Consider the following 57671-nt stretch of genomic DNA (forward strand, 5'->3'; position numbering starts at 1 on the left):
ATCAGCTTTTACAGCCCTACTCAACTGTGCGGAGGTGGGACGACGAAATCGAATTCTAACGAATTATCGATTTCTGTCCCAATCTCATTTTTGCTTGGATTTTTATAGGATAAATGTTTGAAAAGCACCTTTATTCAAGTTTTATTTTAAATTTAAAAGAAAAGTGCGAAAAACGCTTACAATATCACAAAATAATTGACTATTAACTTTATTAGGAGTAAACTAATGGGGTACATTTAAAAAATATAAAAGGAGAATTCATCATGAATTTAACATTTTTAGGACTTTGTATTGCCTGTTTTGGCGTCTCATTAGCTGAAGGTTTGATTATGAGCAATCTGTTTAAAGCAGCTTCACGTCAGCCAGAAATGGTTGATCAATTAAGAAGCTTGCTCATCATGGGTGTCGCTTTTGTTGAAGGTACTTTCTTCGTTACTTTGGTTATGTCTTTCATTATCAAATAGTTTTTTCTATTTTAGAAAAGGGGGTGTCAAACCTTGGAAGAGAGTCTTAATCCGACTATTCAGCTAGGCCCAATTTCCTTTGATTTGACCCTACTTGCTATGTCACTTGTGACCGTTTTGATGGTCTTTGGCTTTATCTACTGGGGAAGTAGAAAAATGTCCATCCGACCAAAAGGAAAGCAAAATTTACTTGAGTACGTCTATGATTTTGTCATTGGATTTACTAAAGAAAATATTGGGGAACACTACATCAAAGATTATTCTTTGTTTATGTTTGCCTTGTTTCTTTTTATTGCAGTTGCCAATAATATCGGTTTGATGGCTAAAATTCAAACCACCAATGGCTACAATCTCTGGACCTCACCGACGGCAAATTTGGGCTATGACCTAGCCTTGTCCTTTATCATTACATTGATTAGTCATGTGGAAGGAATCCGTCGTCGTGGTTTTAAAGATTACTTAAAAGCTTTTGCAACACCTGGATTTATGACTCCAATGAATATCTTGGAAGAATTTACCAATTTTGCCTCCTTAGCTCTGCGGATTTTCGGAAATATCTTTGCAGGGGAAGTCTTGGCTGGCTTGTTGCTTACCTTGTCACATCAAGCATTTTATTGGTATCCAGCTGCTTTCCTAGGTAGTATGTTATGGACAGCCTTCTCGATATTTATTTCATGTATCCAGGCCTATGTCTTTACCATGCTGTCTTCGATGTATATCGGTAAGAAAATAAACGGTGAAGAATAGTAAGTAGAAAGGAAGAAAAGGAATGCACGTAACTATCGGTGCCATTATTGGTGACTTTATTCTCATCGCTGGTTCCTTCCTTTTATTAATTTTTTTAGTAAAGAAGTTTGCCTGGGGCAATATTACCAGTATCTTAGAAGAACGTTCTAAAAAGATTACGGATGATATTGACGGGGCTGAGTCAGCCCGCAAAAAGGCTGAGGAACTTGCGCAAAAACGTGAGAATGAATTAGCAGGAAGTCGTCAGGAAGCAACGACGATTATCGAACATGCTAAGGAAACAGCTGAAAAAAATAAGGCTGGAATTTTAGCGGATGCAGCTGAAGAAGCTGGACGTTTGAAAGCAAAAGCCAATCAGGAAATTGCTCAAAGCAAGGCAGAAGCCTTGAATAGCATTAAAGACGATGTGGCTGACCTAACAGTAAGTCTTGCAAGTAAGATCTTGAGCCAGCAGCTTGATACAAAAGCACACAGTGAGCTTATTGATCGTTATATTGATAAATTAGGAGATGCTTAATGGACAAAAAGCACTATGCGGTAATTGAAAAATATACCTTGCCTTTTGTTCAATTAGTATTTGAAAAAGGTCAGCAACAAGATGTTTTTGAAAAACTTAGCCAAATTAAGGCTGTGTTTGAGGAAACAAATCTTGCTGACTTTTTATCACATATTGGCGTTGATGAGGGAGAAAAGGAGAAGGCTCTTCGACTTTTCCAAAACTCAGATTCACAGCTGATTGATAACTTTATCGAAGTCGTTATTCTCAATCATCGAGCAGATTTGTTCTACGATATGTTGGTAGAAATTCAGCATCAGATTGAGAAACAAAGCAATGAATTTGAAGTGACGGTTAAATCTGTTCAAGCATTGACAGACAGTCAAAAAGAAAGATTGAAACCAATGATCGAGCAAAAAATGGGCCTCAAGGTTCGCTCGCTCAAGCAGGAATTAGATGCTGGTCTGATCGGTGGCTTCGTCATTTCAGCCAATAATAAGACAATTGATGCAAGTATTAAACGTCAATTACAACTCGTAAAAGAAAATTTGAAATAGAAAGTGGTGTGAATTTTGGCGATTAACGCACAAGAAATCAGCGCTTTAATTAAGCAACAAATTGAAAATTTCCAGCCAAATTTTGACGTCACAGAAACTGGGGTCGTCACTTATATTGGTGATGGAATCGCTCGTGCCCACGGTCTTGATAATGCCATGAGTGGCGAGCTCTTGATTTTTGAAAATGGTTCTTATGGTATGGCCCAAAACTTGGAGTCAACCGATGTCGGAATCATTATCTTGGGTGATTTTACAGATATTCGTGAGGGCGATACGATTCGTCGCACGGGTAAAATCATGGAAGTTCCTGTCGGAGATGCTTTGATTGGTCGTGTCGTAGATCCGCTCGGTCGTCCTGTTGACGGCTTGGGTGAGCTTGCTACAACTAAAACACGCCCTGTAGAAGCACCAGCTCCAGGAGTTATGCAACGGAAGTCTGTATCAGAACCATTGCAAACAGGTTTGAAAGCTATTGATGCCCTTGTACCGATTGGTCGTGGTCAACGTGAGTTGATTATTGGTGACCGTCAGACTGGTAAAACTAGTATTGCCATCGATGCGATCCTCAACCAAAAAGGGCAGGATATGATCTGTATCTATGTTGCCATTGGTCAAAAGGAATCTACTGTCCGTACACAGGTGGAAACTCTTCGCCAGTATGGAGCTTTGGATTATACTATTGTGGTAACAGCGTCAGCTTCTCAACCTTCACCTTTGCTTTTCTTGGCGCCTTATGCTGGTGTAGCAATGGCTGAAGAATTTATGTACAATGGCAAGCACGTCCTCATCGTTTATGATGATTTGTCAAAACAAGCGGTAGCTTATCGTGAACTTTCTCTCTTGCTTCGCCGTCCGCCAGGTCGTGAAGCCTTCCCAGGGGATGTCTTCTACCTTCACAGCCGTCTGCTTGAACGTTCAGCTAAAGTTTCTGATGAGCTGGGTGGTGGATCAATTACTGCATTGCCATTCATCGAAACGCAGGCAGGAGATATTTCAGCCTATATTGCAACCAACGTAATTTCAATTACAGATGGACAAATCTTCCTTGGAGATGGTCTCTTTAATGCAGGGATTCGTCCAGCTATTGACGCTGGTTCTTCTGTATCTCGGGTAGGTGGATCTGCACAAATCAAGGCCATGAAGAAGGTTGCAGGAACTCTGCGTATTGACCTTGCTTCATATCGTGAGCTGGAAGCCTTTACCAAATTTGGTAGTGACCTCGATGCAGCAACCCAGGCTAAGTTGAACCGTGGACGCCGTACAGTAGAAGTATTGAAACAGCCAGTCCATGAGCCACTGCCAGTTGAAAAGCAAGTTGTGATCCTCTATGCGCTGACTCACGGCTTCCTTGATGCAGTACCAGTAGATGAGATTCTTCGGTTTGAAGCAGAGATTTTTGCTTACTTTGATGCTCATCATGAAGACATTTATGAAACCATTCGTCAGACAAAAGATTTGCCGAGCGAAGAAGTGCTGGATGCCGCTATTACTGAATTTATCAATCAGTCTAACTTCAAATAAGAATAGAGGTGTCAGATGGCAGTTTCATTAAATGATATCAAAAATAAAATTGCATCCACAAAAAACACCAGTCAAATCACCAATGCGATGCAGATGGTTTCTGCATCTAAGTTGGGAAAGTCCGAAGAAGCAGCAAAGAACTTTCAGGTTTATGCTTCTAAGGTTCGAAAACTCTTGACCGACCTTTTGCATGGTCATGAGGAAGAAAATGTTAGCCATCATCCACTTTTAAAGAGCAGACCAGTTCAGAAAACGGCTTATATTGTTATTACGTCTGATCGTGGTTTGGTCGGTGGCTACAATGCAACCATTCTCAAATCCATGATGGAATTGATTTCGGAATACCACGAAAAGGATGACTATGTCATTATTTCGATCGGTGGAATGGGAGCGGATTTCTTCCGAGCACGGGGCATTCAGCCAATTTATGAATTGCGCGGCTTAGCCAATCATCCGAGTTTTGATGAAGTTCGGAAAATCATTTCCAAGACCATTGAAATGTATCAGAATGAGCTTTTTGATGAACTTTATGTGTGTTATAACCACCATGTCAACAGTTTGACCAGTCAGATGCGGGTAGAGCAGATGTTGCCAATCGTCGACTTGGATCCTAGTGAAGCTGATGAGAACTACATCCTCAATCTAGAATTAGAATCCAGCCGAAACGCGATTTTAGATCAGCTCTTGCCTCAGTTTGCTGAAAGTATGATTTATGGAGCGATTATTGACGCAAAAACTGCTGAAAATGCTGCTGGTATGACAGCCATGCAAACAGCAACAGATAACGCTAAAAAAGTTATCAATGATTTGACCATTCAGTATAACCGTGCTAGACAAGCAGCTATCACGCAGGAAATTACTGAAATTGTGGCGGGTGCAAGTGCACTGGAATAGTGTCACAGAAAATAAATAGTATAAAGAGGAGAAAAGAATGAGCTCAGGCAAAATTACTCAGGTTATCGGACCGGTTGTAGACGTAGCGTTTGAAGCTGGCGACAAGCTACCTGAGATCAATAATGCACTTGTAGTCTATAAAAATGACGAAAATAAATCAAAAATCGTCCTTGAAGTAGCTCTTGAGCTTGGTGATGGAGTGGTTCGGACCATCGCTATGGAATCAACGGATGGGTTGACTCGTGGCATGGAAGTGCTAGATACTGGTCGTCCAATTTCTGTGCCAGTCGGCAAAGAAACACTTGGTCGCGTCTTTAACGTTTTGGGAGATACCATTGACTTGGATGCTCCTTTTGCGGATGATGCAGAGCGCCAGCCAATCCATAAGAAAGCTCCAACCTTTGATGAGTTGTCTACTTCATCAGAGATCTTAGAGACAGGTATCAAGGTTATCGACCTGTTAGCACCTTATCTGAAAGGTGGTAAAGTCGGACTCTTCGGTGGTGCCGGAGTTGGTAAGACCGTCCTGATTCAGGAATTGATCCACAACATTGCCCAAGAGCATGGTGGTATTTCCGTGTTTACCGGTGTTGGGGAACGTACCCGTGAAGGGAATGACCTTTACTGGGAAATGAAGGAGTCTGGCGTTATCGAGAAAACAGCCATGGTCTTCGGTCAGATGAATGAGCCACCAGGAGCGCGTATGCGGGTTGCTTTGACTGGTTTGACGATTGCAGAGTACTTCCGTGATGTAGAAGGTCAAGATGTCTTGCTCTTCATTGACAACATCTTCCGTTTCACGCAGGCAGGTTCTGAAGTCTCTGCCCTTTTGGGTCGGATGCCATCAGCCGTTGGTTACCAACCAACACTTGCGACTGAAATGGGACAACTCCAAGAGCGTATTACATCGACTAAGAAAGGTTCTGTAACTTCTATTCAGGCCATCTACGTACCAGCCGATGACTATACTGACCCAGCTCCAGCAACGGCTTTCGCCCACTTGGACTCTACAACCAACTTGGAACGTAAATTGGTTCAATTGGGGATTTATCCAGCCGTGGATCCGCTCGCTTCAAGCTCTCGAGCTCTTTCTCCTGAGATTGTTGGTGAAGAGCACTATGCAGTGGCTGCCGAGGTGAAACGCGTATTGCAACGTTATCATGAATTGCAGGATATCATTGCTATTCTAGGTATGGATGAGTTGTCAGATGAAGAAAAGACTTTGGTTGCGCGTGCGCGTCGGATTCAATTCTTCCTGTCTCAAAACTTCAACGTTGCGGAGCAATTTACTGGCCAGCCGGGATCTTATGTGCCTGTAGCTGAGACAGTTCGTGGCTTTAAAGAGATCCTCGAAGGCAAGTATGATAAGTTACCAGAAGATGCCTTCCGTGGTGTCGGTTCGATTGAGGATGTCATTGCTAAAGCGGAAAAAATGGGATTCTAAGAGGTGAATGATGGCTCAAATGACAGTACAAATCGTTACACCGGATGGTCTGATCTATGACCACCATGCTGCATTTGTTTCCGTAAAAACGATTGACGGAGAAATGGGGATTTTGCCTCGCCATATCAATACAATTGCTGTTTTGGAAGTGGATCAAGTCAAGGTACGCAGAATTGATGATGACAAGCATATTGACTGGATTGCGGTCAACGGTGGCATCATAGAAATCGCTGATAATGTGATTACTATTATCGCGGACTCAGCTGAACGTGAGCGTGATATTGATATCAGCCGTGCCGAGCGAGCTAAGCTGCGTGCTGAGAAAGAGATCGAAGAAGCCCAAGACAAGCATTTGATTGACCAAGAGCGACGCGCTAAAATCGCCCTCCAGCGTGCCATCAACCGTATTAACGTTGGAACAAGAATGTAATGAAAAAAGAATGGAGTTTCCATTCTTTTTTTATTGTCCCATACTCCTTTCCGCTAGAAACAGCTTTTCTTATGGTATAATAAAATCTATGATAGAATTAATGTTTCGATTATGCAGTCACCTTCTCTTTATTTTTGTGTTTTTTCACCTTTTGGCGACAGTGGTCAGTTGGGAAAAATTTTTAAAAGTAAATGCTGATAATGCCATCAAAATTCGTTTTTTGATTTTATTGCTAAGTATTGCCTTGGGCTACATGGCTAGCCTATTTTTTATCGGTATTTATGATATGAGTCGGGCAATCTTTAATGGAACTTTATAAGGTCAGAATCTTGATTTTATGGTATGATAGTAAGGATGAATTTTTAAGATTTGGAGTAACTAGTTAGTATGGAAAAAATTATTATTCAGGGTGGAAATAACCGTCTGGTTGGCAGAGTTCGGATTGAAGGAGCTAAAAATGCGGTGCTGCCGTTGTTGGCAGCAACTGTTTTAGCCAGTGAGGGAAAAACAACTCTTAAAAATGTGCCAGTCCTTTCGGATGTTTTTACCATGAACAATGTTGTTCGTGGCTTGAATACGCAGGTAGACTTTGATCAAGATGAAAATACTGTAGTTGTAGATGCGACTAAACCATTGACAGAAGAGGCTCCTTATAAGTATGTCAGCAAGATGCGGGCTTCGATTGTTGTATTGGGTCCCATTCTTGCTCGTAATGGGCATGCTAAAGTGTCCATGCCGGGCGGTTGTACGATTGGTAGCCGACCTATCGACCTTCATTTGAAGGGCTTGGAAGCAATGGGTGCTCAGATTACGCAGACTGCAGGATACATCGAAGCCAAGGCAGACCGCTTGATGGGAGCCCATATCTACATGGACTTCCCAAGTGTTGGCGCGACACAGAATATTATGATGGCAGCGACTTTGGCTCAAGGTACCACTGTTATTGAAAATGCTGCTCGAGAACCTGAAATTGTCGACTTGGCTTTATTGTTAAATAAAATGGGCGCTAAAGTCAGAGGGGCAGGAACGGAGAATATAACAATCATCGGTGTTGAAAAACTTCATGGAGCTGAGCACAATGTCGTGCAAGACCGCATCGAAGCTGGTACATTTATGGTTGCTGCTGCTATGACGGGTGGTGATTTGCTGATTGAGGATGCGATTTGGGAGCACAATCGTCCGCTTCTGTCAAAGATGCAAGAAATGGGTGTAGAAGTGACGGAAGAAGACGAAGGAATTCGCGTCCGTTCAGATGTTTCAAAGTTAAAAGCTGTGTCTGTCAAAACCTTGCCTTATCCAGGTTTCCCAACCGATATGCAGGCTCAGTTTACTGCCTTGATGGCGATAGCTCAAGGAGAGTCTGTCATGGTTGAGACGGTCTTTGAAAACCGCTTCCAGCACTTAGAAGAGATGCGACGGATGGGTCTTCACTCCGATATTATGCGGGATACCGCTCGGATTTGGGGTGGTAGCAGCTTGCAAGGAGCAGAAGTCATGTCGACAGATCTCCGGGCTAGTGCGACCTTGATTTTGATGGGCTTGATTGCTGAAGGCGAAACAAAAGTTAGCAAGTTAGTCCATTTGGATCGTGGCTATTATAAATTTCACGAAAAATTGGCGGCTCTTGGTGCCAAGGTCAAACGCGTAAAGGAAGAAGATGATGAGTGAAAATTGGAAATATTTGGCTAGACAACTAGGCATCATTGCCTTGGTGCTGGTAGTCGCTTTTATCATTTTTTGTCTTGGTCTGGTTATCGGATATGGCGTGATTGGAAATGCAGACAATCCTTGGTCTATCTTATCGCTAGATACTTGGCATGAACTTGTTTCTAAGTTCACTGGTCATTGATCTGCTAAGATGTCCGAAAATTTACCGACTGTGCAGAATTTTGCGCAGTCCTTTTAAATGGAAAAGGAAAGATGTCCAAAAGAAAGAAATTACAAAAAAAGAGCACTAAATCTACTCAGACTATAGCTGGGCTTCTGGTTGCTCTGACTTTATCACTGGGAGCCTACTTTTTTGGAAATGGCAATCAGTCACCAGCGGTAAATACATCGTCAGCCATTAGTCAAAATAGGGATACCAGTACACCTGATCAAGCACTGGCTGAGAGTGTTCTCACAGACTCAGTGCGTTCACAACTTGGTGGAAAAATCGAGTGGAATGGGACTGGAGCTTTCATCATCGATGGGAATAAAACGAACTTAAATGCCAAAGTGTCTAGTGCGCCTTATGCAGATAATAAAACGAAGATTGTTCAGGGGCAGACGGTTCCTACAGTTGCCAATGCCTTGCTTGCCAAATCGACCCGCCAATATAAATCGCGGGAAGAAACAGGAAATAGTTCCACTTCTTGGGTTCCTGCTGGTTGGCACCAAGTCAAACATCTATCAGGTGAATACAACCATGCAGTGGATCGCGGGCATCTTTTGGCTTACTCTCTAATCGGTGGCTTAAAGGGCTTTGATGCTTCCACTAGCAATCCAGTCAATATCGCAGTCCAGACAGCTTGGGCCAATCAGGCCAATAAAGACAACTCGACGGGGCAGAACTACTACGAAACTCTGATTCGTCGTGCCTTGGATCAGAATAAGCGAGTTCGCTATCGTGTCACGTTGATCTATGCTTCGGAAAATGATCTGGTGCCCTCTGGTTCGCATTTAGAAGCTAAGTCCAGCGATGGAAGTTTGGAATTCAATGTTTTTGTCCCAAATGTCCAGTCAGGAATTGTCCTTGATTACCGCACTGGCAGAGTGAGCATTAGATAAATATGATTTAAATAATATGATCCATTTGAAGTTAGCAGCTAGGATGATTTGTGTGCTTCAATAGACTTGTCGGTATCTCAAGAGATGCCGATTTTTATTTTGAGTGAAATAAGCACAAACTAAACGTAAAAAATCCCGTGCAAACCTTTTCACCGTTAAAAAAATCTGCTATAATAAGAGGGAGAACGAATACAGAGGAGAATATCATGTCAAAAAAAATTATTGGGATTGACCTTGGTGGTACATCTATCAAATTTGCAATTTTAACGCAAGAGGGTGAAATCCAAGAAAAATGGTCTATTAAAACTAATATTTTGGATGAAGGAAGCCATATTGTAGACGATATGATTGAGTCTATCCAGCATCGTTTGGAGCTCCTAAATCTATCAGCTGAGGACTTTGTCGGAATTGGCATGGGATCACCGGGTGTGGTTGATCGTGAGAAAGGGACTGTTATCGGTGCCTATAACCTAAACTGGAAGACCCTTCAACCGGTAAAAGAGAAAATCGAAAAAGCGACAAGCATTCCATTCTTCATCGATAATGATGCCAACGTAGCTGCGCTTGGTGAGCGTTGGATGGGTGCTGGTGAAAACCAACCAGACGTTGTCTTTATGACGCTTGGTACAGGTGTTGGTGGCGGTATCGTTGCGGAAGGTAAGCTGCTCCACGGTGTGGCAGGTGCGGCGGGTGAGCTGGGCCACATCACTGTTGATTTCGACCAACCAATCGCATGTACTTGTGGTAAAAAAGGCTGTCTTGAAACAGTAGCTTCTGCAACAGGGATTGTCAATTTGACTCGTCGTTACGCTGATGAATATGAGGGTGACGCAACTTTGAAACGCTTGATTGATAACGGAGAAGAAGTAACCGCTAAAACTGTATTTGATTTGGCAAAAGAAGGCGACGATCTTGCCTTGATCGTTTATCGTAACTTCTCACGTTACTTGGGGATTGCTTGTGCCAATATCGGCTCTATCCTAAACCCTTCAACCATTGTTATCGGTGGCGGAGTGTCAGCAGCGGGAGAATTCCTTCTACAAGGTGTCCAAAAAGTTTATGATGAAAATACCTTCCCACAAGTGCGTACATCAACTAAATTGGCGCTGGCTACACTTGGAAATGATGCTGGCGTAATTGGAGCAGCTTCGCTGGTACTTCAATAGTTCTAATTACTTCCTCTCTTAGCATAGCTATAAGGAGGGCTAAAAATGAAGAGAAAAGTTGCATATTTTCTAATATTATTTCCCATTTTTCTTTTGATCCTATCCGCTTGCAAATCAAAGACAGAAGGTTTTCTGACCATATTGGATAGTCAGAATCAGCAAGTTTATCAGACGAATAATACCAAAACTTTGGATGAATTTGCAGACATTCTGGATAAGGTCGAATCTGAGGAAGATAATGAAGATGCCTGGGTTGATTTACCTGATGATGCAGAGGTTAATTACATCTACGATATTAGTGGGAGAAAGGGAGAAAGTGGCGTTAAATTCACGACCTACAAAAACTACCCCTATGTAACTCTTTCAAATATTCCTGCTGTGTCAGATATTACCTTGAGATTATCAGAAAAGAATGCGAATAAGCTCAATCATCCAGATGAATGGGTCAAATAAGGTTTTCTCCTGCTAAACTTGTCAGGAGAATTTTTATGGAAAATTTGCTATACTAGAAAGAGCTCACCGAACGAAGGAGAAATCATGACGTTAGCAGATACGATTTTCAAAGAAAATATAAAAAAGATTATGGAGCAAGGTGTTTTTTCTGAGAATGCCCGTCCGCGCTACAAGGATGGAAATGTGGCCAACTCTAAATATATCACTGGTTCTTTCGCAGAATACGATTTGAGCAAGGGCGAGTTTCCAATCACAACGCTGCGCCCTATTGCCATCAGGTCTGCCATCAAGGAAGTCCTTTGGATCTATCAAGACCAGTCTAATAGCTTGGAACTGCTCAACGACAAGTACAATGTTCACTACTGGAATGACTGGGAAGTTGGCGACACGGGTACTATTGGCCAGCGCTATGGTGCTGTTGTCAAGAAGCACAATATTATCCATAAAATTCTTCAACAGCTGGAAGCCAATCCTTGGAACCGTCGCAATATCATCTCTCTCTGGGATTATGAAGCTTTTGAAGAAACAGACGGCCTGCTGCCATGCGCTTTTCAAACCATGTTTGATGTTCGTCGTGTAGATGGAGACATTTATCTGGATGCGACTCTGACCCAGCGCTCAAATGATATGCTAGTGGCTCACCATATCAACGCTATGCAGTATGTGGCTCTGCAGATGATGATTGCCAAGCATTTCGGCTGGAAGGTCGGCAAGTTCTTTTACTTTATCAATAACTTGCACATCTATGACAATCAGTTCGAGCAGGCGGAGGAACTCTTACGCCGAGAGCCTAGCGATTGTCAACCACGACTCATTTTAAATGTGCCGGATGGAACCAATTTCTTTGATATCAAGGCAGAGGATTTTGAGCTCTTAGACTACGATCCAGTCAAACCTCAGCTCAAATTCGATTTAGCGATTTGATTATATTTTTCCTACTGAATGATAGTCAGTAGGTTTTTTAATTTTCAAGAGCAAATGATTGAAATATATTTTGTAAGTGCTATAATGACAATAGATATATGTGTTTCGCTAGTGCCTATCTCGGAGGTATTGATATGGAAGCAAATTTTTTAACACATAGAAGCAGGGGAAAACTTTTTAGTCTGGGCATTTATTCATTTTTGCTTGGCTTATCGGTTTCTGTGACACCGATGGCTGTTGTGGGTGCGGATGAAGTCCAACAGGCAGAGTCCCAACTTGAGCAAATAGCAGATTCTTCAGTGGAAGAAGATGACTTTCTGCAGCTTGTAGACCAAGGTTCGGATGGGGCAAATCAGGGAAAGAAATCCTATACGATTGATTTGCTTTGTCATGGAAAGGGCCCTAAAAACAAAGGGACCGAGCAAAGCAATGCTGATGCTTCAACTGAAGGTAAGTCAGTCAAAAGAGAGGGGTGCGATATTGATCCCTTAGCGGATAAAAAAGAGGCCGCCACTGCTGAGCCTAAGAAGTCAGACTCAACGCTCTTGAACGTTTCCTTGTTTGGCCTTGTGGCTGCTGTTGTAGGATTTGTCTTTGTCAAAAAGATGAAGAAAGGGTGATTTACCTAGCAAATGAATAGTCGATAATCTTTTGGGTTATCGATTTTTTTCTGAATCAGCTGGCAAAAATAATAGATAGAAGTGATAGTCCAAACAAGTCTTTTTTAATAAATTTTGATAGAATAGAAATATCAATGTGAAGGATGGAGAAATGACGAAAAAGATTGCGGCGATTTGGGCACAGGATCAAAATGGTCTGATTGGCAAAGACCAAAGCTTGCCATGGCATTTACCAGCAGAGTTGAAGCATTTCAAAGAAATCACGACTGGACATGTGATTTTAATGGGTCGGGTGACTTTTGATGGCATGCATCGGCGCGTGCTGCCAAATAGAAAAACTCTGATTCTGACACGCGATAGGGATTATCAGATTGAAGATGAGCGTGTTTTGGTATTTCATGATCTTTCAGCGGTGTTGAAATGGTACCAAGAGCAAGAGAAGAATCTCTATATTATCGGTGGCGGCCAAATCTTTTCTTTATTTGAGCATGACTTGGATGAGGTGATTAAGACGGAAATCCATGCTAGCTTGGAAGGCGATACTTATTTTCCAACAGACTTTGATCTGACACAGTTCGAGGAAGTGAGCAGTCGCTTTCAACCCAAAGATGAAAAAAATGAGTATGATTTCACCGTAAAAATCCTCAAAAGAAAGGGTTCATAGGAATGGAAAGAAGTGTTTTTGGTTTTTTTACGGCCTTTTTATGTGCAATTTGTCTGATCTGTTCGCTTCAGACTTTTCGTAAAAAACGTTATGGATTGGCTATTTTATTTTTGTTAAATGCTTTTACAAATCTTGTTAATTCCATCCATGCTTTTTATATGACCCTCTTTTAAAATGTAAATAAAAATTGAATTAGAAATTTAGAATGGGAGTAAAAAATGCCTACAAATCGTAATAATGAGATGATGGTATATTGTTCTTTCTGTGGAAAGAATCAGGACGAAGTCCAAAAAATTATTGCGGGCAACAATGCCTTTATCTGTAATGAATGTGTCGAATTGGCGCAGGAAATTATTCGAGAAGAATTAGCTGAGGAAGTTTTAGCTGATCTTTCTGAGGTACCAAAACCGCAAGAATTGCTCAATATTTTGAACCACTATGTGATTGGTCAAGATCGGGCCAAGCGGGCTTTGGCAGTTGCTGTTTACAATCACTATAAGCGAATTAATTTTCATGACAGTCGCGAAGAGGATGATGTGGAGCTACAAAAATCCAACATTCTCATGATTGGTCCAACTGGATCTGGGAAAACATTCCTGGCTCAGACCTTGGCGCGCAGTCTCAATGTTCCTTTTGCTATCGCGGATGCGACAGCCTTGACTGAGGCTGGCTATGTTGGTGAAGATGTAGAGAATATCCTGCTCAAGCTTTTACAGGCAGCTGATTTCAATATTGAACGGGCAGAACGCGGCATCATTTATGTGGATGAAATCGATAAGATTGCTAAGAAGAGCGAAAATGTTTCTATCACTCGTGATGTTTCAGGTGAGGGTGTTCAGCAAGCCTTACTGAAGATTATTGAAGGAACAGTTGCCAGCGTGCCTCCTCAAGGTGGTCGTAAGCATCCACAGCAAGAAATGATTCAGGTTGATACCAAGAACATTCTCTTTATCGTTGGTGGTGCTTTTGACGGTATTGAAGAGATTGTCAAGCAACGTCTTGGTGAGAAGATTATCGGTTTCGGTCAAAATAATAAGGCAATTGACGAGGGTGCGTCTTATATGCAAGCTATTGTTGCGGACGATATTCAAAAATTTGGAATTATTCCTGAGTTGATTGGTCGTTTGCCAGTTTTTGCAGCACTAGAGCAGCTGACTGTTGATGATTTGGTTCGCATTTTAAGTGAACCGAGAAATGCGCTAGTGAAGCAATACCAAACCTTGCTTTCTTATGATGATGTTGAACTTGAATTTGACGAGGAAGCTTTGCAAGCCATAGCTAGAAAAGCTATCGAACGCAAGACAGGTGCGCGTGGACTTCGTTCAATTATTGAAGAAACCATGATGGATGTCATGTTTGAAGTGCCAAGTCAGGAAAATGTTAAGCTGGTTCGTATCACGAAGGAAGCAGTGGACGGCACAGACAAGCCAATCTTAGAAACTGCCTAGGGGAAGCTTATGGAAATCAATACACATAATGCTGAGATTTTACTGAGCGCAGCCAATAAATCGCATTACCCGCAGGATGATATCCCAGAAATCGCCTTGGCGGGTCGTTCCAATGTCGGTAAATCTAGTTTTATCAATACTCTGCTCAATCGTAAAAATCTAGCACGGACTTCGGGTAAGCCTGGTAAAACGCAGTTGTTGAACTTTTTCAATATCGATGACAAGCTCCGTTTTGTGGATGTTCCTGGTTACGGCTATGCCAAGGTTTCGAAAACGGAGCGCGCTAAATGGGGTAAAATGATTGAGGAATACCTGACCAGTCGGGACAATCTGCGAGCGGTCGTGAGTCTAGTAGACTTACGCCATGATCCTAGTGCGGATGATGTGCAGATGTATGAATTCCTCAAATACTATGAAATTCCAGTTATTGTTGTGGCTACCAAGGCTGATAAAATTCCACGTGGTAAGTGGAACAAGCATGAGAGCGCCATTAAGAAAAAGCTGGACTTTGATAAAACTGATGATTTTATTATCTTTTCTTCAGTTGATAAAACTGGTCTTGATCAAGCCTGGGATGCGATTTTAGGCAAGATCTAGATGTTAGATTGTATCGGAATGATAGTTGAAATTTCAGAGTTTAAGATCATAGCCTGATTCCGTATGGGTTGGAGTCAGGTTATTTTCATCTTCAGCTCAGCCTGCATATCTTTATGATAAGGCTCATTATGCAAGTCGAACGAGGAAGTTTTGAATGGAACAATCGTGGCTTGTAAAACTTATATTCGTGGAAGATCTAAAAAATGTCATATACTTGTAATTTATTGCTAATGTTATTTTGCTTTTAGTATGTTACAATAGTAGAACAAATATTGTATTTAGGAGAAAGACTGTGAAGAAGAGAATTTCAAAAGAAAGAAAAAAACTTTTGACAGGTTTGGCAGTGATGGCTTCAACCGTTGTCTTTGGTCTTGCTTTATCAAAGCAAATCAAGCCAGCAAGTGCAAATGATGCTGTTCAGCAACCATTGAACCAAACAGAATATTTCATTTCACAAATTAGTGAGCCAGCTCGCCAGTTGGCCCAGGATAATGATCTATATGCTTCTGTGATGATTGCACAAGCTATTTTAGAGAGTGGTTCTGGCCAGTCTGGTCTGTCAGGATATCCTCACTATAATCTGTTCGGGATTAAAGGAGCTTATGCTGGTCAGTCAGCGACGATGGAGACCTTGGAAGAAGATGGTCAAGGCAATACTTACGCAATCAATGATCAATTCCGCTCTTACTCAAGTTATGCTGAGTCACTTCAGGATTATGTCTATGTCTTGAGACAAAGTCATTTTGCGGGAGCTTGGAAGAGCAATGCCCCGACCTATCAAGATGCGACAGCTGCCTTGACAGGTGTGTATGCGACGGATAGTAACTACTATGCGAAATTGAACTATCTGATTGAAGCATACAATCTGACTCAGTTTGATTCACCTAGCTATCAGACAGGAGCATCTAATATGGTTTACAATCCTTACCGTGGACAATACACGACTCAAGATGTTCTGGAAACAGACCAAGCATGGGCATCACATAACTAGATAAGAAAAAAGAGATTGTAATAATCTCTTTTTTGCGTTTTACTAATGAAATAGACGATCATTTCAAATAAGCAGATTTATTTATCTTTAGCAAAACTGACTAAGTTGATATTTTAGAAAAGGCTTAAGGAGCAAGATGGGAGCGTTTAAAGACTTACTTGAAAAGCAAGACATAATAATTCTAGATGGTGCTTTGGGGACAGAGCTGGAGAGGCAGGGCTATGATGTTTCTGGTCGGCTTTGGTCAGCCAAGTACTTGCTTGAGAATCCTCAGATTATCCAAGACCTGCATGAAGATTATGTTCGGGCGGGTAGTGACATCATCACCACTTCCAGTTATCAAGCCAGCATTCCAGCTTTGGTCGAAGAAGGATTGAGTTTAGATAAGGCTTATGAAATCTTCAAAGAAACGGTCTTTTTGGCACAGGCAGCTGTTAAAAATGTCTGGCAGGGATTATCGCTAGATGAGCAGCAGCGTTCATATCCTTTGATAGCTGGATCGGTCGGACCATATGCTGCTTATCTGGCTGATGGTTCGGAGTATACAGGAGCCTATCACTTGAGTGAGGAGGAATTTAAAGACTTTCATCGTCCGCGGATACAAGCCTTGCTGGATGCGGGTTGTGATTTATTGGCACTTGAAACGATTCCTAACGGAGCAGAAACCGAGGCGCTTGTTCATTTACTATCAGAAGAATTTCCTCAGGTGGAAGCCTATTTATCTTTTACCGCTCAAACGGTATCAGCGATTTCGGATGGAACACTGATAGAAGAAGTTGGGCGCTTGGCTCAGTCGAGTCCACAAGTATTGGCTGTCGGTTTTAACTGTACAGCTCCGCATTTGATTGCTCCTTTATTAGAAAAGTTAAAACAGGTGTGCGATAATCCCTTACTAGCCTATCCAAATTCTGGAGAGGTCTATAATGGGGTGACGAATACTTGGCAGGACAATCCTGAGCAGCAGCTCTGTTTAACTGATTACAGCCATCTTTGGAAGAAACAGGGCGTTCAGCTTTTTGGCGGTTGCTGTCGAACTCGGCCAGAAGATATAAGGCAGCTAGCAGGCGAATTAAGAACTTGAATATAGCATTCCAAGTTCAAATTTAGAAAAAAACTTACAGAAAACGCTTTCGAAAAATAAAAGTTTGTGATATACTGTACATAGTTTAACTTAGAGGAGAATTATTATGGTCGAATCGACATTTATTCCAAAAATAGAAGCAGCTTGCCGTAAGAAAGAAGGCTTGTTCGACACAAGTAAAGGGAAGTATGCTGTCCGCTCTATCTTTGCGGGGGCCTTTCTGACTTTCAGTACAGGAGCAGGAGCTATTGCAGCAGACCTGACAAATAAGATTGTTCCAGGAACGGGTCGCTTTCTCTTTCCTTTTATCTTTGCTTGGGGATTGGCCTACATCGTCTTTCTGAATGCTGAGCTGGTGACTTCTAACATGATGTTTTTGACAGCTGGCACTTTCCTAAAGAAGATTGACTGGAAAAAAGCGCTGATTATTTTGTTCTATTGTACTTTCTTTAATTTGATTGGGGCTCTGCTTGCTGGGTGGCTCTTTGCTAATTCGGCGGCTTATGCGGGACTTAGTAAAGAAAGTTTCATTGCTGGTGTTGTGCAGATGAAGCTTGCCCGTTCCAATGAACTTATTTTACTTGAGGGAATACTAGCCAATGTATTCGTTAATATTGCGATTCTTTCCTTCGTCTTGGTGAAAGATAGTACAGCTAAGCTTTTCTTGGTTATTTCAGCCATTTATATGTTTGTATTCTTAACAAACGAACACTTGGCAGCTAACTTTGCTTCTTTTGCTATCGTCAAATTTAGCTCGGCTGCATCACAGGTGGCAAATTTTGGTATTGGAAATATCCTGCGTCACTGGGCTGTGACCTTCGTAGGAAACCTGATTGGTGGTGGTCTCCTAATCGGTCTGCCATATGCTTGGTTCAATAAAAAAGAAGAACATTATGTAGATTAAAATGTAGCCTTAGGGCTACATTTTTTTGAAGAAGTGATGCTCTGATTTCCGTTTAGATCTGCCTAAATTGACAAACATATAAAATTTTGTTAAACTTTATTAATATTCTTATATTTAAGGAGATCTTGATGAATAAACTTACTATTCAAGCACCAGATGGCAGCAATGTTAAGACTTTGTCACCTATGTACTCTATTACAACCTTGCTATTTAACTTTTTCGTTCCTCTCTTTCGTAAAGACTGGAAATACTTTGGGATCATGCTTGGATCACTTTTTGTATTTGCTGTGATTGCAACGCTTCTTATCCCAGATGATTTCTTGAGACCTGTAGGAACTGCCTACAACTTGTTTTGGGCCTTTTTCTATAATCGTCTTTGGATAAAAGACCGAGTTTTCACAGATGGCTGGGTGCCTGCTGACGATGCTAGTAAAGCCTTGCTTGACAAGACTTTTCCTAAAAATGCATAAAAAATTAAAAAGATTGCACAAAAAGCTTGCAATCTTTTTTTTCTTTTGCTATAATTATAAATGGTTTGAAAAAACTGCCTAAGACAGTAGGGGAGCTCGACTCATAAAAATCCTACCGAGGACAAAACGTATCATGTAAAAGAAGCGTATTGTACTTTCGTGTCTAGGTTTGGGCGCGTTTTTCTTTTAGAAAGATTCCCCAAGCAAAATAATTACGGAGGTGAAACACTAAATGAGTGAAGCAATTATTGCTAAAAAAGCAGAATTAGTTGACGTAGTAGCTGAGAAAATGAAAGCTGCTGCATCAATCGTTGTTGTGGACGCTCGTGGTTTGACAGTTGAGCAAGATACTGTTCTTCGTCGTGAGCTTCGTGGAAGCGAAGTTGAGTACAAAGTGATTAAAAACTCAATCTTACGTCGTGCAGCTGAAAAAGCTGGTCTTGAAGATCTTGCATCAGTATTTGTTGGACCATCTGCAGTAGCATTTTCTAATGAAGATGTTATCGCACCAGCGAAAATCTTGAACGATTTTGCTAAGAATGCAGAAGCACTTGAAATCAAAGGTGGTGCTATCGAAGGCGCTGTCGCATCAAAAGAAGAGATTCTTGCACTTGCAACTCTTCCAAACCGCGAAGGACTTCTTTCTATGCTCCTTTCTGTACTTCAAGCGCCAGTTCGCAACGTTGCACTTGCTGTCAAAGCAGTTGCAGACAACAAAGAAGACGCAGCTTAATCTTAAGCTACGCAGCGTAGCCTAGCTACAAAACATTATTATAAAAATAAAAACTTATTTGGAGGAAATAACAATGGCATTGAACATTGAAAACATTATTGCTGAAATTAAAGAAGCTTCAATCCTTGAATTGAACGACCTTGTAAAAGCTATCGAAGAAGAATTTGGTGTAACTGCAGCTGCTCCTGTAGCTGTTGCTGCAGCTGGTACTGCTGACGCTGGTGCTGCTAAAGATTCATTTGACGTTGAATTGACAGCTGCTGGTGACAAAAAAGTTGGCGTTATCAAAGTTGTACGTGAAATCACTGGTCTTGGCCTTAAAGAAGCTAAAGAACTTGTTGATGGTGCACCAGGTGTCATCAAAGAAGGCGTTCCAACTGCAGAAGCTGAAGAAATCAAAGCTAAATTGGAAGAAGCTGGAGCTTCAGTTACTCTTAAATAATAGAGTATCGCAATTTGATTGCGGAAGCCTAGTAAATCAAGGTCTTAGGGTTTTCTAAGGTGATTTAAAATTAAAGGAATGATTTCATTCCCCACTAAAACCCCACCAAAATAAAATTTTGGTGGGGTTTTTTGCTATTCTTCGTTAAGTTCATACCTGATAACATCTTCTACATTACATTCTAATATCTCACATAATCTATCTATCGTTTTAGTTGTTATTGGTTCTCCTTTTTTAATGCGATATAAAGTATTTGCTGAAATACCTTCTATTTTTATCAGATAATACTCTGATTTATCTCGCTTGTTTAATGTTTCATAAAATAGCTTGTACGAAATCATATTCTACCTCTGTATAATTTTCATATTATATAATTACCGTATCATGCTTAAGGTATTGCCTACACTTAATAAATTGAGTTTAATTAAATAAAAACGAAAGCGAGAAGTTATGGCATTTAAAGAAACAGGTAGAGTTTTTGTTATTAAAGAATTTATTGAGGAAAAAGCAGCAGGTTGTGGATGTGTGACAATTACATTACTCATCGGAGCACTACTTTACACGCTTCCAGCCCTATTTCAATCGTTATTTTCACTAGCTCTTACTGTATTAGTCATCATAGGAATTGTATGGCTCATCAAAAAATTTTTATCAAAATAGATTATGGAGATGGTTATGAAAACTAAATTTATTTTAACAGGTCTAGTACTACTAGCCACTTCAACGTTTATGGTGGCTTGTTCTAATAACAAAACAACTTCGACAAGTGGTTCATCTACAACCGAGCAAATCTCAACAAAAACAAATGATTTACAAGACTATATCAAAAATCATCATGAACTAATAAAATTAACCAGAGCAGGTTTTTATCTTGGAGGTATGGCTCAAGATTATAGAAAAACTGAAGGTGAAGCAGAAAAGAAAGGGGAACAGGTTTTCTTAACTCCTAATGACGTAGATAAACACCTTAGAAAACTGAAAGTTGAAATCGGTGAATATAACAATGATACCAAACGTCTCGCAGTAACGGTTACAAACAACTACGGCGAGGATGTACTGGGTTATAACGACAATAAAGATAGTGACATCGAGCATCAAACTTCAATTCGTATCAAAGGTTACTTCAAAGAATAAGCAGGTGTCAAGCCATCAGAACTTCTAATTGGCTTTCGACCAAAAGTTACAATCAAATCAGGCGAAAGTGTAACATTCCAAATTTTAATGCCATATTATGATTACACCTATAACAAAGATGCTGTTACTTCTTTGAAAAACGAAGAATATGATTCAATGTATATTCTGAGCGATTATCTTGAATCAATCCTTATATATCCCAATAACGACCAAAACAAGCTAGGACGTTCCGCTATGTCAAACTTTGGAAACTACTTTGTTGATAATAGCTTATATTTTAAGAATTATCCAAATGAAGCTAGTATTTCAGATGAAGAAATCGTGGAGCGTTATGGGCTTATGAAGAAATAAACAAAAAACCTTGTCTTAATGACAGGGTTTTCGTCTAATCTTATTTATTTCTCAATTTATCCAAATACTTGCTATTCCATTTTTTTAAGGTTGGTGGTCTCTTGTTGACTTGTTTTACGCCTATTTGATATTTTTCTAGTTGTTCAATATAAGCTAATGATATATCTAATAGTGTTTGTTTCTGTCTTAGTTCAGAAGAACTTAACTTACGTTCATCGACATATAGGTCTAATTTACTCAATTCATGAAGGTATTTTTCTTTTTGTATGGGAATAATATCATTTTTTATGATTTGTCTTGTTCTATGTCCCAGTGATTGTAGTATAAATCTTTCTTTGCCCCCTTCTTTATTTATATATTGATTGAGTTCAGGGATGATAATTTCGTTTAGAAAATTTTCTATTTTCTTAGGAAGGTCTTTAAAAGACTTAAGAGGATGGAAAAATTTTTTAATATTGGCTATAAATGACTCGGACATTTCATTATAGAGTTCATTGATTCTGCATTGCAATATAAATTGCATTCTTTTTATTATAAGAATTTGGTCATCTGCTTGTCTACTGATATTTCTTTTAGATGAAGTAGAGGGTGAAAAATCAAAAATATGGAAGTGACTAGGTTCAAAAATAAAATACTTTTGGAAATCAATATCAGCTTTTTTCCAAATCGCTAGTATGTAATTTATTTCTTGCATAAATCGATTGTATTTAATTTCAAATTTGTCAGGTTCTAACATGTATTTGTCTTTCCACATATTTTTTAGCATCTGTATACTATAACCTTTTTTATTTAGTTCTGATTCAAATAATTCAAAAAATGATACATATTGTGCATACGAGACACTATCAAGCAACAGAGTTTCAATAAATTCTGTTGTTTTTTTATTATTCATAAGATCAAGAATCATTGCTTGAAAAATTAATGGTGAAAGCATTTCTATCTCCCAGTTCTCACCGAAGAATATATGTTTAGTGCAGTTAAAATTCAGATTCTTCTGTAGAGGTTCGATATATGATTTAGGGATTAAAAAAGGATTGGGAGAACGCCTGTTTGTATAAGGCATATATTGATTGTTTAGTATTCTAGAAATATAAGATACATTTAAAAATTTTTCATTACCCTCATCATCAATATAGTAAGAGATGTCTTCATTAGATAAGTGAAAATGCTCTTTTCGTATTTTACACCGAAGGGAAGCTACATTAAATATAAAATCTGTAGTTAGTGATGTCATTCCAACCTCTATTTGATGTACTTTTTTAGAATATTATACCAAAAAATACAGTTTGTGTACATTATAAAAATGTATTAAACTAAATATAGTCAGATAGTACTAGAAGACAAAAATTTAAAAGGAGTACACTCAATATGTGCACAGAGATACAGTAAACACTATGCGTACTATGAGAAGTGATGATTTTTAATCGTTTTAAAGAAAGGAACATAAACTATGAAAAATTTAAGTCAATTCAAAGATTTTAAACATCAAGAGTTTTTAGAAAAAAAGAGACTATACTTTATCGGTGTAAAAACCGTCAAAAATGAAAATGGTGTAAAAGTGAGCTTGCTTATTCTTGAAGATAAAACAGTTTATCAAAATGAAAGCAATAACTTGGGTGAGCAACTTCAAGTTACTGTTCAAAATAAAACAGTTGACGATTTTATTGGTTTCAAACCATTACAAACTGAATGTAAAATTGTAAATGTTAAAAAAGCAACAATTTACGGTGACTATCAAAATCAGCTATCTATTCACGCTGATGTAATAGAAGCAAATCAACCAGAGGATAAGAAATGAGAAGAGTCAGTGCAAGTTGGAATTACCCGTTCTGGGCGAGCATATCATGTATGATATGCTCGAATATAATTCTGTTTTTAGTGTATAGATATCTGAACCCCGTGTGTGTAAATTGGTTTGGAACTACTTATAATCTGTATTTTTATAGTTTTGTAGCTTTGTTAAACTTTCTTTATGCTTTCGGTTTATATAAACGAAGTACTTATCTGAATAGAAATAAATTAAAGAAATTCATTTTAAATAATCATTTGTATGAGACGGCTAAAATTTACAATGGAAACGAAGTCATCACTGCTTCTATTGAGCTTGATTGGATTGATAAGAATGATTGTGTAGTAGTTCGGGCATATAAGAATGGGGAAATATTAGATGATCTAGTAAAAGAAATAGGCGAAGGTCTTCAAGCGTTTTTAAAGTTAAAATTGATTAGAATAAAAGATGAAGCTTTTCAGACAGATTATGTTTTTGAAGTAGTCTCTGATAAACGACTCATATTTTCAAAATCTCAGAATAAAAAATATATAAATAATACAGTTATTCAACTAACAGAAAAGATTCAGTATGATGTGTCAAAAGTAAGTCATGGTTTGACTGTCGGTTCGACAGGTTCCGGAAAAACAATGTTTATCAACTCAAAAATATTGGCTTATGCAAAAATGAAAGCTGATATATTTATCTGTGACCCTAAGAATGCAGATTTGAGCTTACTGAAATATGTTGAGGGCTTACCGAAATCTCATATCGGTGTTTCACCTGATCAAATATGTAAAATATTACGCTTAGTGAATGATGAAATGGAGGGAAGGTATGAGCAATATTTTTCAGATAAATCGGCATTTGGTAAAACTTTTGTTGATTTTGATTTACCTCCTGTTGTAATATTTTTTGATGAAGTAACAGCATTTATGAAAACAGCTGATAAAAAGTTAGTTTCAGAAGCAAAAGAATACCTATATTCTATTATTATGAAGGGACGTCAAGCTGGCTGTTTTGTAGAGATAAGTATGCAAAGACCAGGGACTGAAGTTTTAGATGGGGCTATTCGTGATCAATTAGGGTGTCGTGTTGCACTTGGAAAAATGTCAAAAGATGGCTATCGAATGATTTTTGATACTGCGGACTTTAATTATTACGACTCTAATGTCGTTGGTAGTGGTTACATTATTATTGCAGGTCAAATTATTGAGCCAACTTATTTTGAGACTCCGTTTTTCGATGATGATTTTGATTTTATTGAAGAACTAGAAGAATATTATGATGGGAACATCTTTGAAAGCGATGAATAGCGGTGCTCAGATCGGAGAGGCTGAGCAAGTGGAACGACCGTCTTTCTTCGCTTGAAAAGATGTGTGCAAGCAGAAGCTTGCTTCTGCTTGCCTTTAACTTGATAAGCGTCAAACAAAAGCACAAGGAGCTTATATGCCAGAAATTGGAAGCGACAGAGTAGTAAAGACCTATCGTTATGGTAACACGGTTGAAATGACTACTGCTAACGGACAGCACAAACAGACTATTAAGGTGATATCAGGGAAGCGTTATGTAAATTTGGAGACGGGAGAAATTTATGACATGGATACTTCTAATAGCAACCGTCTTGATAATTTGAAATCAACGAAGCAAACAATGAAGAAATTACGTCGCTTGATTGCTCATAATTTTACAGGCGGTGATAACCAGCTATGGATTACTCTAACGTACCGTGAACATATAACAGATGCGGAATTAGTCTATAAAGATTTTAAAGCCTTTATTCGCCGATTACGTGCAAAATATGGTCATGTGGAATATATATCGGTAATCGAGCCCCAAGCAAGTGGTAGATGGCACTTACATGTGTTGATGAAAAACTCTACAATCTTGACAATACCTAATGAAATTCTTGCTGATTTATGGCAAAAAGGTTTTACTAAAACTAAGCGATTGAAGAGAGTGGATAAGGTTGGAAATTACTTAATTGCTTATCTATCGAATTTGCAGATAAGTGATGAGAATTCTGATAAGAAAGCAATCGTTAAGGGAGCAAGATTATACATGTATCCTAAAGGTATCCGCATTTATCGGACAAGTAGAGGAATAGAAAAACCTTTAGAAGTGACAACAACTAAAGGAGAAATAATAAAATATTATAAGATTAACAGTCCGCCAAATTTTTCACGTACAACAAAGCATGAAACACCATATGGTGTAAAAGAATACATAACGGAGTTTTATGACAATATAAAAAGCCTGTCAGGTACTTTTAGCGGAGCAACTGACAAGCTGAGTTAACAAAAGATATTTTGGAATATCTTTTGATATTTCCATTATATCATATAAAGATATGAGTGAGGTAAAGTAATATGAGAAAAACTGTGAGTCATCAATATTTGGTAGAGTTAGGTTTCCCAAAACATACAGCACGAGACATAATTAGGCAAGCGAAAAAAATAGCTATTCAAAAATTTAAAGAAACTAGTAATTCCTTAGATAATATGCTAGAATTAAGTAAATCACCTTTTGATAATTCAAGATTAGACCTTGCACCTACCTATATTGTTGAAGAATTACTTGGCTTTGAGTTACCTTTTGAAAAAGGAAGGAACTTAAAGAATGGCAGTTAAAAAATATCGTGGTGTATCGAGAGATAAACAAGGAAAAATTTATTATCAAACAGAGTTTAAAGCAAATGATGTAACTGGAAAACGTCAACGCAAGAAAAGTTACAAAGACCAGTTTGGGAATCTGTTTAAGAGTGAAAAGCAAGCTTATGATGAATTGTGTCGAATTAGGGCAGAATTTCAAATGTCTCAAAATAGGAACGGAGATTTCATGACCTTTGCTGATTACATGGCAGAAGTATATCTTCCCTATTATAAGCAAACGGTTCAATCTGTTACTTATAGAACGGCTCTTACCCACCATAAGATGTTTGTAGAAGTTTTTGGACAAAAGAGATTATCGTCAATAACTGTTAGGGAATGTGAGCAGTTTAGACTTCATTTGATTGATAAGTATTCTCCTAATTATGCTAAAGGGGTATGGATCCGCTTTAAGCAGTGTTTAGGCTATGCTGAACGTCTGCAAATTATTGATGAATTTCCTTGTAAATTACTTGATAATCCTAAAGGAGCACGACCAGATACAAAATTTTGGACGTTAGATGATTTTAGAAAAGTTATCGGAACATTTGATTTGTCAGATTACGAAGAACGACACAGATTCACAACGATTTGGTTGTATTTCTTTACGGGTCTTAGAGTATCTGAAGGACTGAGTTTGATTTGGTCGGATATTGATTTTGAAAGAAAATTACTCCATGTTCAGAGTACTTTAGAATATGAAGGTAATGGAGTTTTCATTCGTAAAAATCAAACAAAAACTGAAGCAGGTATCAGATGGATTGAGCTTGATGATGAGACTATGGAAGTATTGCAGAAATGGCGAACTGTACAAGTAGAAAACAGTGATGATAGTTATGTTCTTGCACGATTCGGAAAACCGTTAAGTAAAAGTACTTTAAGCCGTATTCTCAAAAGGCAAGCTAAAAAAGCAGGTGTTGAAGTAATAACTGGTAAAGGCTTGAGACACTCTCATGATAGCTTTTTAATAAATATACTAGGTAAAGATGTTCTTTATGTATCGCAACGCTCTGGGCGAGTAGATAAAGCAACAACATTGAATACTTATTCGCATTTGTATGATAGTCAAAAAGTTAGCGGAGGAAGAGAGATAACTCAAGCACTTTGTAAGTTTGGAGTATCGTCAAACCCCACCAAAACCCCACTAAACTAAAAAACTTAAGTAATAAACGTTGATTTTATAATGTTTATAAGCATTGTGTAACCATTACTCTTAAATAATAGAGTAACGCAAATTGAATGCGAAAGCCTAGTATATTAAGGTTAAGAATTGTTTAAGGTGATTTAAATCTTAAATAGGGGAGTTATTCCCCACCAAATCCCCGCCAAGTTAGATCTTGGCGGGGATTTTTTTCTACAACAAAATAGACTATATAATTCATTTGTTAGTTTTACCTTATGCAGAAAATATAGTGCTATTTTAACCTAAATCCAATCATCACCTTCAACTGGTGCATAAGCCCACCACACCCAAGCTAAACCAAGATCAGTAGCTTGAATAATATCATTTTGCATCGTAATTAAATTATGATGAAGTGCAAAATCAATGTATTCCTCTAACTGAATTCTTTTATCAGCATAGCCTTCTTCAATTAATTTCGAGATTGATTCAGGTAAACTCACGTAATCTAAAAAGCTAGTGAAGTAGGTATCTGTTATTAGTTTTTCACGAATTTCAAAATTTGAGCCTTTGAATTCTCTTTGTAAATGATTTTTAATTGACATTCTTTAACTCCTTTAAATTTATATTATGTCTGAAAAATGTGTTAAAACTGTTAGCTATACAATAGCCCATATTTTTAGTATGCCATATAAACGCCCAAAAAATGTATTTTTCCGTTTTTTTTCTTCATTTTTTAGTCGAAAATGAGAAACTTTAAAGAATATAGTTCGTCACTGTAACAGATAGACGCCAATGGGAAAGATGGAAGACCGAGACCGCCATCAAGGCTAAACGATTATATTTTGTAGGCAGGGATGAATTTAAGGCTTTTTTATAGTTTGAACCACGAATTTTATAAGGTTCATCTCTTAGATCATTAATGAAGTTTTTCTTTTGTTTCTCAAATTTTTTTAATGATTTATCCCTTAAATTTTGGTGGCCAACCTCCCAACGTTCTATTAAAAAATTTTTTAAATTCACCTTGAAATTAGGATTATCTTGGAGTTTCTTCAAGTAGAAGTAATAACACTCTCTTGCATGTTGAGCTCGCATCCCATGTAGATTGATAAGATTATTCATTTCTACATCTGTAAAGATATAATCATCGTCTTGTTTATTTTTAAAGGTATCTAGGACTACTGGGATATCTTGAGGAAGAATTAGTTGAGGTTGAAATTTTCCTCCCTTTCCACGTTGAACTAAAACATAGTAATTTCCATTATTATCTTTTCGAATATCTTTTCCTTTTAATTTTTTTAATTCGGATCTACGAATCCCAACTGCCCTCTGAAAATTAACCAGCCGAGAGAAGCGAGAGTCTGTTTCTTGATGTTTACCTTGAGAGTTTTTTGATTTTACACGACCTCGGATAATTTTGTCACTGGAACGCTTGTCTTTTCTAATGCGATTCATGTTGATATCAACTGATTTACAAACAGGTGCTAAATAAGTATGAATGGTTGCAACAGAGTATTGTTTTGGATCATCGTTTAGATTTAGTTGGTATAATTGAATCACTTCTTCAGTAATATCTGAAATTTTCTTAATATTGTGTTCTTTAGCCCACTTTGTAAAGCGAGTAATTGCTCTTTTGTAGCTTGTCCTCGTTCGATTGTTTGTGATATTTTTTGAAGCTGCAATAAATAAATCGTGCTTGAGGGAGTTTCTTTTTCTTGGCATTATACATTCCTTTCTAAAATGAATACATATTATTGTTAAACTGCCTCCCACCCTTTTTTAATAAGCTGGGTATGCTTTTGATACTTCCCATCGAGGCTAACTCTTGAAGTTTAATGTTTGCGATAGATTTTCAGTACTCACCGTAATCTATGTTTGGAAGGATCATAAAGATGTCATTGCTTGTTCGAGCTTATAAAACTTTTCTATTTTACTTTTTTTATTACATTATTTTTTACTTTGGTAAACTAGTTATTTTTTTTAGTTTTTACTTTTATTTTTACCTTTTTTATTTTACCTTAAACACGTTTTTCTTTACTTTTTATCTACTAAATGGTTATTCTTTACTTCATGTTATTCAGTAGAGAATAACCATTTAGATTTTCTTTCTTTTTTTCTTAGTTTTTTCCTTTGCAATGACTAGCATATGAGAAATAAGTACGTTAACCGTGCCCGGTAACAAACTTTCTCACCATATGACTAATGGCTCTACTTATTCAATTTAATTTATAATAATAGTATGCCATATTTTGATAAAAATAAAAAAAAGAAAAAAACACTCGTTTTGAACTACACCCCAAAGCTAGACAAATAAATTCATCCTTTGGAGTCAACAGCTTTTATAGTACTTTTTTGAAAAATCATTTTTTTATTTTTACAGAAAAATGGCATAATAATAGTATAGATAAAAAAAGGCAGTGCTGAACTGTCTTTTTTGTTCCTCAAAAAAGGAGGTAGCAGATGCTCAAGAACAATCATTTAATAATAATATTAGAGAGAGTGAGGCCACCGTGAAAATTCACGAATGAAAAATCATATTTAAAAAAATTAATTAGAGGAAAACAAAATGAAAACGTATAAAAACCATGTGATTTCTTTAACTCAACAATATCTTACAGAGTTAATTAATCACAATGAAGAAGTTAATATTAGAATGTTTTATTCAACATTTGAAGAGGATCAGTATATCTCAATCTTGAATGACCAGGATCAAGAAGTTTCATTCAATTTTGTAAATGATAGTATTGAAATTGAATTAATTGATCCGTTGTGTAAGAAAATTTTGATTACATTTGATACTGTAGAACAGACAGCCAAAGTTCATCAAGTAATGAAATTTCTCTTAGATTTGTTTTTTAGATTCAATTGGCATGAATCAGTTGCAGAGTTATCAGTAGCAAATTTCTGGGAATTGATCAAGAATTACGAGGTAGATAACCTCGATATGGCGTTTGGTTACCCAAGAATCGCATGTTCTAATAGCTAATAGCCATATTTTTAGGCACAAAAATAGCATAAAAATCTAGTTATCCGCATAAAAACTGGACTTATCACACTTTATCAAGGTCAAAACCACTCAATTTACTACTAATTTACTACTTATGAATGAGCTTTGATACGACGATTTATCCTTGAAAAGTGAAGATATAAAGATACTTCCAATAAAATTTGAATATTTAATAGGTAGACACTTCAAAAAATGAGGTGTCTATTTTTTTACCCGATTTTGAAAGGAAGTGAACTTATGAAAACAAAAAATCAAGAATCAAAAGGTCGTTCCCCACTCTTTAAGACCATCAAACATTCATTCAGCCAATAAAAAAGAAAGGATAGGTAAAAATATGGAACTTAAATTTGTGATTCCCAACATGGAAAAAACATTCGGCAATTTAGAATTTGCTGGCGAGGATAAAGTCGTTCAGCGAAGAATCAACGGACGGCTAACTGTCTTATCAAGAAGCTATAATCTCTATTCTGATGTTCAAAGAGCAGATGATATTGTGGTGGTGCTTCCTGCTGAAGCTGGCGAAAAACATTTCGGCTTTGAGGAACGTGTGAAGTTAGTCAATCCACGTATTACCGCAGAGGGCTACAAAATCGGCACTCGTGGTTTTACAAATTACCTTTTACATGCTGACGACATGATAAAAGAATAAAGAAAGAGAGGAAAAATGATGAGATTAGCAAATGGCATTGTATTAGATAAAGACACGACTTTTGGAGAATTGAAATTCTCTGCTCTACGTCGTGAAGTGAGAATCCAAAATGAAGACGGGTCGGTTTCAGATGAAATCAAGGAACGTACCTATGACTTAAAATCCAAAGGACAAGGACGCATGATTCAAGTAAGTATTCCTGCCAGCGTGCCTTTGAAAGAGTTTGATTATAACGCACGGGTGGAACTTATCAATCCCATTGCGGACACCGTTGCTACTGCCACCTATCAAGGAGCAGATGTTGACTGGTATATCAAGGCAGACGATATTGTGCTGACAAAGGATTCTAGTTCATTCAAAGCTCAACCACAAGCAAAGAAAGAACCGACACAAGACAAATAGTCGCTAGGTAGAAAGGAGACTTTTTCGCATGAAACAGCGTGGTAAAAGGATTCGCCCATCTGGTAAAGATTTAGTCTTTCATTTTACGATAGCGTCACTCCTGCCTGTTTTCCTGCTGGTTGTCGGACTGTTTCATGTGAAGACAATCCAGCAGATCAACTGGCAGGATTTTAACCTATCACAAGCAGATAAGATTGACATTCCCTATTTAATTATCAGTTTCAGTGTCGCAATTCTTATCTGCTTGCTGGTAGCGTTTGTATTCAAACGGGTTCGCTATGATACGGTTAAACAACTTTACCACCGTCAAAAACTGGCAAAGATGATACTTGAAAACAAGTGGTATGAATCTGAACAGGTCAAAACAGAGGGTTTCTTTAAAGATAGTGCTGGTCGTACAAAGGAAAAGATAACCTACTTCCCTAAAATGTATTATCGACTTAAAAATGGCTTGATACAGATACGGGTGGAAATCACGCTGGGAAAATATCAAGACCAACTCTTACACTTGGAAAAGAAATTAGAGAGTGGCTTGTACTGTGAGCTGACGGATAAAGAGTTAAAGGATTCCTATGTGGAATATACTTTGCTCTATGACACCATAGCCAGTCGTATTTCTATTGATGAAGTAGAAGCTAAAGATGGTAAACTTCGCTTAATGAAAAACGTATGGTGGGAATATGATAAGCTCCCTCATATGTTGATTGCTGGTGGTACAGGTGGCGGTAAAACTTACTTTATACTGACACTGATTGAAGCCTTGCTTCATACAGATTCAAAACTGTATATTCTTGACCCGAAAAATGCTGACCTTGCGGACTTAGGTTCTGTGATGGCAAATGTCTACTATAGAAAAGAAGACTTGCTTTCTTGCATTGAAACATTCTATGAAGAAATGATGAAACGTAGTGAGGAAATGAAGCAGATGAAGAACTATAAGACTGGCAAAAATTATGCTTACTTAGGTCTCCCGGCACACTTCTTAATCTTTGATGAATACGTCGCTTTCATGGAAATGCTGGGAACAAAAGAAAACACCGCAGTTATGAATAAGCTGAAACAGATTGTCATGTTAGGTCGTCAAGCTGGCTTCTTTCTAATACTGGCTTGTCAACGTCCAGACGCAAAATATTTAGGCGACGGAATCCGTGATCAGTTTAATTTCAGAGTGGCTTTAGGTCGTATGTCTGAAATGGGCTATGGCATGATGTTTGGCAGTGACGTACAAAAGGATTTCTTCTTAAAGCGAATCAAAGGTCGTGGCTATGTTGATGTAGGAACAAGTGTCATATCAGAGTTTTATACTCCCCTTGTACCAAAAGGATATGATTTCTTGGAGGAAATTAAAAAGTTATCCAACAGCAGACAGTCCACGCAGGCGACGTGCGAAGCGGAAGTCGCAGGTGTGGACTGATCTTGCTGGCTGGTGTGGCAATAGCCACGCCAGCACTTAACCCCCCGTATCTAACAGGGGGGTACAAATCGACAGGAAACAGTCAAAAAAACATTAGAAAATCCTTTGGTTACAAGGGATTTACAAAATTTCAGCGTATGTCAAATGGGCTTTAAAAGTTGACATACGCCTTTTTGATTGGAGGGATTTTTACTGAATGAACAAACTTGGTTACAGCATTTAAAAGAAAAACGCTTGGCTTATGGACTATCTCAAAACCGTTTAGCTGTTGCGACTGGTATTACAAGGCAGTATCTAAGCGATATTGAAACAGGAAAAGTCAAGCCATCAGAGGATTTACAGCAGTCCCTTTGGGAAGCTCTGGAACGCTTCAATCCCGACGCTCCCCTTGAAATGCTGTTTGATTATGTAAGGATTCGCTTTCCGACAACAGACGTACAGCAGGTGGTCGAAAACATCTTACAACTGAAACTGTCCTATTTTCTTCATGAGGACTATGGTTTCTATTCTTATTCAGAGCATTATGCTTTAGGCGACATATTCGTCCTTTGCTCCCATGAACTGGACAAAGGAGTTCTGGTGGAATTGAAAGGTCGTGGGTGCAGACAATTTGAAAGCTATCTTCTGGCACAACAAAGAAGCTGGTATGAGTTCTTTATGGACGTTTTGGTGGCTGGCGGTGTGATGAAACGCCTTGACCTTGCCATTAACGATAAGACAGGGATTTTGAATATCCCTGTACTCACTGAAAAGTGCCAACAGGAAGAATGTATCTCCGTCTTCCGCAGTTTTAAAAGCTATCGCAGTGGCGAACTGGTACGCAAAGAGGAAAAGGAATGTATGGGAAACACCCTCTATATCGGTTCATTACAAAGTGAAGTTTATTTCTGTATCTATGAAAAGGACTACGAGCAGTACAAGAAAAATGATATTCCCATTGAAGACGCAGAAGTAAAAAACCGTTTTGAGATTCGATTGAAAAATGAGCGTGCCTATTATGCAGTCCGTGATTTACTCGTCTATGACAATCCAGAGCATACCGCCTTTAAAATTATCAATCGGTATATCCGTTTTGTAGATAAAGACGATTCCAAACCTCGTTCTGATTGGAAACTGAATGAAGAATGGGCTTGGTTTATTGGGAACAATCGTGAACGATTAAAACTAACCACAAAACCAGAGCCTTACTCCTTCCAAAGGACGCTGAACTGGCTATCTCATCAAGTTGCCCCGACCTTAAAGGTTGCGATTAAACTTGATGAAATCAACCAGACGCAGGTTGTAAAAGACATTCTCGACCATGCGAAACTGACAGACCGACACAAGCAGATTTTGAAGCAACAGTCAGTAAAAGAACAGGACGTGATAACAACAAAAAAATAACTCAAATACAAATTCATTGAATATAGAGAGGAGAACATTTTTATGAATTTTGGACAAAACCTTTATAACTGGTTTCTATCAAACGCTCAATCACTGGTGCTTTTAGCAATCGTTGTGATTGGCTTGTATCTTGGCTTCAAGCGTGAGTTTAGCAAACTGATTGGCTTTTTAATTATTGCGATTATTGCGGTTGGCTTAGTCTTCAACGCTGCTGGAGTAAAAGACATTTTACTAGAGCTATTCAATCGCATTATTGGTGCTTAAATAAAACCGTTCTTTTGTGGAATATAAGTGGTTTTCTTATGTTCCGCAAAGGAATGGTACACCAAACGAAGTGCGGTAGGGATTTTTGAATCTCTACAAAGAAAGGACGTGAATATATGGACGATATGCAAGTCTATATTGCGAATTTAGGCAAATACAATGAGGGCGAATTGGTCGGTGCGTGGTTTACCTTTCCCATTGACTTTGAGGAAGTCAAAGAGAAAATCGGCTTGAATGATGAATATGAGGAATACGCCATTCATGACTACGAGTTACCCTTTACGGTTGACGAATACACTTCCATTGGCGAACTCAATCGACTATGGGAAATGGTATCGGAATTACCCGAAGAATTACAATCGGAGCTATCTGCTCTGCTCACTCATTTTTCAAGCATTGAAGAACTAAGCGAACATCAAGAGGATATTATCATTCATTCCGATTGTGATGATATGTATGACGTGGCACGCTACTACATTGAAGAAACGGGTGCTTTAGGCGAAGTACCAGCTAGTCTTCAAAACTATATTGATTATCAAGCCTATGGTCGGGATTTAGACCTTTCAGGAACGTTTATCTCAACCAATCATGGGATTTTTGAAATCGTCTATTAAATCTGTCGGTACATTACTACTGGCAGATTTTCTATTTTACGGGGTGGCTCAATCAGCTACCCCTATTTTTTATGAAAGGATTGATTACATGAAGAAAATACGAAGCTATACCAGTATCTGGTCTGTGGAAAAGGTACTGTATTCTATCAATGATTTTAGACTTCCGTTTCCCATAACCTTTACGCAAATGACATGGTTTGTCGTGTCACTCTTTGCAGTGATGATACTTGGCAACTTGCCCCCTCTTTCCATGATAGAGGGAGCATTTCTCAAATACTTTGGGATTCCTGTGGCTTTCACATGGTTTATGTCTACAAAAACTTTTGATGGTAAAAAGCCTTATGGATTTTTGAAGTCTGTCATTGCTTATGCACTGCGACCAAAGCTGACCTATGCAGGAAAAAAAGTAACGCTTGGCAGAAACCAGCCACAAGAAGCCATTACAGCAGTTAGGAGTGAATTTTATGGCATATCCAATTAAATACATTGAAAACAATCTCGTCTGGAATAAAGACGGGGAATGTTATGCTTACTATGAGCTTGTTCCTTACAATTACTCATTTCTAAGTCCAGAACAGAAAATACAAGTGCATGATTCTTTCAGACAGCTTATCGCACAAAATCGTGATGGCAAAATTCATGCTTTACAAATCAGTACAGAATCCAGCATACGTTCTGCACAAGAGCGTTCCAAAAATGAAGTCACTGGCAAGCTCAAAGCGGTTGCCTATGACAAAATCGACCAACAGACAGACGCTTTAATATCCATGATTGGCGAAAATCAAGTGAACTACCGTTTCTTTATCGGCTTTAAGTTGCTTCTCAACGATCAGGAGTTTTCTATGAAAAGTCTTACCGTTGAAGCAAAAAATGCTTTGTCTGATTTTGTCTATGATGTGAACCATAAGCTGATGGGCGATTTTGTTAGTATGAGTAATGATGAAATCCTGCGTTTTCAGAAGATGGAAAAGCTCTTAGAAAATAAAATCTCTCGTCGTTTCAAAATCCGCAGGTTAGATAAGGACGACTTCGGCTATCTGATTGAACACCTTTACGGACAGACAGGCACTGCCTATGAAGAGTATGAGTACCATCTATCAAAGAAAAAGCTGGATAATGAAACGCTGATTAAATACTATGACTTGATTAAGCCTACTCGCTGTTTGGTGGAAGAAAAACAGCGATATTTGAAAATCCAGCAGGAAGATGAAACCGTCTATGTAGCTTACTTTACCATTAACAGCATTGTCGGAGAACTGGACTTCCCGTCCTCTGAAATCTTCTACTACCAGCAACAGCAATTTACATTCCCGATTGATACGTCAATGAATGTGGAAATTGTAGCGAATCGTAAAGCCCTATCTACTGTCCGCAATAAAAAGAAAGAACTGAAAGACTTGGATAACCACGCTTGGCAAAGTGATAATGAAACCAGCTCCAATGTGGCGGAAGCTCTGGAAAGTGTGAATGAGCTGGAAACCAATTTAGACCAAAGCAAGGAATCTATGTACAAGCTGTCTTATGTGGTAAGGGTATCAGCAAATGATCTTGACGAACTCAAACGTCGTTGTAATGAAGTGAAAGATTTTTATGACGATTTAAGCGTAAAACTGGTACGACCATTTGGGGATATGCTCGGCTTACATGAAGAATTTTTACCTGCCAGCAAGCGTTATATGAATGATTATATTCAATACGTGACCTCTGATTTCCTCGCTGGTTTAGGTTTTGGTGCTACTCAAATGCTGGGGGAAAATGAGGGGATTTATGTTGGCTACAGCTTAGATACTGGACGCAATGTCTATCTGAAACCTGCTCTTGCCAGTCAAGGGGTTAAGGGTTCAGTAACCAATGCGTTAGCGTCGGCTTTTGTTGGTTCGCTGGGTGGTGGTAAATCCTTTGCGAATAACCTTATCGTCTATTATGCGGTGCTTTATGGGGCACAAGCAGTGATTGTAGACCCAAAAGCAGAACGTGGCAGATGGAAAGAAACCTTGCCAGAGATTTCCCATGAAATCAATATCGTCACTCTGACTTCTGATGAGAAAAACAAAGGCTTACTTGACCCTTATGTGATTATGAAAAATCCCAAAGATTCTGAATCACTGGCTATTGATATTCTGACATTCCTTACGGGGATTTCCTCTCGTGATGGGGAACGCTTCCCAATCCTTAGAAAAGCCATTCGTGCAGTAACCAATAGTGAAGTACGAGGGTTGATGAAAGTGATTGAGGAATTACGGGTTGAGAATACGCCACTAAGTACCAGTATAGCCGACCATATCGAAAGTTTTACAGACTATGACTTTGCACATTTATTATTCAGTAATGGTTATGTGGAGCAGTCTATCAGCTTAGAAAAACAACTGAACATTATACAGGTTGCGGACTTGGTACTTCCCGACAAGGAAACTTCCTTTGAGGAATATACCACTATGGAGCTTTTATCCGTTGCTATGCTGATTGTCATTAGTACCTTTGCTTTAGACTTTATCCATACAGACCGAAGCATTTTCAAGATTGTAGATTTAGACGAAGCATGGAGCTTTTTACAGGTAGCACAAGGAAAAACACTATCTATGAAGCTGGTTCGGGCTGGTCGTGCTATGAACGCTGGGGTATATTTCGTGACCCAAAATACAGACGACCTCTTAGATGAAAAACTGAAAAATAACCTCGGCTTAAAATTTGCATTTCGTTCCACTGACCTTAACGAGATTAAAAAGACCTTAGCCTTTTTTGGTGTAGACCCAGAGGACGAAAACAATCAGAAGCGATTGCGTGATTTGGAAAACGGGCAATGCCTTATCAGTGATTTATATGGTCGTGTCGGTGTGATACAGTTCCACCCTGTATTTGAAGAACTGCTCCATGCCTTTGATACCAGACCACCTGTGCGAAAAGAGGTGTAAATGTGAAACCATCAATAGTAAACAGAATAAAATCAAACTGGACGCTGAAACGTCTAGGTAAAGTGGCAATGACAGTGGCTTTCACACTTGTGATTGCCATTTTTCTTTTAGCCATGCTGGGAACGGTGGTTCAAGCTGCGGGCTTGGTAGATGATACGGTCAATGTGGCAAATGAATACAGCCGATACCCACTTGAAAACTATCAACTGGATTTTTATGTGGATAATAGCTGGGGCTGGCTTCCGTGGAACTGGTCGGACGGGATTGGAAAACAGGTCATGTATGGACTATATGCCATTACCAATTTTATTTGGACAATCAGTTTGTATGTTTCCAATGCGACAGGTTACTTAGTACAGGAAGCCTATTCCTTAGACTTCATTTCCGCTACAGCAGATTCCATTGGTAAGAATATGCAGACCTTAGCTGGTGTGAGTGCAAACGGATTTTCAACAGAGGGTTTCTATGTTGGATTCCTCTTACTCTTGATTTTGGTTCTTGGGGTTTATGTTGCCTATACGGGACTGATAAAGAGAGAAACCACAAAGGCAATTCATGCCATTATGAATTTTGTGCTGGTGTTTATCCTATCGGCTTCCTTTATTGCCTACGCTCCCGACTACATTAAAAAAATCAATGACTTTTCATCAGACATCAGTAATGCCAGTTTATCACTTGGCACGAAGATTGTCATGCCCCATTCCGATAGTCAAGGCAAGGACAGCGTGGACTTAATCAGAGATAGCCTGTTTTCCATACAGGTTCAGCAACCGTGGCTACTGCTTCAATACAACAGTTCAGACATTGAAAGTATCGGTATTGACCGTGTGGAAAGCCTGCTCTCCACCAGCCCAGATTCCAACAATGGCGAAGACAGAGAAAAAATTGTTGCGGAAGAAATTGAAGACAGAAGCAATACCAATCTAACCATTACAAAGACCATTAACCGTTTAGGTACAGTCTTCTTCCTATTTGTCTTCAATATTGGGATTTCCATATTTGTATTCCTATTAACAGGAATCATGATTTTCTCGCAGGTACTTTTTATCATCTATGCTATGTTTCTGCCTGTGAGCTTTATTTTAAGCATGATTCCATCATTTGATGGTATGTCAAAACGAGCCATAACAAAGCTCTTTAATACCATTTTGACACGAGCTGGAATCACATTGATTATTACGACAGCATTTAGTATTTCAACCATGCTCTATACCTTATCGGCTGGTTATCCGTTCTTTTTGATTGCTTTTCTACAGATTGTGACCTTTGCAGGAATCTACTTCAAGCTGGGCGATTTAATGAGTATGTTTTCTCTACAGAGTAACGATTCTCAAAGTGTGGGAAGTCGTGTGATGAGAAAACCTCGTATGCTTATGCACGCTCACATGCACCGTCTACAGCGGAAACTTGGACGTTCCATGACTACTCTAGGGGCTGGGTCTGCCATTGTTACAGGTAAAAAAGGACAGTCGGGTTCGGGGAGTTCTGCAAGGACACAAGCAGATCACTCCCGACCAGACGGAAAGGAAAAATCAACACTTGGAAAACGTATCGGTCAAACCATCGGTACAGTAGCTGATACCAAAGACAGAATGGTAGACACTGCTAGTGGTTTGAAAGAACAGGTTAAAGATTTGCCGACCAATGCAAGATATGCAGTATATCAAGGAAAATCCAAAGTAAAAGAGAATGTCCGTGATTTAACCAGTAGTATTTCTCAAACCAAAGCGGACAGAGCCAGTGGACGCAAGGAACAGCAGGAACAAAGGCGAAAAACCATTGCGAAGCGTCGCTCTGAAATGGAACAGGTCAAACAGAAAAAACAGCCTGCTTCTTCTGTTCATGAAAGACCGACTACAAGACAAGAACAATATCATGATGAACAGACCTCAAAACAGTCTAATATTCAGACTTCATATAAGGAATCTCAACAAGCCAAACAAGAGCGTCCAGCAGTTAAGTCCGATTTTTCAAGTCCAAAAGTGGAACGCCAAGGCAATACCGTTCAAGAAAAAACCGTTCAAAAGCCAGCAACTTCAACCACTACAGCAGATAGAACTTCACAACGTCCAATCACAAAAGAACGTCCGTCTACTGTTCAAAGAGTACCACTACAAAATACAAGAAGTAGACCACCAATCAAAACCGCCACCATTAAGAAAGTCGGTAAGAAACCATGAAGTTGAAAACTTTAGTGATTGGTGGTTCTGGATTATTCTTGATGGTCTTCTCACTGCTTCTGTTTGTTGCCATTTTATTTTCAGATGAACAGGACAGCGGAATTTCCAATATTCATTATGGAGGTGTGAATGTTTCCGCAGAAGTGCTGGCTCATAAGCCTATGGTAGAAAAATATGCCAAAGAATATGGCGTTGAAGAATATGTCAACATACTTCTTGCGATTATACAGGTGGAATCGGGCGGTACTGCGGAAGATGTTATGCAGTCCTCGGAATCCCTCGGTCTTCCACCTAATTCATTGAGTACAGAAGAATCCATTAAGCAAGGTGTGAAGTATTTCAGTGAATTATTAGCCAGTAGCGAAAGGCTCAGTGTAGATTTAGAATCGGTTATCCAGTCCTACAATTATGGTGGTGGTTTCTTAGGGTATGTGGCTAATCGTGGAAATAAATATACCTTTGAACTGGCTCAAAGTTTCTCAAAAGAGTATTCAGGTGGCGAAAAAGTGTCTTACCCCAATCCCATAGCCATACCTATCAATGGGGGCTGGCGATACAACTATGGCAATATGTTTTATGTGCAACTGGTAACGCAGTATCTTGTCACAACAGAGTTTGATGATGATACGGTACAAGCCATCATGGACGAAGCACTGAAATATGAGGGCTGGCGATACGTTTACGGTGGAGCTTCCCCGACTACTTCTTTTGATTGTAGCGGACTGACACAATGGACGTATGGAAAAGCTGGAATTAACTTACCACGAACCGCACAACAGCAATATGATGTGACCCAGCATATCCCACTATCGGAAGCACAAGCTGGCGATTTGGTTTTCTTTCATTCTACCTATAACGCTGGCTCTTATATTACTCATGTTGGGATATACCTTGGCAATAACCGTATGTTTCATGCAGGCGACCCAATCGGTTATGCCGACTTAACAAGCCCCTACTGGCAACAGCATTTAGTGGGAGCAGGACGAATCAAACAATGAGAAAGGAAGATTTAATGATGAAATTTAGAAAAAATCAGAATAAAGAAAAACAGATACCAAAGGAAAAGAAACCTCGTGTCTACTATAAGGTCAATCCTCATAAAAAGGTTGTGATTGCCTTGTGGGTACTTTTAGGGCTTAGTTTCAGCTTTGCGATATTCAAGCACTTTACAGCTATAGATACTCATACTATTCACGAAACAACTATCATAGAAAAGGAATACGTTGATACTCATCATGTAGAAAATTTTGTAGAGAACTTTGCGAAAGTCTACTATTCATGGGAGCAATCCGATAAGTCCATTGATAATCGAATGGAAAGTCTAAAAGGCTATCTGACAGATGAACTTCAAGCTCTCAATGTTGATACAGTACGCAAAGATATTCCTGTATCGTCTTCTGTAAGAGGATTTCAGATATGGACGGTAGAGCCAACTGGCGACAATGAGTTTAATGTAACCTACAGTGTAGACCAGCTCATTACAGAGGGAGAAAATACAAAGACCGTCCACTCTGCTTATATAGTGAGTGTCTATGTAGATGGTTCTGGAAATATGGTACTGGTTAAGAATCCGACCATTACCAACATACCTAAGAAATCAAGTTATAAACCAAAAGCCATTGAAAGTGAGGGGACGGTTGATTCCATTACAACCAATGAAATCAATGAGTTTTTAACGACGTTCTTCAAGCTCTATCCTACAGCGACAGCCAGTGAACTTTCCTACTATGTGAATGACGGGATATTAAAACCAATCGGAAAAGAGTACATCTTTCAAGAACTGGTAAATCCTATTCACAATCGTAAGGATAATCAAGTCACGGTATCGCTGACAGTGGAGTATATCGACCAGCAGACCAAAGCAACGCAGGTATCTCAATTTGATTTGGTACTTGAAAAGAACGGGAGTAATTGGAAGATTATAGAATAACAAATATTGGTACATTATTACAGCTATTTTGTAATCACGTACTCTCTTTGATAAAAAATTGGAGATTCCTTTACAAATATGCTCTTACGTGCTATTATTTAAGTATCTATTTAAAAGGAGTTAATAAATATGCGGCAAGGTATTCTTAAATAAACTGTCAATTTGATAGTGGGAACAAATAATTGGATGTCCTTTTTTAGGAGGGCTTAGTTTTTTGTACCCAGTTTAAGAATACCTTTATCATGTGATTCTAAAGTATCCGGAGAATATCTGTATGCTTTGTATGCCTATGGTTATGCATAAAAATCCCAGTGATAAGAGTATTTATCACTGGGATTTTTATGCCCTTTTGGGCTTTTGAATGGAGGAAAATCACATGAAAATTATTAATATTGGAGTTTTAGCTCATGTTGATGCGGGAAAAACTACCTTAACAGAAAGCTTATTATATAACAGTGGAGCGATTACAGAATTAGGAAGCGTGGACAGAGGTACAACGAAAACGGATAATACGCTTTTAGAACGTCAGAGAGGAATTACAATTCAGACGGCGATAACCTCTTTTCAGTGGAAAAATACTAAGATAAACATCATAGACACGCCAGGACATATGGATTTTTTAGCAGAAGTATATCGTTCATTATCAGTATTAGATGGGGCAATTCTACTGATTTCTGCAAAAGATGGCGTACAAGCACAAACTCGTATATTGTTTCATGCACTTAGGAAAATAGGTATTCCCACAATCTTTTTTATCAATAAGATTGACCAAAATGGAATTGATTTATCAACGGTTTATCAGGATATTAAAGAGAAACTTTCTGCGGAAATTGTAATCAAACAGAAGGTAGAACTGCATCCTAATATGCGTGTAATGAACTTTACCGAATCTGAACAATGGGATATGGTAATAGAAGGAAATGATTACCTTTTGGAGAAATATACGTCTGGGAAATTATTGGAAGCATTAGAACTCGAACAAGAGGAAAGCATAAGATTTCATAATTGTTCCCTGTTCCCTGTTTATCACGGAAGTGCAAAAAACAATATAGGGATTGATAACCTTATAGAAGTGATTACGAATAAATTTTATTCATCAACACATCGAGGTCAGTCTGAACTTTGCGGAAAAGTTTTCAAAATTGAGTATTCGGAAAAAAGACAGCGTCTTGCATATATACGTCTTTATAGTGGCGTACTGCATTTGCGAGATTCGGTTAGAATATCGGAAAAGGAAAAAATAAAAATTACAGAAATGTATACTTCAATAAATGGTGAATTATGTAAAATCGATAAGGCTTATTCCGGGGAAATTGTTATTTTGCAAAATGAGTTTTTGAAGTTAAATAGTGTTCTTGGAGATACAAAACTATTGCCACAGAGAAAAAAGATTGAAAATCCGCACCCTCTACTACAAACAACTGTTGAACCGAGTAAACCTGAACAGAGAGAAATGTTGCTTGATGCCCTTTTGGAAATCTCAGATAGTGATCCGCTTCTACGATATTACGTGGATTCTACGACACATGAAATTATACTTTCTTTCTTAGGGAAAGTACAAATGGAAGTGATTAGTGCACTGTTGCAAGAAAAGTATCATGTGGAGATAGAACTAAAAGAGCCTACAGTCATTTATATGGAGAGACCGTTAAAAAATGCAGAATATACCATTCACATCGAAGTGCCGCCAAATCCTTTCTGGGCTTCCATTGGTTTATCTGTATCACCGCTTCCGTTGGGAAGTGGAATGCAGTATGAGAGCTCGGTTTCTCTTGGATACTTAAATCAATCATTTCAAAATGCAGTTATGGAAGGGATACGCTATGGTTGCGAACAAGGATTATATGGTTGGAATGTGACGGACTGTAAAATCTGTTTTAAGTATGGCTTATACTATAGCCCTGTTAGTACCCCAGCAGATTTTCGGATGCTTGCTCCTATTGTATTGGAACAAGTCTTAAAAAAAGCTGGAACAGAATTGTTAGAGCCATATCTTAGTTTTAAAATTTATGCGCCACAGGAATATCTTTCACGAGCATACAACGATGCTCCTAAATATTGTGCGAACATCGTAGACACTCAATTGAAAAATAATGAGGTCATTCTTAGTGGAGAAATCCCTGCTCGGTGTATTCAAGAATATCGTAGTGATTTAACTTTCTTTACAAATGGACGTAGTGTTTGTTTAACAGAGTTAAAAGGGTACCATGTTACTACCGGTGAACCTGTTTGCCAGCCCCGTCGTCCAAATAGTCGGATAGATAAAGTACGATATATGTTCAATAAAATAACTTAGTGTATTTTATGTTGTTATATAAATATGGTTTCTTGTTAAATAAGATGAAATATTTTTTAATAAAGATTTGAATTAAAGTGTAAAGGAGGAGATAGTTATTATAAACTACAAGTGGATATTGTGTCCTGTATGTGGAAATAAAACACGATTAAAGATAAGGGAAGATACTGAATTAAAAAAATTCCCCCTCTATTGTCCGAAATGCAGACAAGAAAATTTAATTGAAATAAAGCAGTTCAAAGTAACTGTGATTACAGAGCCAGACGCAAAGACGCAGAGCCGATAAAATGAGATTAATACAATCTCATTTTATCGGCTCTTTCCGTTATGTATGGATTCTTTTAATTAGTCTTCGATGTTTCTTGCTTCGTTGATACCGCTGGCTAAAGATTCCATTAAGGATAGTTCTTTGTCTGTAAAGCTATCCATGTATTTCTCTATCTGTAATCGTCGGGTGCTTTTTACCAAGTTATTAGCAGGTAAGAAAAATTCATCAACGGAAACATGAAGTAACGATACAAGGTCATAAAGAACTTGTATGCTGGGGTGTTGCCCTTTATTTTCAATATTGGTTAAGTACCGTGGGTCAATTTCAATCAATGCTCCCACTTGTTCACGAGTTAAACCTCGTTTCAATCGAGCTTCTTTAATGGCTAAACCAAAGGCTCTAAAATCATATTTATCTTCTTTTTTACGCATAGTAGACCACCTCTATACATTTTATTGTTCCTACTGAATTAAAAACAGGTATAGAAAAACGTGTTATATGGTTTATAGGTTTATATTTAATAAAAAGCACTACTAAACGCCAATAAAAAAAACCGTTATATGGTAGTGCTATTTACGCTGTTAAAATATTGTATATTACTTCCAAATGGCGGTTTGTTGGAGGTCAACGTCGCCATGAAGTACATCATATACAATAAATTTCCTTACATTGGGTTCTTGTCAAAAAAAGTCGTCTATCTGCAATAGATAAGTACGTCCACCAATGTGGTTTTATAAATCATATAGATAGAATAACAGAAGCATGTAAACAGAGAAATAAATCTGTTTATATGCTTTTTTGGCTATTCAGAACTTTTTTACAAAGTTTATTTATCAGTAATGCAACAAATCCCCCTTTCACATTGGGACTAAGAGTGAAAGGAGATAAACGAGCAAGGCTCACTTCCTTTCCTAGACAGAAAGGGGGTGAGAAACATGAAACCATCTTCTTTTCAGACCACAATAGAAAATCAGTTTGACTATATCTGTAAACGTGCTATGGAAGACGAGCGAAAGAATTATATGCTTTATCTTTCAAGGATTGCAAAGCGTGAGGTGTCCTTTTCGGATGTTGGCGATTATCTTGTTAGCCAGTTTGCGACAACAGATAACTATTCAACTGACTTTCAGATTTTTACACTCAATGGGTTATCAGTAGGCGTTGAAAATGATTTGTTGAGTGAAGCATTACGTGAGTTGCCAGACAAGAAACGTGAAATTCTACTGCTGTTTTACTTTATGGACATGAGCGATTCAGAAATTGCAGACCTGTTGAAATTGAACCGTTCTACTGTCTATCGGCATAGAACCAGTGGACTAGCCTTAATTAAAAAGTTTATGGAGGAATTTGAAGAATGAAAACACAATATCCTATGATTCCCTTTCCTCTCATTGTAAAGGCAACAGATGGCGATACCGAAGCGATTAACCAGATTCTACATCATTACAGAGGGTACATAACGAAGCGTTCCCTACGACTTATGAAAGATGAATATGGCAATCAAAGTATGGTCGTTGATGAAGTCTTACGTGGAAGAATGGAAACCAGACTGATTACAAAGATTTTGTCATTTGAAATTAAGTAATATCCTCTCTCCTTTCGTGGAAGCGTGCTAAACCATTCCACGCTTCCCGAACAGGGAGGTTTGTTATTCCACCAAAGCATATTGAGCTTTCAATGTGTTTTGATAGGCTAACGAGCCATTGTTCTTTGAAAACTGAATAAAAGTAATCGAATACGTTTCGATAAGAAAAGAGCCAACGGAACTAACCGCCATGACCTATCTTATAAAGATAGCGAGCGATTCATGTTAGTGATCCGAGAAGCAATCTTTAGCAGGATTGCCTGCAACGACATTCTTATCGTGATAATGATACTCCCATACAGTCAATAGTCCGAGCGTGATAAAACCGTCGCAGGCAATGAGTATGGCTACATGAGAACCATGCAGGGGTGGAACTCCCGTGAGCTTTGCTAAAGCTGTTCGATTGCTGGTAAAACAACTTTTATGAAATCCAAATAAGTGATTTGGAAAGGAGGATTTTATGAAGCAGACTGACATTCCTATTTGGGAACGTTATACCCTAACCATTGAAGAAGCGTCAAAATATTTTCGTATTGGCGAAAACAAGCTACGACGCTTGGCAGAGGAAAATAAAAATGCAAATTGGCTGATTATGAATGGCAATCGTATTCAGATTAAACGAAAACAATTTGAAAAAATTATAGATACATTGGACGCAATCTAGCGTCGCCAAAGGGTCTTGTATATGATAAAATAGTATTAAGTCGTATCAAGGCTCTTTCCATAAAGGAAAGGAGCAAATGCCATGTCAGAAAAAAGACGTGACAATAAAGGTCGAATCTTAAAGACTGGAGAGAGCCAACGAAAAGACGGAAGATACTTATACAAATATATAGATTCATTTGGAGAACCGCAATTTGTTTACTCGTGGAAACTTGTGGCTACAGACCGAGTACCAGCAGGAAAGCGTGATTGTATCTCACTTAGAGAGAAAATCGCAGAGTTACAGAAAGACATTCATGATGGTATTGATGTTGTAGGAAAGAAAATGACACTCTGCCAGCTTTACGCAAAACAGAACGCTCAAAGACCAAAGGTTAGAAAAAACACTGAAACTGGACGCAAATATCTTATGGATATTTTGAAGAAAGACAAGTTAGGTGTAAGAAGTATTGACAGTATTAAGCCATCAGACGCTAAAGAATGGGCTATTAGAATGAGTGAAAATGGTTATGCTTATCAAACCATCAATAACTACAAACGTTCTTTAAAGGCTTCATTCTATATTGCTATACAAGATGATTGTGTTCGGAAGAATCCATTTGACTTTCAACTGAAAGCAGTTCTTGATGATGATACTGTCCCTAAGACCGTACTAACAGAAGAACAGGAAGAAAAACTGTTAGCCTTTGCAAAAGCTGATAAAACCTACAGCAAAAATTATGATGAAATTCTGATACTCTTAAAAACAGGTCTTCGTATTTCAGAGTTTGGTGGTTTGACACTTCCAGATTTAGATTTTGAGAATCGTCTTGTCAATATAGACCATCAGCTATTGAGAGATACTGAAATTGGGTACTACATTGAAACACCAAAGACCAAAAGTGGCGAACGTCAAGTTCCTATGGTTGAAGAAGCCTATCAAGCATTTAAGCGAGTGTTAGCGAATCGAAAGAATGATAAGCGTGTTGAGATTGATGGATATAGTGATTTCCTCTTTCTTAATAGAAAGAACTATCCAAAAGTGGCAAGTGATTACAACGGCATGATGAAAGGTCTTGTTAAGAAATACAATAAGTATAACGAGGATAAATTGCCACACATCACTCCACATAGTTTGCGACATACATTCTGTACCAACTATGCAAATGCAGGAATGAATCCAAAGGCATTACAGTACATTATGGGACATGCTAATATAGCCATGACGCTGAACTATTACGCACATGCAACATTCGATTCTGCAATGGCAGAAATGAAACGCTTGAATAAAGAGAAGCAACAGGAGCGTCTTGTTGCTTAGTAGTACAAATGAATTTACTACTTATTTACCACTTCTGACAGCTAAGACATGAGGAAATATGCAAAGAAACGTGAAGTATCTTCCTACAGTAAAAATACTCGAAAGCACATAGAATAAGGCTTTACGAGCATTTAAGAAAATATAAAAAGATAATTAGAAATTTATACTTTGTTTAGGCACAAAAAAAGTGGGAAAGGAATCGTTTTTATACTTATCCTTTTCCACTCTTTTTATTTTGTCTCGTTAATAATTGTGTTAATAGCTGAAATGAGTTTATTTTGTTTGTACTCTGGTAAAGATTTGATAGTGTCGATAAGCTGTGCTAAGTCAGTACTTTCTTCTTTAAGTGTTAAATCAAAAAAAGTTTGTAGATCAACATTTAACGCTTCTATAATTTTCTCAAGCGTACTAATTTTTATGTTGGGCTCTAAATTTTCTAACTTATATGCGTAATTGGTACCAAGATCTGCTTTTTCTTCTAATTGCTCCTGGGTCATTCCTGACTGTGTCCGCAGAATCCGTATTCTTTTACTTATATACTTTTGTAATTCTGATATTGCTCACCTCTTAAGACTATTTTACAGTCTTAGAAGGTTATATTCTAGTTCTTGAAAGGTTGGTTACAACTTTACAAAGTTGCTAAAATATAGTATAATTCGGGTGTTTATAATTATATATTGATAATTTGCTCAATACTCTATCATAAAGGTGGGAATTATGAAAAAGAAAACGATCAAAGCAACTGTATCTGCAGTATCAATAGCTACAGCTTTTGCGGGAATTTCTATTGTACAAGCGGATGAAGTAACTGCAACTCAGCCAAATGAGTCAACATTAAGTGTTGAATCTACGACTCCTTCGTCTACAAATATAAAACAAGTAGACGGAGTATTTGTCCATAATGGAGTTGCAACTGTAACGAAAACGCCAACTGCGGAAGTTGTAGAAGAAGCAAGAACGATCAAGGAAGAAGCGGATCAATCTGTTTCAAATCAAGAAAGTGCATTAGAAAACGCTAAGGCTTCGGAAGCAACTGCTGCAACAAAAGTTACAGAGGCAAATGTTGACTTAAAGAATGCTGAGGCAAATAAAGAATTAGCTACGCCTGAAAAAATTGAAAAAACGAAGATTGAAATATCAGAAGTAAAAGCTGATATTGAGAAAAAGGAAACATCAGAAAAAGATGCATCTGATAAAGTTCTAGAAGCTGAGAAAGAACATAATCAGCTCAAGAAAAGAAAGTTTCGACAGCTGAGGAAGCAGTAGCAACTGCCCAAAAAAATCTTGATGGTACTGGAGCATCGGAAATCATTGCTGAAAGAGACAAAGCAAAAAGTGATGTAGCTGAAAAAGAATCAGCAGAAGAAGCAGCGAAAAAGGCTTTGGAAAATGCTATTAATGAAGACAAAAATAAAGCTGAAGAACTCAGTAAAGCTTCTGCTGATGAAAAAACGCACCTTAGTGCTGGTCAAGTTTCTGCTAAACAATTAGCAGATGCTAAAAATGTTGCAGAGAAAGCAGCAAATGCATTAGTGAAGGCTCAAAAAGAGAAAGAAACTGCCCAGAAAGTATTAGATGGTACTGGCGTTGAAGAAATTGTAGCAGAACGTGATGCTGCTAAGGAAAATTTAGATGCTAAAACAGCGACTGAAAATACAGCGAAACAGGAACTTGATCGCGCCAAAGAAGCGGATGATAAAAAAGCTACTGCACTAAAAAATGCAAAGTTTGTTGAAGCGGATCAAATAAAGAAAAGCCAAGAAACAGCAGCAAACTTGTCATCTGCTGAAGAAAAACAAAAACAAGCACAAGAGAATCTAAAGAAAGCTAAAGAAAATAAGGTTTCAGCACAAAGTAATCTTGATGCTTCTGAATCACAACTTGCCCAAACAATCGCAAATCGTGATAACAAAGCAAATGATTTAGCGAATAAACAAAATAGTAAGATTAGTGCAGAAGAAGAGCTCAAAACAGCTAAAGAAAATGATGCTAAGAAAGCTTCAGAAATTTCAGCTTTAACTACTAAGAAAACTCAAGAAGAGGCAAAAGTAAATAAAACTTCAAATGAGCTAGCGAGTGCTACATCAGCAGCTCAGGAAGCAAAAGAGAATAAAGAGAAGGCTGATCAAGCGGTTGAAACCCTCAATAAACAAATTGCAGCAATTAAAAATCTTACGATTCCTCAATTGCCTCAGGATGTCATTGATGCCTACAAGGCTTATCTAGTTGATGACACAGATGCTAATAAAAATGCATTAAACGATCTTATTCAAAAATGGTTCAAAGATAGTAAGTATGATTTTGGAACTGCATTAACAGAATATTCCCCTGAACACCAAAATATATTCATAAAGGGATGGTCAAACAAGGATATTGTTTTGCCGATCGATGATTCAGTCGTAGATTTAGACAATTTAACTGACAAGCAAATTGAAGCTTTGAGCCAATATTATGCACTTCTTGCCAACAATCTGCAAGATCAAGTTTGGGGTAGTCATCATTATATTGTCACTGAAGAATCTGTTCAGGGTGTCAAAAACATTGCAAAAGCCTATGCTGAAGAAAATAAACCATATAGCACAAGTCACAGCGATACTGCTTTAGCGAAAGATGGATTAGATTCCATCGTATGGACTGGAGAAAACATGAGTTTTGATAATACTTTACTGGGTTATGGTGCGTATTATTCAGAAGCTAAAGAAACCCGTAAAGCAACAATGTCTCAATTGTATCGTGAGGTATATGATGCTGTAATTAGTTTTATGACAAATGATGTTCATGCCTATTTTGGACACATGAAACTCATGATTGGGCAGAAAGCTCCTACAAATATTCGTGCAATTGGAGCTGCAAATAGTTTCACTCCAAGTGGTGTTGGACGCATGCACTTTATTGAATTTAAGGGTCAGGACACTCATCTTGAATATATTAAGGATGAACAAACTGGAGAATATCATTTTGTAACTGTTGACGACTATTATGATAAAGGTATTGCAAAACCTCTAGCTACTCCATTTGATACTTCAAAAATGGAAGATGAATTAACAGCTGCTAAAGCTAAACAGACTGTGGCAAATACGGCAAATGATTCTGCACAGAAACGTTTGGAAAAAGCTAAATTAGAAAACGATTCAAGTACAAAAGCTCTCAAAACAACGACAGCAAAATTAGATGCTTTGAAAGCTACTTCTGACCAAACACCTGCAGCTACTACTAAATTGGATAATGCTACACAAAATTATAATGAGGCACAAACCCAATTTAATAAGGCTCAAGATGCACTCGATCAATTAAATGCTGATATTCAAAGCAAGCGTCAAGCTTTGGCAAATGCAAAAGATAATTTAGACCAGGCTACAACATCAGAAGTAAAAGCTAAATCTGATCTTGAAAAAGCAAAAGTAGAAAATCAAAACGCGAATCAAAATCTGAAACAAACTCAAAAACTTGTAGCAGAATTAATGTCAGTTCCTGATCAAACTCCAAGTTCACAAAAGAAATACGACAATGCGAAACAACTAAAAGAAGAAGCTGAAACAAGATATATCAAAGCTCAAACAGCTTTGGATAACTTAAATGCAGACCTTCAAGTTAAGCAAAAAGCATTAGAAACTGCAAAAGAGGAGCTTGAAAAAGCAAAAATAGCAGATAAGACTGCAAGAAACAATTTAGATGAAGTCACAAAAATTCATGAAAAACATTTGGCAGCCTTAACTACTACACGTCAAACGATTGCAAGATTAAACTCAATCTCAGATAAGACACCTCTTGCACAAAAGAATTTAGATGAGGCTTCTCAACAATTGATTGCTGCCAAGACTCGTTATGCAAAAGCCCAAACAGCGGTTGAAAATCTAAATGCAGATATTCAAACAAAACAAAAAGTTTTAGCAGATGCGCGTGCAGAATTGGATAAAGAACTTAAAGTTCTTTCAGATCTTAAAGCTGAAAAAGCTAAGGACGAAGCAGAACTCAGAAACCGTCAGAATATAGTTGAAGAGTTAAAAGCTAAAGAAAGTCAAATTAAGGATGAGATTTCTAAATTAAAGACTCACTTAGTTGCTTTAGAAACACTTTTAGATCGTCTTGAAAATGCAGATGTATATTTGAAAAAAGCAAAAGAAGCATATGATAATGCAGTTGAAGAGCATCGTTTAGCGCTTGAGAATGTAGCAAGAGAGGAAGCTAAACTTAAATCACTTCTACAAGATCAATTGGATGCAACTGCACAATATGAAGCTGTTAGAGAAGTCTATTTAAATACTCGTACAAGACAAAGCGAAGTCTTTAACGATAAAGTAGATCACAAGATGATTTCTCTGAATCCTGTGTTAGAAAAGAGTATACCAGAAAGTACTTCTAACGAACGAGTATATAGCTATGCTGGAAATCAAGCTAAATATGCTGCAAATAGAGCCTTGCCTAATACAAGTTCAATTGAGAATTGGTTAGTGTTTGCAATGGGAATTGTTCTTTGTAGTTTTGGTATTTCAGTATCAAGGAAACATCGTGATTAATAAAAGCTGGTTAAGTATTTCTTATTGTAGTAGTGAATAAAAGTTTATCATTTAAAATTTGATTTTTTACTAATGATTTTAGTGAAACTAGGTATATGAAAAAAATAATAAATATCTTTAGATATTTATAGGAGGAAAAATAATGAAAAAAATTATTGCTTTAGTTGTTTTAGTACTTGCGGTTGCCGGTGGGGTATTCTTTTTCTTGAATCAAAATTCAGGACCAGAGAAGCAAATTATTGGTACTTGGTATGATAGTAAACACGATTCAACTATCGTTTTCAATAGCGATAAAACACTAGAAGTAACAAATAATAAAGACGAATCTAGAGATGGAACTTGGAAAATCGCTGGGAAATACGTCAAAATAAAGGTTTCTAGTGCAGCGAGTGCTAAAGCTGAATTACCTGGAAAAGATGAAAAAGAAGTAAAATATTTAAAGATTCAATTTAATTCAATTGAAACTGTTAACAGTGATTTTCGTGTAGCAGACGGAACTTTTGAAAAACAGTAATATAATTTAAGTATCTATTCTCAATGACAGAAAAACTGTTATTTTTGTAAGCCATCATCTAGATGAAAATATAAGATCTATTTTTGATAAAATTATATATTTGGATTAGTTTTAACATACTGAGATCAGTAGGTTAGATTGAAGAAAGATTCATCTACCAGATTTAAAAACGCACCAATAATGGTGCGTTTTTAGATTATTAATGCTATAATAGAAATAAATAAAAGGAGGGCTCTCATGATCGGAGAAAATATTAAAGCGTTACGTAAAACACATGACCTAACCCAGCCTGAGTTCGCAAAGATTGTTGGCATCTCTCGAAATAGCCTGAGTCGTTATGAAAACGGGATAAGTTCAGTTTCGACAGAATTAATAGATCGTATTTGTCAGAAATTTAATGTTTCCTATATCGATATTGTAGGAGAGGAAAAGATGCTCACGCCAGTAGAAGATTACCAGCTCACTCTAAAAATTGAAGTAATTAAAGAACGAGGGGCGAATATCTTAGCGCAACTTTATCGTTTTCAAGATGAACAAGGAATTGCATTTGATGATACTTCTAATCCTTGGGTTCTAATGAGCGATGATTTGTCTGATTTGCTGAACACGAAGATTTATCTTGTGGGGACTTTTGATGAAGTAGAGCGATATAATGGCTATTTGGATGGCATTGAACGGATGCTAGAACAAGCCAGTCATCTGGTGGTGGCTTAATGAAACTAGAAGAATTTAGTCAAGATGATTTTGAACGAGCATCCAGACGACTCGTTCGTTCTTTAACTCGTGGTAAAACAACTTCGTCTCAGCCCAAGGCTATCTTGCTAGGTGGACAGAGTGGTGCTGGGAAAACAACGATTCATCGTGTGAAACAAAGGGAATTTCAAGGAAATATCATTATTATTGATGGAGATAGTTATCGCTCTTTTCATCCGAACTACCTTGGCCTACAGGAAAAGTATGGCAAAGATAGTGTGGATTATACCAAAGTATTTGCGGGAAAAATGGTTGAATATCTCGTAGATGAATTGAGTAAACAAGGTTATCATTTGTTAATTGAGGGCACCTTGAGAACAACAGAAGTTCCTAGAAAAACGGCACAATTATTGATAACTAAAGGATATCAAGTCTCACTTGCACTAATAGCGACCAAGCCAGAATTGTCCTATCTCAGTACTTTGATACGTTATGAAGAGCTCTATACTATAGATCCTAGTCAAGCAAGAGCAACTCCCAAAGAGCACCATGATGGAATTGTAGAACATTTAGTTGATAACTTACGAGAGTTAGAAAATGATAAGATTTTTAATCAAATTCAAATTTATCAAAGAGATCAATCGTGTGTTTATGATTCGCAAGTAGACGAAACCTCAGCAGCAGAAGTTTTACAAGAATGCCTCTTCGGAAAATGGAGTAAGATTGAGGAAGAGATGTTGAAGTTGGGACAGGAACGGTTGAGAGAGTTGGGTGGATAGGTATGGAAGCAACACATAGATATATGAATTATCTAATTTCAGAAAATCCAATATTTACTGATGAAGGTAAAAAGATAGAAGTTTTTCATTTAGATATTCAGGATGATCCAGAAATCTTTGAAGAATGGGCAAAACAATTTAGACGTAATTATTGCTCAGATGATATGTTGTTACATATGACATTAGTTACGGGTCTTAGTGCTTCGGAATATCTGAGTGATAATAAAATACCAAGCAAACCTTCAACAAAATCAGGTGATTTTGGTGAAATTTTAGTATCTGACTATCTGCAATATTTTAAAAATTATTTTGTTCCTAGAACTCGCTTTAATAGTAGAATAAACAAAGATGTGCCAACTCCAGGAAGTGATGCTTTGGGATATTGCTTTGATCCTCATAATCCAGATAAAGATGAAGTTATAGTTATAGAAGTGAAATCATCTGCTTCAGAAAGAAGCGATGAGAAAGCCAAAAAAAAGCTTCAAGAAGCTATAGACAATTCCCAAAAAGATTTTATTAGGTTTTCAACTTCAATTGTTGCTAGTTATGAAAAAATGTATAGTTTAAATTCAGATGAAGCTGAAATATTAACTCGGTTTCTAAATTATTCAGATAACCCATTTAAAGTTACATATGGTGCTATTGCTGTTCACTCGAATAACTCGTATGATTTGGAGACAATAAAACAAGTTATTACGGAGAAACATAGAGATTCTGAAAAAATCCAGATGATAGTGATACATTCTGAGAAACTAATGGATTTTATAAATAAACTTTACTTGAAAGCGAGTGATGTATGATAGAATTTGGGGAACGGTCATTATATTATTCAAAACTTGTTCGTTCAAAAGCAAAAATGATTGAATTTGATATACCTTTAGAAAATCATATTTCGATTTCGGAGGACTCTCACAAATCTTTTCTTGTAGCACTAGCAATTGTTGCGAATTCTGCCAGAAAGTATTTTGAAGATTATATAAATCATAATAATTTTGATCCTCATTTAAAAAATCAGTTACATAACGCTGCAGAGTTTTTTGATGCACTGATTTTGTCTGGGTTAGGAAATGCTAATGAATATCGAGATTATATTGCAATTTTAGGAGCAACAGCTTATTATCTAGGAGATTATAATGGTAGTTCGAGTGTCATGCTTAGCTATATATCAGATGCTCCACGATTTCCAGAGGATAGCTTTAATCTGGTTAAGGTATTAATAGATATTTTAACAGATCGAGTTTTTGTGAACTATGAGTCAATCGTAGGTATATATTCAGATGAGTCAAATATTTTAGTTGAACAGTATAGAAATTATATTTTAGAGGGACGTGAGATTTCTATAGAGGTTTTTAAAAATTTACAAGATAACGTATATAGCATTGGGAGTGATTTTTCTATAATTATTGTAAATTGTCTCTTAGCAATAGTTTGTAAAAAAATAAACTGTTCATCAACAAAATTACTTCCCGAATTTTCAGGATTAGAATTTTCTTTATGGCAGAATTATATACAATCAGAGGGAAGCATTAAGGAACTTTGGCCTTCTCAAATTGAATTAGGAGTACGGGGGATTTTTTCAGGTAAATCTGGAATCATTCAGATGCCCACAAGTTCAGGGAAGACAGCATCTGTAAACCTAATACTAAGATCAGCATTTTACTCAAATAGAATTGATAATGCATTGATTATTGCTCCCTTTAGGGCCTTGTGCAGGGAAATATGTCGAGATATTAATAGGCACTTTGTTAATGACGAAGAGGTATTTATAAGTGAAATTTTTGATCTGCCTGAGATACCACAGGATTTTTCAATTTTTAATGATGGTAAAAAAAGAGTTTTTATACTTACTCCAGAGAAATTGTTGTTTTTATTGAGAAATCATCAAAGTTTTATTAATGAAATAGGACTTTGTATATTTGATGAGGCACATCTTTTTGATGATCCAAGTCGTGGAACCAATTTTGAATTACTGTTGTCAACGGTTAAACAAATTTTCCCGAAAGAAATACAGAAGATTTTAATTTCTGCTGTTATACCAGATAGTGAAGCTATAAATCAGTGGTTTAACGAGGATGGAGTAATCGTTTCTAATAATTCGATAAAAACAACAGAGAAAAGAGTTGCGTTTAGTGATTTAAAAGGTAGTAATGAGCAATTATATTTCATAGATCCTATTACATTTGAAGAAGAATTTTTTGTTCCACGAACTGTTAGTGTAACTGAATTAGAGCAGGTTGGAAAAGAACGAAAACAAAAAGTATTTCCAGAACTGACAAATGCAAATGATTTAAGTATTTATTATGGGACTAAGCTAATTAATAATGGTGGAGTAGGAATTTTTTGTGGAAGAAAAGATACGGTCAATGTTGTTTTGCGAAGATTTATAGACTTAAATAATAGGAATTATGATCTAACTAATTTCTTAAAAAACTCGGATAGGTCTGAAGTTGAAAAAATAGGAAACTTAATTGGTCAAAATTTAGGATATGATAGTGTTGAATATACATGTAGTCAGCTAGGAGTTTTTTCGCATCATTCAGGAATACCTATGGGCATACGCATTGCTATAGAGTATGCTTTTTCAAAAAGTAAAATAAATAATGTAGTATGTACTTCAACCTTAGCACAAGGTGTAAACTTACCTATTAAATACTTGATTATCTCAAGTGTGTATCAAGCAGGAGATGCAATAAAAGTTCGTGATTTTCAGAATTTGATAGGTAGAGCAGGTAGGGCCGGAAAATATACAGAAGGAACAATCATTTTAACAGAGCCAAATATTTATAAATCACCAAAAAATAAGTGGAAAAAACAAAACTATGAAGCATTATTAAATCCTATTAATACAGAGGGTTGTCAAAGCAATATTCTCAATATTATACAGTTTAACTCAGTAAATCCAACCGATTACCGAATAGAACCCAAAAGCTTTGACTTTTGGAGTATGATTAAAGATAGGGTTGATAGAACTCTAGAATACAGAAAAAAAATAGATACAATTTTATCAAAATTAACAAAACAGAAGAGTCCTTATTTAAAGGATTTTAATTCTAAAATAACCCAAATTGAGAACACTCTAACAGCAATTGAAAATTATATTGCTTCTATGTATGCTACTGAACTGGATACTGATAGTTTAGCTGAAAATACTTTTGGATATTTTCTAGGTAATGAAGAAGAGCAAGAAAAAATAAAAGAGTTATTTGTCTTGATAAAATCTAAAATAGATACCAGTTTAGTGGAAACTGAAATAATTGCAAAAAACTCAATTGGATTGTATCAATCTAAGTTGTTAAAAGAATGGGTTCAGGAAAATATAACTTCTATCCTTTCTTGCGAGAAGGAAGAGGATTTATTAAGTGTTTTAACTGAGATAATAATGGATTTTTCAAATAACAAGCAGATGAAAAAATTAAGTATAGAAAATCTAAATTTTATATCTCAATTTTGGATTAAGGGTAATTC

Annotated in this window: 63 protein-coding genes, 1 pseudogene and 1 other annotated feature (1 of these 65 running past the window's edge); of the genes and pseudogenes, 58 read left to right on the forward strand and 6 right to left on the reverse strand. The window is 37.6% G+C overall.

Translation table 11 applies throughout. The annotated features are described in order from the left end of the window. Positions 1-263: 263 nt before the first annotated feature. The 25 genes from A0765_RS03715 (at position 264) to rplL (ending at position 19815) form a co-directional block, all read left to right on the forward strand. Entirely contained in the window at positions 264-464 is a 201-nt protein-coding gene (locus A0765_RS03715; protein WP_005589732.1) for a F0F1 ATP synthase subunit C, read from the forward strand. Positions 465-497: 33 nt separating this feature from the next. Then, positions 498-1211 carry a F0F1 ATP synthase subunit A gene (atpB, locus tag A0765_RS03720; RefSeq protein WP_048764192.1) on the forward strand — a complete coding sequence of 238 codons (714 nt, stop codon included), beginning with the start codon at positions 498-500 and terminating at the stop codon, positions 1209-1211. 22 nt (positions 1212-1233) lie between these two features. Beyond that, positions 1234-1728: a F0F1 ATP synthase subunit B gene (gene atpF / locus A0765_RS03725; RefSeq protein WP_005589735.1), complete on the forward strand. Its 495-nt coding sequence runs from the start codon at positions 1234-1236 to the stop codon at positions 1726-1728. Then, a complete protein-coding gene (locus A0765_RS03730) occupies positions 1728-2264 on the forward strand; it encodes a F0F1 ATP synthase subunit delta (RefSeq protein ID WP_062004702.1) in 537 nt (178 codons plus the stop codon). The genes atpF and A0765_RS03730 overlap by 1 nt, the downstream gene beginning before the upstream one ends. A gap of 15 nt (positions 2265-2279) precedes the next feature. Further along, positions 2280-3785 carry a F0F1 ATP synthase subunit alpha gene (gene atpA, locus A0765_RS03735; protein WP_045496794.1) on the forward strand — a complete coding sequence of 502 codons (1506 nt, stop codon included), beginning with the start codon at positions 2280-2282 and terminating at the stop codon, positions 3783-3785. Between the two features lie 15 nt (positions 3786-3800). Then, a complete protein-coding gene (locus A0765_RS03740) occupies positions 3801-4679 on the forward strand; it encodes a F0F1 ATP synthase subunit gamma (RefSeq protein ID WP_005589739.1) in 879 nt (292 codons plus the stop codon). Positions 4680-4716: 37 nt separating this feature from the next. Beyond that, positions 4717-6123 carry a F0F1 ATP synthase subunit beta gene (gene atpD / locus A0765_RS03745; RefSeq protein ID WP_062004705.1) on the forward strand — a complete coding sequence of 469 codons (1407 nt, stop codon included), beginning with the start codon at positions 4717-4719 and terminating at the stop codon, positions 6121-6123. Between the two features lie 7 nt (positions 6124-6130). After that, the gene (locus tag A0765_RS03750) at positions 6131-6553 is read left to right on the forward strand and encodes a F0F1 ATP synthase subunit epsilon (RefSeq protein ID WP_125446508.1); all 423 of its coding nucleotides are present in this window, start codon (positions 6131-6133) and stop codon (positions 6551-6553) included. Positions 6554-6641: 88 nt separating this feature from the next. Next, entirely contained in the window at positions 6642-6872 is a 231-nt protein-coding gene (locus A0765_RS03755; protein WP_062004849.1) for a DUF1146 family protein, read from the forward strand. 68 nt (positions 6873-6940) lie between these two features. Continuing rightward, positions 6941-8221, forward strand: a complete 1281-nt coding sequence (murA, locus tag A0765_RS03760; protein WP_062004709.1) for a UDP-N-acetylglucosamine 1-carboxyvinyltransferase — start codon at positions 6941-6943, stop codon at positions 8219-8221. After that, positions 8214-8402, forward strand: a complete 189-nt coding sequence (locus A0765_RS03765; protein WP_062004711.1) for a DNA-directed RNA polymerase subunit beta — start codon at positions 8214-8216, stop codon at positions 8400-8402. The genes murA and A0765_RS03765 overlap by 8 nt, the downstream gene beginning before the upstream one ends. Before the next feature lie 71 nt (positions 8403-8473). Beyond that, positions 8474-9322, forward strand: a complete 849-nt coding sequence (locus tag A0765_RS03770) for a DNA/RNA non-specific endonuclease (RefSeq protein WP_062004713.1) — start codon at positions 8474-8476, stop codon at positions 9320-9322. Positions 9323-9528: 206 nt separating this feature from the next. Further along, on the forward strand, positions 9529-10488 hold the full coding sequence (locus A0765_RS03775) for an ROK family glucokinase (protein WP_048764200.1): 960 nt from the start codon (positions 9529-9531) through the stop codon (positions 10486-10488). A 45-nt stretch (positions 10489-10533) separates the two neighbouring features. Further along, on the forward strand, positions 10534-10941 hold the full coding sequence (locus A0765_RS03780; protein ID WP_048764201.1) for a hypothetical protein: 408 nt from the start codon (positions 10534-10536) through the stop codon (positions 10939-10941). 84 nt (positions 10942-11025) lie between these two features. Next, positions 11026-11865, forward strand: coding sequence for a thymidylate synthase (locus A0765_RS03785; protein WP_048764202.1), 840 nt, complete (start codon positions 11026-11028; stop codon positions 11863-11865). 134 nt (positions 11866-11999) lie between these two features. Further along, the gene (locus A0765_RS03790) at positions 12000-12485 is read left to right on the forward strand and encodes a hypothetical protein (protein ID WP_048764203.1); all 486 of its coding nucleotides are present in this window, start codon (positions 12000-12002) and stop codon (positions 12483-12485) included. Positions 12486-12636: 151 nt separating this feature from the next. Next, on the forward strand, positions 12637-13149 hold the full coding sequence (locus tag A0765_RS03795) for a dihydrofolate reductase (protein ID WP_048764204.1): 513 nt from the start codon (positions 12637-12639) through the stop codon (positions 13147-13149). A gap of 218 nt (positions 13150-13367) precedes the next feature. After that, positions 13368-14597 (forward strand): ATP-dependent Clp protease ATP-binding subunit ClpX, encoded by a 1230-nt coding sequence (gene clpX, locus A0765_RS03800; protein WP_005589758.1) that lies wholly within the window; start codon positions 13368-13370, stop codon positions 14595-14597. A 9-nt stretch (positions 14598-14606) separates the two neighbouring features. Further along, complete coding sequence (yihA, locus tag A0765_RS03805; protein ID WP_005589759.1) at positions 14607-15194, forward strand: ribosome biogenesis GTP-binding protein YihA/YsxC; 588 nt, start codon at positions 14607-14609, stop codon at positions 15192-15194. A gap of 292 nt (positions 15195-15486) precedes the next feature. Beyond that, the gene (locus A0765_RS03810) at positions 15487-16185 is read left to right on the forward strand and encodes a glucosaminidase domain-containing protein (RefSeq protein WP_062004715.1); all 699 of its coding nucleotides are present in this window, start codon (positions 15487-15489) and stop codon (positions 16183-16185) included. Positions 16186-16321: 136 nt separating this feature from the next. After that, positions 16322-17266, forward strand: a complete 945-nt coding sequence (gene mmuM, locus A0765_RS03815) for a homocysteine S-methyltransferase (RefSeq protein WP_062004717.1) — start codon at positions 16322-16324, stop codon at positions 17264-17266. A 106-nt stretch (positions 17267-17372) separates the two neighbouring features. After that, positions 17373-18170: a formate/nitrite transporter family protein gene (locus A0765_RS03820; RefSeq protein WP_062004719.1), complete on the forward strand. Its 798-nt coding sequence runs from the start codon at positions 17373-17375 to the stop codon at positions 18168-18170. A gap of 128 nt (positions 18171-18298) precedes the next feature. Further along, a complete protein-coding gene (locus tag A0765_RS03825) occupies positions 18299-18640 on the forward strand; it encodes a hypothetical protein (protein WP_015604705.1) in 342 nt (113 codons plus the stop codon). A gap of 59 nt (positions 18641-18699) precedes the next feature. Beyond that, positions 18700-18834: a sequence feature (ribosomal protein L10 leader region), on the forward strand. 38 nt (positions 18835-18872) lie between these two features. Continuing rightward, positions 18873-19373 carry a 50S ribosomal protein L10 gene (gene rplJ, locus A0765_RS03830; RefSeq protein WP_001287273.1) on the forward strand — a complete coding sequence of 167 codons (501 nt, stop codon included), beginning with the start codon at positions 18873-18875 and terminating at the stop codon, positions 19371-19373. Positions 19374-19446: 73 nt separating this feature from the next. Further along, a complete protein-coding gene (gene rplL / locus A0765_RS03835; protein WP_005589769.1) occupies positions 19447-19815 on the forward strand; it encodes a 50S ribosomal protein L7/L12 in 369 nt (122 codons plus the stop codon). A 134-nt stretch (positions 19816-19949) separates the two neighbouring features. Here rplL and A0765_RS03840 read toward each other — a convergent pair whose 3' ends face one another. Further along, positions 19950-20156 (reverse strand): helix-turn-helix domain-containing protein, encoded by a 207-nt coding sequence (locus A0765_RS03840; RefSeq protein WP_062004721.1) that lies wholly within the window; start codon positions 20154-20156, stop codon positions 19950-19952. A 109-nt stretch (positions 20157-20265) separates the two neighbouring features. Here A0765_RS03840 and A0765_RS03845 point away from each other — a divergent pair, with 109 nt between their 5' ends. After that, positions 20266-20475, forward strand: a complete 210-nt coding sequence (locus tag A0765_RS03845; RefSeq protein ID WP_062004723.1) for a hypothetical protein — start codon at positions 20266-20268, stop codon at positions 20473-20475. Between the two features lie 15 nt (positions 20476-20490). Beyond that, on the forward strand, positions 20491-20949 hold the full coding sequence (locus A0765_RS03850) for a hypothetical protein (protein WP_062004725.1): 459 nt from the start codon (positions 20491-20493) through the stop codon (positions 20947-20949). A gap of 391 nt (positions 20950-21340) precedes the next feature. Here the strand turns inward: A0765_RS03850 and A0765_RS03860 are convergent, their stop codons facing one another. Continuing rightward, positions 21341-22534, reverse strand: coding sequence for a hypothetical protein (locus A0765_RS03860; RefSeq protein WP_062004728.1), 1194 nt, complete (start codon positions 22532-22534; stop codon positions 21341-21343). A gap of 216 nt (positions 22535-22750) precedes the next feature. Between A0765_RS03860 and A0765_RS03865 the strand changes: the two genes are divergently transcribed. The 5 genes from A0765_RS03865 to A0765_RS03885 all read left to right on the forward strand — a co-directional run bounded on the left by A0765_RS03865 (position 22751) and on the right by A0765_RS03885 (position 26869). Continuing rightward, positions 22751-23098: a hypothetical protein gene (locus A0765_RS03865; protein WP_062004731.1), complete on the forward strand. Its 348-nt coding sequence runs from the start codon at positions 22751-22753 to the stop codon at positions 23096-23098. A 158-nt stretch (positions 23099-23256) separates the two neighbouring features. After that, on the forward strand, positions 23257-24384 hold the full coding sequence (locus tag A0765_RS03870; RefSeq protein ID WP_257000799.1) for an FtsK/SpoIIIE domain-containing protein: 1128 nt from the start codon (positions 23257-23259) through the stop codon (positions 24382-24384). A 133-nt stretch (positions 24385-24517) separates the two neighbouring features. After that, positions 24518-25366: a rolling circle replication-associated protein gene (locus A0765_RS03875; RefSeq protein ID WP_062004735.1), complete on the forward strand. Its 849-nt coding sequence runs from the start codon at positions 24518-24520 to the stop codon at positions 25364-25366. Between the two features lie 71 nt (positions 25367-25437). After that, the gene (locus A0765_RS03880; protein WP_062004737.1) at positions 25438-25698 is read left to right on the forward strand and encodes a DUF3173 family protein; all 261 of its coding nucleotides are present in this window, start codon (positions 25438-25440) and stop codon (positions 25696-25698) included. After that, positions 25688-26869: a tyrosine-type recombinase/integrase gene (locus tag A0765_RS03885; protein WP_062004739.1), complete on the forward strand. Its 1182-nt coding sequence runs from the start codon at positions 25688-25690 to the stop codon at positions 26867-26869. The genes A0765_RS03880 and A0765_RS03885 overlap by 11 nt, the downstream gene beginning before the upstream one ends. A gap of 272 nt (positions 26870-27141) precedes the next feature. Here A0765_RS03885 and A0765_RS03890 read toward each other — a convergent pair whose 3' ends face one another. After that, a complete protein-coding gene (locus A0765_RS03890; RefSeq protein WP_062004741.1) occupies positions 27142-27441 on the reverse strand; it encodes a hypothetical protein in 300 nt (99 codons plus the stop codon). A gap of 151 nt (positions 27442-27592) precedes the next feature. Continuing rightward, on the reverse strand, positions 27593-28558 hold the full coding sequence (locus tag A0765_RS03895) for a site-specific integrase (RefSeq protein ID WP_062004743.1): 966 nt from the start codon (positions 28556-28558) through the stop codon (positions 27593-27595). 844 nt (positions 28559-29402) lie between these two features. On the opposite strand from A0765_RS03895, the gene A0765_RS03905 reads away from it, so the two are divergent. From A0765_RS03905 to A0765_RS09915, 15 genes and pseudogenes are all read left to right on the forward strand, one after another. Next, entirely contained in the window at positions 29403-29822 is a 420-nt protein-coding gene (locus A0765_RS03905; RefSeq protein WP_062004748.1) for a hypothetical protein, read from the forward strand. Between the two features lie 355 nt (positions 29823-30177). Then, positions 30178-30492 (forward strand): YdcP family protein, encoded by a 315-nt coding sequence (locus A0765_RS03910; RefSeq protein WP_000420682.1) that lies wholly within the window; start codon positions 30178-30180, stop codon positions 30490-30492. A 15-nt stretch (positions 30493-30507) separates the two neighbouring features. Continuing rightward, positions 30508-30894, forward strand: a complete 387-nt coding sequence (locus tag A0765_RS03915) for a YdcP family protein (RefSeq protein WP_000985015.1) — start codon at positions 30508-30510, stop codon at positions 30892-30894. 28 nt (positions 30895-30922) lie between these two features. Further along, positions 30923-32308: an FtsK/SpoIIIE domain-containing protein gene (locus A0765_RS03920; protein WP_000813488.1), complete on the forward strand. Its 1386-nt coding sequence runs from the start codon at positions 30923-30925 to the stop codon at positions 32306-32308. A gap of 177 nt (positions 32309-32485) precedes the next feature. Further along, positions 32486-33691 (forward strand): MobT family relaxase, encoded by a 1206-nt coding sequence (mobT, locus tag A0765_RS03925; protein WP_000398284.1) that lies wholly within the window; start codon positions 32486-32488, stop codon positions 33689-33691. Positions 33692-33733: 42 nt separating this feature from the next. Continuing rightward, positions 33734-33955, forward strand: coding sequence for a hypothetical protein (locus A0765_RS03930; protein WP_001009056.1), 222 nt, complete (start codon positions 33734-33736; stop codon positions 33953-33955). Positions 33956-34071: 116 nt separating this feature from the next. Next, complete coding sequence (locus tag A0765_RS03935; protein WP_000342539.1) at positions 34072-34569, forward strand: antirestriction protein ArdA; 498 nt, start codon at positions 34072-34074, stop codon at positions 34567-34569. Between the two features lie 88 nt (positions 34570-34657). Further along, entirely contained in the window at positions 34658-35050 is a 393-nt protein-coding gene (locus tag A0765_RS03940) for a conjugal transfer protein (protein WP_000723888.1), read from the forward strand. Then, positions 35034-37481 (forward strand): conjugal transfer ATPase TcpF, encoded by a 2448-nt coding sequence (gene tcpF, locus A0765_RS03945; RefSeq protein ID WP_000331160.1) that lies wholly within the window; start codon positions 35034-35036, stop codon positions 37479-37481. The genes A0765_RS03940 and tcpF overlap by 17 nt, the downstream gene beginning before the upstream one ends. A gap of 2 nt (positions 37482-37483) precedes the next feature. Beyond that, complete coding sequence (locus A0765_RS03950) at positions 37484-39661, forward strand: CD3337/EF1877 family mobilome membrane protein (RefSeq protein WP_000804748.1); 2178 nt, start codon at positions 37484-37486, stop codon at positions 39659-39661. Then, on the forward strand, positions 39658-40659 hold the full coding sequence (locus A0765_RS03955; RefSeq protein WP_000769868.1) for a bifunctional lytic transglycosylase/C40 family peptidase: 1002 nt from the start codon (positions 39658-39660) through the stop codon (positions 40657-40659). The genes A0765_RS03950 and A0765_RS03955 overlap by 4 nt, the downstream gene beginning before the upstream one ends. Then, the gene (locus tag A0765_RS03960; RefSeq protein ID WP_001224320.1) at positions 40656-41591 is read left to right on the forward strand and encodes a conjugal transfer protein; all 936 of its coding nucleotides are present in this window, start codon (positions 40656-40658) and stop codon (positions 41589-41591) included. Before A0765_RS03955 ends, A0765_RS03960 begins: the two co-directional genes overlap by 4 nt. 313 nt (positions 41592-41904) lie before the next feature. Then, positions 41905-41952: pseudogene (locus A0765_RS10745) on the forward strand (hypothetical protein); the annotation flags it as partial. A gap of 15 nt (positions 41953-41967) precedes the next feature. After that, on the forward strand, positions 41968-43887 hold the full coding sequence (gene tet(M) / locus A0765_RS03965) for a tetracycline resistance ribosomal protection protein Tet(M) (protein WP_060936428.1): 1920 nt from the start codon (positions 41968-41970) through the stop codon (positions 43885-43887). Between the two features lie 118 nt (positions 43888-44005). Continuing rightward, on the forward strand, positions 44006-44173 hold the full coding sequence (locus A0765_RS09915; RefSeq protein ID WP_000336323.1) for a cysteine-rich KTR domain-containing protein: 168 nt from the start codon (positions 44006-44008) through the stop codon (positions 44171-44173). 59 nt (positions 44174-44232) lie between these two features. Here the strand turns inward: A0765_RS09915 and A0765_RS03970 are convergent, their stop codons facing one another. After that, a complete protein-coding gene (locus tag A0765_RS03970) occupies positions 44233-44586 on the reverse strand; it encodes a helix-turn-helix transcriptional regulator (protein ID WP_001227347.1) in 354 nt (117 codons plus the stop codon). Between the two features lie 504 nt (positions 44587-45090). Between A0765_RS03970 and A0765_RS03975 the strand changes: the two genes are divergently transcribed. The 4 genes from A0765_RS03975 to A0765_RS03990 all read left to right on the forward strand — a co-directional run bounded on the left by A0765_RS03975 (position 45091) and on the right by A0765_RS03990 (position 47703). Then, positions 45091-45513 (forward strand): sigma-70 family RNA polymerase sigma factor, encoded by a 423-nt coding sequence (locus A0765_RS03975; protein ID WP_000804885.1) that lies wholly within the window; start codon positions 45091-45093, stop codon positions 45511-45513. Then, positions 45510-45740, forward strand: a complete 231-nt coding sequence (locus A0765_RS03980; RefSeq protein WP_000857133.1) for a helix-turn-helix domain-containing protein — start codon at positions 45510-45512, stop codon at positions 45738-45740. Before A0765_RS03975 ends, A0765_RS03980 begins: the two co-directional genes overlap by 4 nt. A gap of 460 nt (positions 45741-46200) precedes the next feature. Next, positions 46201-46404, forward strand: coding sequence for an excisionase (locus A0765_RS03985; RefSeq protein WP_000814511.1), 204 nt, complete (start codon positions 46201-46203; stop codon positions 46402-46404). Between the two features lie 81 nt (positions 46405-46485). After that, positions 46486-47703 carry a tyrosine-type recombinase/integrase gene (locus tag A0765_RS03990; RefSeq protein WP_001291561.1) on the forward strand — a complete coding sequence of 406 codons (1218 nt, stop codon included), beginning with the start codon at positions 46486-46488 and terminating at the stop codon, positions 47701-47703. Positions 47704-47933: 230 nt separating this feature from the next. Here the strand turns inward: A0765_RS03990 and A0765_RS03995 are convergent, their stop codons facing one another. Then, positions 47934-48260, reverse strand: coding sequence for a helix-turn-helix domain-containing protein (locus tag A0765_RS03995; protein WP_062004751.1), 327 nt, complete (start codon positions 48258-48260; stop codon positions 47934-47936). A gap of 160 nt (positions 48261-48420) precedes the next feature. Between A0765_RS03995 and A0765_RS10610 the strand changes: the two genes are divergently transcribed. The 7 genes from A0765_RS10610 to A0765_RS04025 all read left to right on the forward strand — a co-directional run. Further along, positions 48421-48969 carry a hypothetical protein gene (locus A0765_RS10610; RefSeq protein ID WP_257000803.1) on the forward strand — a complete coding sequence of 183 codons (549 nt, stop codon included), beginning with the start codon at positions 48421-48423 and terminating at the stop codon, positions 48967-48969. Positions 48970-49085: 116 nt separating this feature from the next. Beyond that, positions 49086-52220: an SEC10/PgrA surface exclusion domain-containing protein gene (locus tag A0765_RS04000; RefSeq protein ID WP_257000804.1), complete on the forward strand. Its 3135-nt coding sequence runs from the start codon at positions 49086-49088 to the stop codon at positions 52218-52220. 142 nt (positions 52221-52362) lie between these two features. Next, a complete protein-coding gene (locus A0765_RS04005; protein ID WP_048767722.1) occupies positions 52363-52734 on the forward strand; it encodes a hypothetical protein in 372 nt (123 codons plus the stop codon). Positions 52735-52971: 237 nt separating this feature from the next. Beyond that, a complete protein-coding gene (gene pezA / locus A0765_RS04010; RefSeq protein ID WP_061600509.1) occupies positions 52972-53448 on the forward strand; it encodes a type II toxin-antitoxin system antitoxin PezA in 477 nt (158 codons plus the stop codon). Then, the gene (gene pezT / locus A0765_RS04015; protein ID WP_062004753.1) at positions 53448-54206 is read left to right on the forward strand and encodes a type II toxin-antitoxin system toxin PezT; all 759 of its coding nucleotides are present in this window, start codon (positions 53448-53450) and stop codon (positions 54204-54206) included. The genes pezA and pezT overlap by 1 nt, the downstream gene beginning before the upstream one ends. Before the next feature lie 2 nt (positions 54207-54208). Continuing rightward, positions 54209-55006, forward strand: a complete 798-nt coding sequence (locus A0765_RS04020; protein ID WP_062004755.1) for a Hachiman antiphage defense system protein HamA — start codon at positions 54209-54211, stop codon at positions 55004-55006. Next, a protein-coding gene (locus A0765_RS04025; RefSeq protein WP_062004762.1) for a DEAD/DEAH box helicase crosses the window boundary here: on the forward strand, positions 55003-57671 show its 5' portion. The gene runs 415 nt beyond the window's last position; only the first 2669 of its 3084 coding nucleotides appear in the window; its start codon is at positions 55003-55005; its stop codon lies off the right edge, out of view. The genes A0765_RS04020 and A0765_RS04025 overlap by 4 nt, the downstream gene beginning before the upstream one ends.

The sequence above is a fragment of the Streptococcus cristatus genome, from assembly GCF_001588905.1.
GTDB classification, from domain to species: Bacteria; Bacillota; Bacilli; order Lactobacillales; family Streptococcaceae; genus Streptococcus; species Streptococcus cristatus_N.

Bases quoted from the DNA above. Each gene is read 5' to 3' on its own strand.
- A0765_RS03940 (WP_000723888.1), top strand. From the start codon at position 34,658: ATGAAGAAAATACGAAGCTATACCAGTATCTGGTCTGTGGAAAAGGTA.
- clpX (WP_005589758.1), top strand. From the start codon at position 13,368: ATGCCTACAAATCGTAATAATGAGATGATGGTATATTGTTCTTTCTGT.
- A0765_RS03990 (WP_001291561.1), top strand. From the start codon at position 46,486: ATGTCAGAAAAAAGACGTGACAATAAAGGTCGAATCTTAAAGACTGGA.
- A0765_RS03860 (WP_062004728.1), bottom strand. From the start codon at position 22,534: ATGACATCACTAACTACAGATTTTATATTTAATGTAGCTTCCCTTCGG.
- A0765_RS03765 (WP_062004711.1), top strand. From the start codon at position 8,214: ATGAGTGAAAATTGGAAATATTTGGCTAGACAACTAGGCATCATTGCC.
- A0765_RS03770 (WP_062004713.1), top strand. From the start codon at position 8,474: ATGTCCAAAAGAAAGAAATTACAAAAAAAGAGCACTAAATCTACTCAG.
- tcpF (WP_000331160.1), top strand. From the start codon at position 35,034: ATGGCATATCCAATTAAATACATTGAAAACAATCTCGTCTGGAATAAA.
- A0765_RS03890 (WP_062004741.1), bottom strand. From the start codon at position 27,441: ATGTCAATTAAAAATCATTTACAAAGAGAATTCAAAGGCTCAAATTTT.
- rplL (WP_005589769.1), top strand. From the start codon at position 19,447: ATGGCATTGAACATTGAAAACATTATTGCTGAAATTAAAGAAGCTTCA.
- yihA (WP_005589759.1), top strand. From the start codon at position 14,607: ATGGAAATCAATACACATAATGCTGAGATTTTACTGAGCGCAGCCAAT.
- A0765_RS03880 (WP_062004737.1), top strand. From the start codon at position 25,438: ATGAGAAAAACTGTGAGTCATCAATATTTGGTAGAGTTAGGTTTCCCA.
- murA (WP_062004709.1), top strand. From the start codon at position 6,941: ATGGAAAAAATTATTATTCAGGGTGGAAATAACCGTCTGGTTGGCAGA.
- A0765_RS03750 (WP_125446508.1), top strand. From the start codon at position 6,131: ATGATGGCTCAAATGACAGTACAAATCGTTACACCGGATGGTCTGATC.
- mmuM (WP_062004717.1), top strand. From the start codon at position 16,322: ATGGGAGCGTTTAAAGACTTACTTGAAAAGCAAGACATAATAATTCTA.
- A0765_RS03895 (WP_062004743.1), bottom strand. From the start codon at position 28,558: ATGCCAAGAAAAAGAAACTCCCTCAAGCACGATTTATTTATTGCAGCT.
- A0765_RS03730 (WP_062004702.1), top strand. From the start codon at position 1,728: ATGGACAAAAAGCACTATGCGGTAATTGAAAAATATACCTTGCCTTTT.
- A0765_RS03840 (WP_062004721.1), bottom strand. From the start codon at position 20,156: ATGATTTCGTACAAGCTATTTTATGAAACATTAAACAAGCGAGATAAA.
- A0765_RS03875 (WP_062004735.1), top strand. From the start codon at position 24,518: ATGCCAGAAATTGGAAGCGACAGAGTAGTAAAGACCTATCGTTATGGT.
- A0765_RS03935 (WP_000342539.1), top strand. From the start codon at position 34,072: ATGGACGATATGCAAGTCTATATTGCGAATTTAGGCAAATACAATGAG.
- A0765_RS03715 (WP_005589732.1), top strand. From the start codon at position 264: ATGAATTTAACATTTTTAGGACTTTGTATTGCCTGTTTTGGCGTCTCA.
- A0765_RS03915 (WP_000985015.1), top strand. From the start codon at position 30,508: ATGATGAGATTAGCAAATGGCATTGTATTAGATAAAGACACGACTTTT.
- A0765_RS03920 (WP_000813488.1), top strand. From the start codon at position 30,923: ATGAAACAGCGTGGTAAAAGGATTCGCCCATCTGGTAAAGATTTAGTC.
- A0765_RS03785 (WP_048764202.1), top strand. From the start codon at position 11,026: ATGACGTTAGCAGATACGATTTTCAAAGAAAATATAAAAAAGATTATG.
- A0765_RS03910 (WP_000420682.1), top strand. From the start codon at position 30,178: ATGGAACTTAAATTTGTGATTCCCAACATGGAAAAAACATTCGGCAAT.
- A0765_RS10610 (WP_257000803.1), top strand. From the start codon at position 48,421: ATGAAAAAGAAAACGATCAAAGCAACTGTATCTGCAGTATCAATAGCT.
- A0765_RS03775 (WP_048764200.1), top strand. From the start codon at position 9,529: ATGTCAAAAAAAATTATTGGGATTGACCTTGGTGGTACATCTATCAAA.
- A0765_RS03790 (WP_048764203.1), top strand. From the start codon at position 12,000: ATGGAAGCAAATTTTTTAACACATAGAAGCAGGGGAAAACTTTTTAGT.
- A0765_RS03795 (WP_048764204.1), top strand. From the start codon at position 12,637: ATGACGAAAAAGATTGCGGCGATTTGGGCACAGGATCAAAATGGTCTG.
- A0765_RS03780 (WP_048764201.1), top strand. From the start codon at position 10,534: ATGAAGAGAAAAGTTGCATATTTTCTAATATTATTTCCCATTTTTCTT.
- pezA (WP_061600509.1), top strand. From the start codon at position 52,972: ATGATCGGAGAAAATATTAAAGCGTTACGTAAAACACATGACCTAACC.
- A0765_RS03845 (WP_062004723.1), top strand. From the start codon at position 20,266: ATGGCATTTAAAGAAACAGGTAGAGTTTTTGTTATTAAAGAATTTATT.
- atpF (WP_005589735.1), top strand. From the start codon at position 1,234: ATGCACGTAACTATCGGTGCCATTATTGGTGACTTTATTCTCATCGCT.
- A0765_RS03985 (WP_000814511.1), top strand. From the start codon at position 46,201: ATGAAGCAGACTGACATTCCTATTTGGGAACGTTATACCCTAACCATT.
- A0765_RS03955 (WP_000769868.1), top strand. From the start codon at position 39,658: ATGAAGTTGAAAACTTTAGTGATTGGTGGTTCTGGATTATTCTTGATG.
- atpD (WP_062004705.1), top strand. From the start codon at position 4,717: ATGAGCTCAGGCAAAATTACTCAGGTTATCGGACCGGTTGTAGACGTA.
- A0765_RS03980 (WP_000857133.1), top strand. From the start codon at position 45,510: ATGAAAACACAATATCCTATGATTCCCTTTCCTCTCATTGTAAAGGCA.
- A0765_RS03930 (WP_001009056.1), top strand. From the start codon at position 33,734: ATGAATTTTGGACAAAACCTTTATAACTGGTTTCTATCAAACGCTCAA.
- A0765_RS03825 (WP_015604705.1), top strand. From the start codon at position 18,299: ATGAATAAACTTACTATTCAAGCACCAGATGGCAGCAATGTTAAGACT.
- rplJ (WP_001287273.1), top strand. From the start codon at position 18,873: ATGAGTGAAGCAATTATTGCTAAAAAAGCAGAATTAGTTGACGTAGTA.
- A0765_RS03865 (WP_062004731.1), top strand. From the start codon at position 22,751: ATGAAAAATTTAAGTCAATTCAAAGATTTTAAACATCAAGAGTTTTTA.
- A0765_RS03820 (WP_062004719.1), top strand. From the start codon at position 17,373: ATGGTCGAATCGACATTTATTCCAAAAATAGAAGCAGCTTGCCGTAAG.
- A0765_RS03960 (WP_001224320.1), top strand. From the start codon at position 40,656: ATGAGAAAGGAAGATTTAATGATGAAATTTAGAAAAAATCAGAATAAA.
- A0765_RS04005 (WP_048767722.1), top strand. From the start codon at position 52,363: ATGAAAAAAATTATTGCTTTAGTTGTTTTAGTACTTGCGGTTGCCGGT.
- A0765_RS03885 (WP_062004739.1), top strand. From the start codon at position 25,688: ATGGCAGTTAAAAAATATCGTGGTGTATCGAGAGATAAACAAGGAAAA.
- A0765_RS03905 (WP_062004748.1), top strand. From the start codon at position 29,403: ATGAAAACGTATAAAAACCATGTGATTTCTTTAACTCAACAATATCTT.
- A0765_RS03755 (WP_062004849.1), top strand. From the start codon at position 6,642: ATGATAGAATTAATGTTTCGATTATGCAGTCACCTTCTCTTTATTTTT.
- A0765_RS04020 (WP_062004755.1), top strand. From the start codon at position 54,209: ATGGAAGCAACACATAGATATATGAATTATCTAATTTCAGAAAATCCA.
- A0765_RS03975 (WP_000804885.1), top strand. From the start codon at position 45,091: ATGAAACCATCTTCTTTTCAGACCACAATAGAAAATCAGTTTGACTAT.
- A0765_RS03740 (WP_005589739.1), top strand. From the start codon at position 3,801: ATGGCAGTTTCATTAAATGATATCAAAAATAAAATTGCATCCACAAAA.
- pezT (WP_062004753.1), top strand. From the start codon at position 53,448: ATGAAACTAGAAGAATTTAGTCAAGATGATTTTGAACGAGCATCCAGA.
- A0765_RS03970 (WP_001227347.1), bottom strand. From the start codon at position 44,586: ATGCGTAAAAAAGAAGATAAATATGATTTTAGAGCCTTTGGTTTAGCC.
- A0765_RS03850 (WP_062004725.1), top strand. From the start codon at position 20,491: ATGAAAACTAAATTTATTTTAACAGGTCTAGTACTACTAGCCACTTCA.